A 57,671-nucleotide genomic window follows, 5' to 3' on the forward strand; every position below is an offset into this window, starting at 1 on the left:
CACTTCGCAGTTGGTGTAAAGACCAATATAATTCGCACCACTATGTTGTGTGATTATGAGGTTTGCGTTGGAACAAGCCTCCAGTATTTTTTGATTGTCAGCGGTTACTACTAATTCTGTATTTTTCGTAGGTTTAAGGGCTAAACTTTGTGAAGGGTGCCCACAGATAAATACACGGTCAAAATGGGGTGATATGCGTTCTAGTAATTCTTGGTAATCCCAAGATTCACCGTTGTTTTTTGATGATTTTGCACCTTTGGCTCTAGGGAATATCACACAATTATTCTCATTTCTAGTGGTTGCATAAAATTTTGATAGATCATAAATATGATTATGCTTTTCAACAAATTTTCGGTGTATGAACCAATAATAATAATCGTCGTCCAAATTCCAAAAGGGTAAACCCGACTTTTGTGCTTTTCCACTAAAAATGTCAATTTCTTTTTGGACATCAACTGGAACCTTGGTTGAATTTGACGATGGTGATACTTCGCCAAAGAAATCCCTCAACTCATGAAATTCTGTTAGAATCGAATTCCCTTCTTCATCTTTAAAATAAGGTTCATGAATTTTCATTCCGCAAAAATGAATTTTTACACCTTGTTTATGCAAGTACATTAAAAAAGGGGTAGTGTGACCTAGTATATGGCCAAACTCACCTTTGAATGGTCCAATATAACATTCTTTTTTAGCAAGTGTTTCTTCTAGTTTAGCATTGGCCATATTCATAGACCGTTTGAATTTTTGAAGAAACTTTATTTTTCGTAAACCTTTAATTTTATTTCTTTTCAAAAACGATTTTTCATCTGATATGCCCGATAAAAATTCTTTTGAAACATTATAATTTTGATTAGGATGCATTTAATTCTATTGAGTTATGTTTTGAGATGCATTTACAGCATTATAATCTGTCATTTTAATAATTTTACCATGCTCCATTTGTACGATTCTATTCGTATGTTGGAGCGTAGTATAACGGTGAGCAATTATTATCACTGTCGTTCCTGAGTTTTTTAACTTAGAAACTGTGGTATTTATCTCATTTTCTGTTTCGTTGTCTAAAGCTGAAGTAGCTTCATCTAAAATTATCAAATCAGCATCATGATAAAGAGCTCTTGCTATGAGTATACGTTGTTTTTGTCCTCCACTTAAGTTTTTTCCATTTTCTTTTATTTGAAAATCGAAAGGAGAGGTGTTTCCAACCAGCTCCGTTAAAGAGGCTTTTTCAATAGCATTATTCAACCGCTCAGCATCAATATCATCTTCTAAAAAAGCAATGTTTTTAGCGAGACTCGTATTCTCTACATAGGGAGATTGTTGAACATAACTGATCTTACGACGCCAATTGGGAAAGTTTGTTGGCGATAAAGTAACATCATCGATTTTAATTTCTCCTTTTTGATATTGAATGAATCCAGCTAACATTTTAACCAGAGTGGTTTTGCCCGAACCTGAACGCCCGATTATTCCAACAATCTCCCCCTTATTAATCGAAAGATTTAGATCCTTAAAAAAAGGGTTGGAAGTATCGTTGAATGAGAAGGTAATGTTGTTTAAATCAATTTTTTCATTAAAATTTAAACTAGCTTCAGAGGATTTGCTCGCGAATTTTTCAACTTTTTCAGTCAATGGTTTTTTATAAATATCAAATAGATAGGCATATTGCTGTAGGTGGAGGAACGAAGGGATAATTTTACTTAATGAAGGAATGACACGATATCCCGCTGCAGCATATAATGCAATGAGAGGTAAGACAATTTCTGGGTTTGAGGCTATAAATGCACCATACCAAAAAATAACAAGTAAACCACCAACCGTAACTAATTCAAATAATTTAGCAGGAACAACACCTAAAACACTTGTTCGTAAACTAATGTTATTGAGTTGTACCAAAGTTTTAGTGTAGTCTGATAACAGCGTGCTTTCTTTCTGTCGTAGTTTAACATCTATAAATCCAAAAATTCCCCGATTACTATTGCGGTATAATTCTGGTGTCAATTTGTTTTGCGTTTCTCCATAAGCTTTCATTCTTTTTTTTACCAAGAGGTTGAAGAGAAATGCGACAGGAAAAATGGTGCAAAGGATTAATAAAAAAACTTTAAAGTCATAAATAGCAATTCCTCCAACCACTAATAACAGAACAATTAGCTCGGAGTTTATGAGAAGTAATGACTTGATTAAAAAGGTTGAAAAGTGTTGTGGAGATACCGTCAATTCCCTAACAACCTGAGGGGAGTCATGTTTCATAAAATCTTCATACGGCATATTTAAATAATGTTCATAAGTCGAGCTGCCGATGTATCGATATACGCGATAAACAAACTTATTCTGAATCCATTGACTAAAAAGGATAAAAAGCGAGCGTAGGATGAAGAAACAAAAAGCAACAATAAAGAGGTAAAGTAAAAAATCGTTGGAATTTTCAACTCCCGACCAAGTTTTAAGTTGAGCCAATTTTCCATCCCCTGTAAGCACCGACTCGTCGGCAACTGCTGATAATATTGGGATAAACAACGCAAGGCCAAAAAGGTCTACAAAACTGGTGACAATAATTAAAGCCTGAACACCAAAGAATTTCTTTTTAAATGTTTTGGGTAAAAGCCTAAAAACGTTTTTGTAGGTATTGATATAAGTGCTTTGAAAACGAATTGCCATTCAGAATGTTAAAACAGAATTTAAAAAACAAAAGTAAGAATATTTTTATCGCAGAACCGTTTAAGCATTAACAAAACGCTCGTCTTCCAATAATTTTTTAATGCCTTCTTCAATCGTGACTAAATCACGGTTGAGTATTTTTTTCATTTTACTATTGTCCGGTTGTCTTCTTGTCATATCCCCATCCTTGAGCGGTGGTAAAAAAGTAATTTCCGACTGACTATTTGTTAAGCGGATAATCAACTTTGCCAGTTCTAATATCGTAATTACGGTAGCTCCTCCAATATTAATAACGTCATTCACAAAAAGATCGTCTTGCCATGCTTTTATCGTTGCATCAACATTGTCTTTTACATAGCAAAAAGTTCGTGTTTGTGAACCATCACCATAAATTGTAATCGGTTCATTTTTCAACGCTTGATGAATGAATTTACTCATTACAAAATCTTGCGTTTGATTAGGTCCATAAGTGTTGAAGAAACGAAAAATGGTAAATTCTAGACCATATTCTTGTAAGTAAGAACGGCAAAAAGCTTCTCCAACATTTTTCACAACGGCATATGGAATTCTAGAATTAAGTGGTGTTGTTTCTTCATGTTGGGGAATTGTTACAGGCTCACCATACACTTCTGAAGATGACGAAAAGAAAAATCGCTTAACGCCTGTGTTTTTAGAAAGGGATAAAATATTTTTAATCCCTTCGATATCCTCCATAACGCGAATGGGGTTCTCTTGAGTGCGTTGCACGCCAACAAATGCCGCGTAATGAAAAACGTAATCAAAACGGTTGGCAATCATTATTTGAGAAATTTCTGATAAAAGGTTGACATCCGCCTTAATAAATGTTATTTGGGGATGGTTAACTGGCACTTTCCTGATGTCTCCAGTAGATAAATTATCTACCACAATTATTTCTACGTCGGCTAGATTTAAAAGGCCTTCAACTAAAGCGCTTCCTACATTTCCAGCTCCTCCGGTTACAAGAACTTTTCGCATCATTTAATTTTTGAGGTAAAGGTACAATTTTAATTTTTTGAGATGCTGAATTTAATAAAACAATCGGGAATTTGTCTAGTGTACAAAAAATCAAAGTTTATTTTTTGATTACTTTTTATTTTTCATAGTTCTATTTAGAGCGAATTACATTAGCTTTGTGTTCCGCATAAGTAAGTGCAATTTTTAACTAATTTGAGATGAATTTTAATGTCGTAAATAAGAAAATATTAATCACAGGTGCTGCTGGTTTTATTGGTTCTAATCTATGTCGTCATCTCAGTAAAAACAATCAAGTTATTGGTATCGATAATTTGTCAACTGGGCATTTCAAAAATGTTGAACCTCTGATGGATTCCGATAACTTTGAATTTCATGAATTAGATATTCGTGATGAAGAGGGGTGTGTTAAAATAACCAAGGGAATTGACATTATTTTGCATCAAGCAGCCTTGGGTTCTGTTCCACGATCAATTAAAACTCCACTTGAGACTAATGCCAATAATGTCACAGGTTTTTTAAACCTCTTGGATGCAGCAAGAAGAAATGAGGTTAAACGATTTGTTTATGCAACAAGCTCTTCTGTTTATGGTGATCATCCTAAGCTACCCAAAACGGAAGAGACCATTGGGTTGCCATTATCTCCTTATGCCGTTACAAAAAGAGTGAATGAGTTATACGCTGATGTTTACAGCAAAGTCTATGGTTTAGAAATTATTGGCTTAAGGTATTTTAATGTGTATGGACCAAATCAAGATCCTAATGGTGCATACGCTGCTGTTATTCCTAAATTTGTAAGTCAAATTTTAAAGGGGGAAGCAATAAAAGTGAATGGTGATGGTTTGCAAACGAGAGACTTTACTTTTGTTGAAGATGTTATACAAGCAAACCTTTTAGCGGCTGGAACACTTAATGAAAAAGCTTTTAATCAGGTTTTTAATATTTCATTTGGCAATAGAATTTCATTAAATGGTTTAATCGAAGAGATGAAATCATCAATTCAAAATGTTTTTGGTGTGACCGAAGAGTTGGAAGTGGTCCATGGTCCTAAAAGAATAGGGGATATCGAGCATTCGTTTGCTTCAATAGAAAAGGCCCAATCAATTTTAGGTTACCAGCCTCAATACTCCTTGCAAAAAGGACTAACCACTTACTTGACGTTTTTAAAAGAACGGTCTGTCATTTAATTAAATTTAGTGAAAATCTCCTTTTTTACTTGCTTAATCCGAATTGTTGGGTGTTGTGTTTATCATTAATTAACTCACTTTCTATTACCAGTCCATTCAATTCAATGGCTGAAAAATGCTGACAACAAAATTGAATGCTAATACATTCGTCTTTCTTTTAACTTTACATTCATTCAAAAAAAAAACGAGCACCATAACTGATGCTCGTTGTTCGAATGCTTTTTTGACTAGAACTTCGCTTTTGTTCCGCCCCAACGTTTTCTTTTGCCCCAAAGCCAAGAATAATTTCTGCGATAGAAACTTCCTTTTGTTCGGATTAAATAACTGTAAGAGACAGAAATTGTCATAAAGTTATCTCTGTCGGTTGGATCTCCTCGAGGACTGTCTGGTCCGTATTGAACAGCGTCCGGTACATTGCCCACGCCAATATAACGGTTGGCTAAAGCAGGAGCTAATGGATCATCAGACATTTGCGAAGGATCAACATAAACCGTAGAAATATCATCTAAATAATCTGTGAATGTCCAGTTCCAACCCATTTCTAAACCAAATCGGTGAACTCGGTCATAGGTAAAGAAAAATCCTGCACCAAATGGCATTGTTACTGCTACAGGAGAATAAGATACGCCTTCTGTCATTAATTGTCTCAGCTTTACCTTGCTTCCATTGTATTCAGCTTTTGGGTTGTGATAAACACCTCCAACACCAGCAAAGAAATATGTTTGATAATCTAATCGATACCTTCCTCTATAACCAACATCTGAAACGGTTAAAACTTGTGGGTAATATTCTAACTTAGCACTTAAATGTAATAAGTCATTTTGGAATTGTAAATTTCTTCCACGTCGAGCACTATTGTCAGAGTTTGAATCTTCGCCTTGAATTCGAACCCAATCGAAAGATCCTTGAACTGCGAACAAAGGGTGAAAACGGTAACGCGTAAATGTGCCAAACGCCCATCGCGTATCACGGAGCTCCATATTGTAAACAAAATTACGGGCTAAATCTCCACTTCCGATGTCTCCTAGAAAATTTGAAACACCAGCTCGTGCACCGAATCCTAAATTGTATTGTTGCGCAAATAGCCCGTTGGAGGCCACTATTACACAAAGAATTAAGAATATTTTTTTCATTTTGGTATAATGCATTTGGCGCAAAATTAATTAATTACGCGTAGGCGAACACTAAATTATAAAAAAAAAGTCAAACTTTTATTCTTTCACCTTTATTCCTTGATTAAATCATTAATTTCGTAAAGCATAAAATCACAGTATGGAAGGAAATAGAATCACAAGTCTTTTTAACATCAAATATCCAATAATTCAAGCCGGAATGATTTGGTGTTCTGGATGGGAATTAGCTGCGGCAGTAAGCAATGCTGGAGGTTTAGGTATCATAGGTTCGGGATCGATGTACCCTGAAATTTTGGACGAACACATAAAAAAATGCAAGGAAGCGACTGATAAACCATTCGCGGTAAATTTGCCAATGTTGTATCCTTCAATTGAGGAGCATATTCAAACAATTATTAGGCATAAAGTACCAATCGTATTCACCTCTGCTGGAAATCCAAAAACATGGACGAGCAAGCTAAAAGAGCATGGTATAACAGTTGTTCACGTCGTATCAAGTTTGAAATTTGCTTTAAAATCACAGGCTGCAGGGGTAGATGCCGTTGTTGTAGAAGGTTTTGAAGCAGGTGGTCATAACGGTTTGGATGAAACGACGACCCTGACATTAGTTCCAACAGTTAAACAGGAATTAGAAATTCCGCTTATCGCAGCTGGAGGAATCGCAACCGGTCGAGCAATGCTAGCAGCTTTGGCGCTCGGTGCGGACGCTGTGCAAATTGGAAGTCGTTTTGTGGCGTCCATCGAGTCTTCTGCCCATCAAAATTTTAAGAATAAAGTGTTGGAGACAGGTGATGGAGGAACAAAATTAACGTTGAAAGAATTGACCCCCGTTCGATTAATAAAGAATGAATTCTATCAGGCTGTCGAAGCCGCATATTTGCGCGAAGCAAGTGTGGAGGAATTAAAAGAATTACTTGGCAGAGGAAGAGCCAAAAAAGGGATGTTTGAAGGGGACTTGGCGGAGGGAGAGCTGGAAATTGGGCAAGTAGCAAGTTTGATTAAAGAAATAAAACCGGCAGGTGAAATAGTAAATGAAATACTTGCTGAATACCGTGAGGCTCGAACAGAATTACAGACGCAAAAATTTGAATTTTAATGATTGATTTTAAAACGTTTCAGCTCGATAATGGTTTGAAAGTCATTTTTCATCAAGATAAAAATACACCGTTAGCTGTAGTAAATTTATTGTATGATGTTGGAGCTAAAGATGAAGATGAAAATCGAACTGGTTTTGCCCACCTATTCGAACATTTAATGTTTGGTGGGTCAAAGAATATTCCCAATTTCGATACTCCTTTACAACGAGCAGGGGGAGAATGCAATGCTTTTACAAGTAATGATATCACCAATTATTACAATGTTTTGCCTGCGGAAAATGTCGAGATGGCATTTTGGTTGGAAAGTGACCGGATGAATGAGCTGGCCTTTACTGAAAAAAGTCTTGAAGTTCAGAGGGGGGTAGTCATTGAAGAATTTAAACAACGTTATCTCAATCAACCTTACGGCGATGTTTGGCTCCAATTAAGGCCACTCATTTATAAAAAACATCCTTATCAATGGGCTACAATCGGAAAATCAATTGAGCATATTGAAGAGGCGAAAATGGAGGATGTAAAGTCTTTTTTCTACAAACATTATTCTCCTCAAAATGCAACCTTAGTAGTGGGCGGTAATCTCGAGTTGGAGGAAGTTAAAAAATTGTCAGAAAAGTATTTCAGCCCTATACCAAAACGTGAAAAGTATCTCCGTAAAATTCAGCCCGAACCACCTCAAAACGAAGAACGAAGGTTGACAATTGAAAGAGATGTTCCTTCTAATGCACTTTACATGGCTTTTAGAATGGGAGGTAGATTGTCTTACGATCATTATTATGGGGATTTAACTTCCGATATTTTAGCGGGTAATAAATCATCTCGCCTGTATAATGAATTGGTTGTAAAGACTAAGCTGATGTCTAGTGTTTCTGCTTATATCACAGGTGGAGTAGAGGATGGGCTTTTTCTTATTTCTGGACATCTTAATCCCGAAGCAAGTTTTGAGCAAGTTGAACGTGTAATATGGGATGTTCTATCAGATTTGATGGAGAAGAATATTCAACCGCAAGAACTAATTAAGGTTAAAAATAAATTGAAAACGAGGAAGGTTTTTGGTGAAAAGTCGCTGCTAAACCGAGTGATGAATATTGCCTTTTATGAAAATTTAGGTCAACTCGATGAAATCAATGCAGATCTTTCTAAATATGATCAAATTATGGCAGAGGATATCACGCAATTTGCCCAAAGAACATTTTCACGGTTAAATTCCTCAACCTTATTAATCCAAACAAAAAAATAATGGAATTTAATCAACCTTCATATAGCCTGCCAACATCTTTACCACTCCAGTTTCCTGAATTAATTGAATTGGAGAACGGAATTGAACTCTATGTCTTAAAAGATGACAATGATGATGCGGTAAAACTGGACATTGAATGGAGCGCAGGTTCTAAATATCAGTCCAAAAATTTAATCGCAAGTTTCACCAATAAACTTTTGCTGTCTGGCGATGATGTTATGAAAGCGAGTGAAATTGCTGAGAAATTAGATTTTTACGGCGGTTACTTTCAGCACGAAATTGATCGAGATCACGCCGGAATAGCATTGTTTGGACTCAAGGAAAATATGAGTAAAATTTTTGAGATTTTTACTCAAGCCTTTATGAATTGTACGTTTCCAGCTGATCAACTTGAAAAAGAACGTGCTGTTGCCTTAAGTAAATTTCAAATCGCCAATAAAAAAGTGAAGCACCAATGCGTAAAAGCATTTAATCAAGGTGTTTACGGTGAAAAAAATCCGTATGGACGGGCGGCGACTGAAGCTGATTTTGGTCGAATAGAAAGGGAAGATTTACTAGCGTTTTACAAACAGTTTTACTTAAACGGTAAACCCACCTTGTTCCTCGTTGGAAACGTGGATGATGATTTTATACGCCAGCTCAGAGATTGGTCTTCCTTAATGGTTTCTAAACCGGTGAATTATGAATTAGAGCCGTTAGAACAAAAAACCGGCCATGATCATGTAATCGTGCCAGGTGCAGTACAAACAGCTGTACGAATTGGTCGCTTATTTATTGATAAAAAACACCCTGATTATTTTCAGGTGCAACTGTTAAACACATTGCTAGGCGGTTATTTTGGCAGTCGTTTAATGTCCAACATTCGCGAAGATAAAGGGTATACCTATGGAATTGGTTCGGCCATTACGGTAATGGAAGATGCCGCATGTTTTTTTATAACTACCGAGGTCGGATCAGAAGTGGTGAAGGATGCTATTCAGGAGGTGAAAAATGAACTGTCGAAATTGATTAATATTGAAATTCCAGAGGATGAATTAACAGTAGTTAAAAATTATATGGCAGGGGAGTTTTTAAGAAATGCCGATGGAGCAATAGCACAAATGGAGAATTTTAAAAATATTCATTTTAATCAATTGCCCCAATCATACTATTCGGATTACCTCGAAGCAATAAATACAGCGCAGCCTTCAGACCTGAAAAAACTGGCCGAAAAATATTTTCAGTTCGATGATATGCTAGTCGTAACAGCAGGAGCATAAGCGTATTTTGGGCGTTCCCGCAAAACACCGATGTGTTCTGCGGTCGGGCTTTACGCACTCGCTTCCGACCTTCCGTCTCAGACGGATAGTCGGCGAGCTCAAACAATTGCTCCAATCCCTAACGCAGGTTGTGAAGTACCTGTTCTCATTTCTCTAACTGAGTAGTGACCACAAAATTGTGGCATCCAAAAACAACAAAATTTCATGTTTTTTAAAAGAAGTTATTAATTGGTCGTCTTCATAACCCTATAAGAATTATGATTACTTAAATAACTGACTGAGTAGGAAAGGTTCAGCTACATTGTAGTTAAATACCACATCTATACCGATGAAAAATCGTATAATAAACTAGCTTTTAATAATTCACACGGTTGTAGGTGTACTTCATCCCGAATAAAACCATGGATGTACGGCAGAATTAATTCGCCATTTCACTCATGAATTTGATGCGCATTAATCGCAATTGTTCTTCTTCATAATCGCCATCAAATTCTTGGTAAGCTTCGTCTAAACTATCTGTTTCAGCTTCTAAAAAGTAATCGTAAATATCTTCTTGATCCTCGTCATCCAATTGATCATTAATATAATAATCAATGTTCATTTTAGTTCCAGAACCCACAATACCTTCTATTTCAGTAATGATCTCATCCACTGTTTTACCATTTGAAGAGGCAATATCTTCTAAAGGCATTTTACGATCAACATTTTGAATGATATGAACTTTTAATACAGATTTATTAACCACAGATTTAACCACAAAATCCTGAGAACGTTCAATTTCATATTCTTCAACATACTGTGAAATCATGTCAATAAAAGGACGCCCATATCGTTTTGCTTTACCAATTCCTACGCCAACAATATTCGCCAATTCCTCCATCGTAATAGGATATTGAACGGTCATGTCATGCAGAGAAGGTTCTTGGAAAATCACAAAAGGCGGAACGTTTTTCTCCTTTGAAAGTTTCTTTCTTAAATCAACTAACATTTTAAAAAGACGGTCATCAGTGGCGTTTCCTCCACGCTGCGCTATTGGTGTCTCCGCTTCTTCAGAGGAATAATCATGTTCCTTCAATAATTTAAACGAAACAGGGTTCTCGATGAATTCTTTTCCTTCTTCCGTTAATTTTAAAGTACCGTATGATTCGATTTCTTTATATAAAAACCCGTGAACTAAACATTGCCGAGATACGGCATTCCAAAAAATATGGTCTTGGTCTTTTCCTTTGCCAAATGTCGGTAATTGGTCATGTCGGTATGATTTGGACTCTTGCGTAGCATTACCAATTAAATACTGGCAAATATACTTCGCTTTTTGTGTCTCTTTTAAGTCGACAACCGCCTCCAAAAACAATTTAACTTCATTTTTACCTTCAAACTGTTCCCTCGGATTTTTGCAATTGTCACACATTTCTCCACACGTATCCTCATCAAACTTTTCTCCAAAATAATGCAGAATATACTTTCTTCGGCAAACCGATGTTTCGGCGTAAGAAACAATTTCATGCAATAATTGTCGACCAACTTCTTGCTCGGCTATTGGTTTTCCATGAAGGAATTTTTCTAGCTTTTCAATGTCTTTATAACTGTAAAAAGTCAAACAATGCCCCTCGCCACCATCACGACCGGCTCGTCCTGTTTCTTGGTAATAACTTTCCAAACTTTTAGGAATATCGTGGTGAATAACAAATCGAACGTCTGGTTTGTCAATCCCCATACCAAAAGCAATTGTTGCGACAATTACATCAGCATCTTCCATCAAAAACATATCTTGGTGCTTGGCGCGCACACTCGAATCTAAACCTGCGTGGTACGGCAGTGCATTGATGCCATTTATTTGTAAAATTTCAGCAATTTCTTCCACCTTTTTTCTACTCAAGCAGTATATAATTCCTGATTTAACCGAGCGTTCCTTGATGAACCGAATAATGTTTTTCTCCACATCCTTCTTCGGTCGAACCTCGTAAAAAAGGTTGTCCCTGTTGAAGGACATCTTAAAAATGGTCGCATCCAACATGTGCAAATTCTTTTGAATGTCATGCTGAACTTTAGGAGTTGCTGTTGCTGTCAACGCTACAATAGGTACATCACTAATTTCTTGAAAAATTTCTCGAAGTCTCCGATATTCTGGCCTAAAATCATGCCCCCACTCAGAAATACAATGGGCTTCATCTATGGCAAAAAAAGAAATTTTGACCCCCGTTAAAAAAGCAATATTCTCTTTTTTAGTTAAGGACTCTGGTGCAACATACAATAATTTTGTTTTGCCCGATGTAATGTCATCTTTAACCTTTTTAACTTCTGTTTTAGTTAATGATGAATTTAAAAAGTGAGCCACCGAATCAGATTCACTGATATGTCGAATGGCATCTACCTGATTTTTCATTAAAGCTATTAGCGGAGAAACCACAATCGCTGTACCTTCAGACAGTAAAGCCGGAAGTTGGTAACAGAGTGATTTACCACCGCCTGTAGGCATTATTACAAAAGTGTTTTTGCCGGAAAGTATGTTTTTGATAATAGGCTCTTGCTTTCCCTTAAACTCGTTAAAACCAAAATATTTTTTTAATGAGTTTTTTAAGTCTGTTGTATCTACTTCAATCATTTACAATAAGTTCACTTCTAATTTCGTTCTCCACAATGTCGCTATTGAGAGCTATTTTTTCCTTTTACCTATATAAAGATAGAATAAAAGAATTTTACAAACCTATTTTTTGAATCAAAAGTTTTAACACAATTTGAACAAATAAGTTTGACCTCAAGTTAAAAAAAATATGTCAAAATTAAAATTCCCTGACTTGTTGAGACTTATAGTGATTGAGTGGCGAGTTGCCGTGTTTTATAATTAAAAAAAGCTTTTGTTAATGTTCTGTTAAACTTTTACTTAGTTTTCTTAAGCTTTTTTATATTTGAGGAAATAAGTTTATTAAAGAATCAAAAATGAATAATATGAAAAACTTTGTACTTAGCCTAAGTCTACTAATTATGGCAGTTGTTGGAGTAAATGGAGTCTATGCTCAAACAACATCAAAAATCACAGTTGAAGAAACAAAAGAGGTGCCTAAAGATGGTCCAAAAATAACTGTGGATAAAGAAGTGCACGATTACGGAACAATTGAGCAAGGTGCAAATGGTGTATGCGTATTTACAGTAACAAATACTGGAAATGCTCCACTTATTATTTCAACTTGTAAAGGTTCTTGTGGGTGTACTGTTCCTCAATGTTCCAAAGAGCCAATCGCTCCAGGAGCAACGACTGAAATTTCTGTGAAATATGACACAAAAAGAGTTGGTCCAATTAGCAAGAATGTGAAGATTAATTCAAATGCTGTTAACGAACCGGTTAAAGTAATTAGAATTAAAGGAAAAGTTAACGCTAAACCAACGGGTGGCGCTCCAACTTCTACAGGAGGACCAACAGTAAACTAGTTTAAAATAAGTAAAATAGAACGATATGAAAAAGGCAGTATTAACATTAAGTTTCTTTTTAGTAGCGATGCTTGGATTTACAGCATTTGCTCAGGAAGGACAACCAGTACCAGGTACGGAAGACGGACCAGTAATTAAAATAGATAAAGAAGTTCATGATTACGGAACTATCGATTATAAAGCGGATGGAAAGTGTGTTTTTACAATTACAAACACAGGTAACCAACCGCTAATTATATCAAAATGTAAAGGTTCTTGTGGGTGTACTGTTCCTCAGTGTACTGAAGCTCCAATAGCACCAGGTGCAAGCTCAAAAATTACGGTTGAATATGATACGGGAAGAACAGGACCTTTTCATAAGTCGGTAACCGTTACATCAAATGCAGTAAATGCGCCTACAAAAGTTGTAAAAATTAAAGGAACGGTTAAGCCAAATCCTGAAAAGGCTACTACTGCTCCAGCAGTGAATTAATGAGGCTATTTTTTGCGATCATAATAGCGTTGAGTTCCGCATTCACTTTAAAAAGTGGTGCGGAATTCTCTTTTAGTCACAAAAATCATGACTTTGTAGATACGAAAGAAGGGATTGTTTTATCCCATGATTATCACTTTGTCAATACGGGTTCAACGCCATTAATCATTAGTGGATACGAAGTGGAGTGTTCCTGTACAAAAATAACCTTCCCAAAACAACCCGTTCTGCCGGGTGAAAAAGGGGTGATAAAGTTGACTTTTGATACGGAGGGTAAATACGGTTTTCAAAGTCGCCAAATTCAAATTATTTCTAACGCGAAAAAACGTACCAAATTAAGCTTTCGAGTTTATGTAGTTAGAGCATAACGTCTTTTCTATCGAATAGCAGAAACCAGTTCTACAGCTTCGAAGGCTGGCTTAACATCATGAACCCTTAAAATATGTGCTCCTTTCATAAGGGCTATAGTGTTCAAAATGCTTGTTCCATTTAAAGCCTCTTCTGTTGAAACATTGAGTTTTTTACGAATCATGGATTTTCTCGATACACCTACTAAGATTGGTAAGTTAAGCTCTTGAAAAGCTTCTAATTTAGCCATCAATTCATAGTTGGATTCAGTCGTTTTACTAAATCCAAATCCGGGGTCAATAATAAAATCAGAAACACCTGCATGCTGCGCTTTATCAATTTGATTCTTGAAAAAATGATTTAATTCTTCGATTAAATTAATGTAATTGGTGTTATTCATCATTGATTGAGGTGTGCCCCGCATGTGCATTAGGATATAAGGACATTGATTTTTGCCCGCAACTTCAAAAAGTCGTGTGTCGAGTTGCCCTCCTGAAATGTCGTTAACAATATTTGCTCCGGCATCTATAGCTGCTGCAGCTACTTCACTTCTAAATGTGTCTATTGATATAAGAATGGAAGGGTATTGATCTCTAATTTTCCTTATTAATGGTACAACCCTTAAGATCTCTTCATTAACGGATATATCTGCAGCTCCTGGTCGTGACGAATAGCCTCCTATATCAAGGATTTTTGCGCCTTCTTCAATCATTTTTTCCGCTTGTTCAAGTCCCTTATTTTCAAGTAATCTACTTTTTGCATAAAAACTATCAGGTGTAGCATTTATAATTCCCATTACAATTGGTTTATCAAACTCATGCAAAATACCTTGACATTTAAACTTTAAGTTTGAGGAAAAAAACGTATCTTTCACAGCTAAAATTAGATTTTAATTGAATGCATAAAACAGCGAGCCAATATAAAAAAGTAATTGAGAACTGTCGAACCATTTTTGAAAAAAAAGGAAAGGATTATGGGACGGCTTGGAGAATTTTGAGAGTGAGCTCTTTAACTGATCAGCTGTTTATTAAAGCCCAAAGAATTCGGACCATACAAGAAACAGGAATTAATAAGGTTGGGGAAAATGTAGAGGACGAATTTATCGCGATAGTCAACTATTGTGTGATGGGATTATTACAACTCGATTTAGGGCCCAAAGCAGAAGAGTTGGCAGTTGAAAAGGCAGTTGAATTGTACGACTCTAAAACTCAAATGGCATTTGAATTAATGGAGAAAAAAAATCATGATTACGGAGAAGCTTGGCGTGATATGCGCATTAGTTCACTCACAGATTTAATCATGATGAAGATTTTAAGAACGAAACAAATTGAAGATAATCAAGGGGAAACATTGATTTCTGAAGGGATCGATGCGAATTATTTAGATATGCTCAATTATGCAGTTTTTGCTTTGATTAAAATGAATGAGCAAGAATAAATTTGTTATCAATCTGTTAAGTAGAATTTTGAACCCGCAAAAAGGAATATATTTAGACAAAAAACACCTAATTCATGAATGAAATGAGATTGAGAAATTCAAAATTAGACGTCACTGGTCGGTCGCTAATTTTGAATATTGTCGCTATTGTAATTAACTTAATTGGACTTGTATTAATTGTAAAGGGCTTTCACGAAAGTACAGTAAACGGACAGTTTTCACTGAGATTAGTTGGAGGCTTGTTAATGACGGTTGGTATAATACTGATGGTGCTCTTAAAAGGGATGTTTTTATTTTCATACGTTGCCAGAGCTATAGTAGGGGGCTTATTTATTGTTTCTGGGCTAGTTAAAGCAAACGATCCATGGGGATTTGCATTTAAGTTGGACGAATATTTTGAACCTGGAGGGTTAACTTATGACTTTCCGTTTTTTGAGCATTTTACAGAATTTACACTTGAGTTGTCCATTATTATAAGTGTTGTAGAAATTGTTCTTGGAGCAGCAGTTATTCTTGGAGGAAAAATTAAATTGACATCGTGGTTGTTAGTCTTAATGATGCTCTTTTTTACCGGTTTAACTTGGTATACGCATTGGTGCAGTGTGACAGAATTATTGGCACTAGAAACTGGGGAAGAGTTTTCAAGACAATGCGTAACAGACTGCGGTTGTTTTGGTGACGCCCTGCGGGGATCCGTTGGACGTTCACTAACACCTTTCGAGTCGTTTTGGAAAGATTTAGTGCTGTTTTACTTTTGTTTAATCATCTTCATTAATCAATGGAAGATAAAACTAAACACTGTTAAAGAGAATTGGTTAATGGTGCCAGCTTCTATCCTTGTAATCGTATTTTTCTCATGGGTTTTTGGATGGTTTTTTCCTGTTTTATTCGCATTAATTGCTTTGTTAGGCGCATTTGTGGTCGGAAATCTAAGCCTTGGAAAATTAGGGAAAGCATGGAAAATGGCAATTTACGTATGTGCGGTTTCATTACTCTTTTCGCTTTATACAGCAAACTATCTTCCTATAAAAGATTATAGACCTTATGCCATTGGTAATAATTTAAAAGATCAAATGACCAATGGAATACCAGAGGAGGCAGAATTTCTCTTAGAGTATGAAAACCTTCAGACCGGTGAAATAGAGAAATTTGAATTGGACCAGTGGGAAGTTTATGGAGATACGAGTAAATATAAGTATCATGATCGGGTAAAGAATGTAATAGTTGCTGGAAGACCAGCTTCAATTAGTGATTTCACTGCACGAATCAATTACGAAGATCTTTCAGAAGAGGATATGCAAAATCCGTATATAGATTCTTTAGTTACGGCTGAATATTATGCTTATTATGAAGAAAAAGTAGAGTTAGAATCAGTATACGGAATTGAGGTAATTCCTGCAATGGAATATGATACGATTTATTACCCAGACACAACGTATAAAAAATTAAGAACATTTGTTGATTTAATTGAACCAACAAATCCTTTTGGAATTGATTTGACTGATTATATCTTAAGAGAAGATTTTGTTTTCTTGATGACAATACGAGATATCAATTCGATTAACGAAAAAAGTATAGCAGACTTTATTGAGGTTTATGAAGGAGCCAAAACAAACAATATTCCTTTCTTCATCTTATCGCCAGCAACAAATGATGAAATTGCGGCCTTTAGAGAGAAGTTTAATTTGAATGCAACCTTCTTGGGAATTGATGGTGTAGAGGTGAAGATTTTGGTTCGTTCAAATCCAGGTTTATTATTGTTGAAAAAAGCTGTAGTGCTTGACAAATGGCCAAGCAGAAGTGTACAAGACTTTGACGATATCTATAACGATTATATAAAAAACTAAATAGAATTAAATGACACGTAAAATTGTTGCCGGCAACTGGAAAATGAATTTGGATTATGATGAGGCAAAATTATTATTAAAAAACCTTATCGCAAGTAAAGATCAATTCCCCTCGGATGTTGAGGTTGTGATTTGTCCATCAGCACCATATATTAGTGCATTTGCTGAAGTGCTAAGGGATCAAGACTGGATTAGCTTAGGTTCGCAAAACAACTATTTTATTGACGAAGGAGCTTTTACAGGAGAGATTTCGCCTAAACAGTTAAAGAGTTTGGGGGTAAAGTTCGGTATCGTTGGTCACTCAGAAAGACGCGATAACTTTGATGAAGACTATTCAATGTTGTCTAAAAAGGTAAAAGCCCTTTTAAAACATAATGTACGACCTATATTTTGTTGTGGCGAGCAGTTGCAGGTCAGGGATAGCAATGTTTACAAAGAATTCGTTATGAAACAGATTCAAGATAGTCTATTTAAATTAAAACCAGAAGAGCTTGCCCAGTTAGTTATTGCTTATGAGCCAATTTGGGCTATCGGAACGGGGAAAACGGCTACAGCTGATCAAGCGCAAGAAATCCACCATTTAATTCGTTCCCGAATAGCAAGCGAGTACAATGATAAAATAGCAAATCAAGTGGGAATTATCTATGGAGGAAGTTGTAATGCCGATAATGCAAAAGAGCTTTTTTCTCAAAAAGATATTGATGGGGGATTAATTGGTGGAGCATCTCTAAAAACGGAAAGTTTCACTGCAATCGCTAATTCTTTTTAATGAATTATACTGAATTAAATATAGAACTCAAAACAATCGAACCTTGGCGAGATATACTGGTTTCAGTACTGGCTGAGCGTGGATATGAAAGTTTTGTTGAAACCAAATCAGGTTTACAGAGTTATATTCCCGAACAAAATTTTAATATTGACATTTTAGCGGAGTTGGATAAATATGAGGCCATCGAAGCTATAAATCATCGAGTGATTGAGGATGAAAACTGGAATGCAGCGTGGGAGGAAAATTTTGATCCTGTTTTTGTAGAGGATAAATTAGCGATTTTGGCGCCTTTTCACAATCAGGATGTGACCCAAAAAATGGTCATCCAAATTCAACCGCAGATGTCGTTTGGAACAGGTCATCATCAAACAACATGGTTGGCTTCAAAACGGTTGTTTGAATTAAATTTGGAAGGGAAAGATGTTTTAGATATGGGCACTGGAACCGGAATATTGGCCATATTATCGGAGAAATTAGGCGCTCGGTCGATTTATGCACCAGATATTGATACTTGGTCGTATGAAAATGCTAAAGAAAATGTTACCTTAAACAATTGTAAGCGAATTGAGGTAGCCTTAGGGGATGATCAGCTACTTACTGGAAAATCCTTTGACTTAATTATCGCAAACATCAATAAAAACATCTTAATACAACATTTTAAACAATATGCTGCTGTTCTAAGAAACAAAGGTAATCTGCTAATTAGTGGTTTTTTTGAAACAGATCAATTGGATTTGAAAGAAGAGGCCCAAAAGTATGGCTTCGTTTTTGAAAGAATAGATACCAAAGATGAGTGGGCTTTAATGCAGTTTATTAAAAACGAAACTTAAAAATTAAAAAGGTACATTGACATGAAAGGAATTTTTCTAGGTTTGATTTTAGCACTAACATTTAATGCAAATGCCCAATTTTCTTCCGATCCCGAACAGTTTCTAAAAGATGTCAGTAAGTATCTCGGAAGTACCAATAAAAGTAAAACGAAAGATTTCATGGAAGTCTTTGAACCTAATTGGTTGACAAACTTTTCGAGTGAATATCAAAATAAAGTCGTTGCTACCAGTAACTTAATCGTCTCCAAACGACTACCACCATTTCCTGAATTGTATGGGTATCTCCTCTCAGCGCATTCTTTTGTAGAAACGAATCAGCCTCAAGCTAGTTTTGATTCATGGCACGCAACAATCGATGCCTTGCTTCAAAGTAAAAAAGTCAAAAAATTTCGCGATTTTATTGAAGTATGTGCCGATTTCTTTACAAATGGAACAATCTATTTTTCAAATAAGCACATTTGGCAAATAACTGGCGGGTCCTATATTTTTGAATTTGATAAAAATAGTCCTAACATCCGCTTTAGTGATGTTGATTTAAGATGTTATATCGTAAATAATAGTGCGTCTAAAAAAGAAGATCCTTATTATGATAGTACAATTGTTCGAAAAACATCTGGTTTATATGAACCATTAATTACCAAATGGACTGGCCGTGGAGGAACTGTAGATTGGCAAAAAGTAGGGATGGATAAAAAGACCAACTTTGCTGAAATTACAGACTATATGATGTCTTTAAAGAGTACCAAGATTGAAAGTGACTCGGTGCTCATGCACACGGATTATTATCCTGAACCACTTTATGGCTCGTTTAGTGATTTTGCAAAAAAAATCATTCGAGAGAGTGATCGTGTCTATCCCCAATTCATTTCTTTTAATAAAAAAATTGTCAAAAAGGATATTCTTCCAGAAGTTGATTATGTAGGAGGTTTTGCACTAGAAGGAGAAGATTTTAGTGGTGTCGGTTATGAGTCTGAACCTGCAACCGTTGTGTTTTACAAAGATGGAAAACCATTTATAAAGGCTAGTGCGCTTAGGGTAAAGTCAAATAAATCAGGGCTAACAGCATCCGAAAGTGAAATGGTGATGTACTTATCTGACACTGACTCGATATATCATCAAGGTTTAAATGTTAAATATGATCTACAAACCCTTGAGTTGGCAAGAGGAAAAGAAGGAATCGCTCAAGCTCCGTTTAAAGATTCTTACCATAAATTAGATATGTATGTCGACCGAATAATTTGGACAAAATCTGACCCTAACTTGAGTTTTATGTGGCATCCCTTGAGTTCACGTAAAATTGCAAAATTTGAATCACAGGATTATTTTAACGAGAAGGTCTACAATGAAATTCAAGGCATGAACCAAGTAAATCCTCTGGTGGCTATTTATAAATATGCTTATAAATATGATCTCGATGTAGTTCCTGTAGGCAAAGTGTCTGGAGCAATGGGGTATACTAATGAACAGGCAATCCCTATTTTATTAGATCTAGCAAATCGAGGTTTTATTAATTACAATAAAAATAAGCAAACGCTGACCATTCAACCTAAATTGAAAAAATATATTGATGCCCGTGCCGGACGAACAGATTACGATAATGTTTTGTTCGTGTCAAATTTGTTAGAAATGAAAAAGCAGCCGGAGATGAATCCAGACGGTAGTCCTAATAAAAGAGCCGCTGCTTATAATGTTAGAGTAGATTCATTAAATGCAAGAAAAAAAGGGGTAAATAGCTTTGGCTCCATGAACCTTGTTTCACTCGATTTTTCATTAAATGAAGTTGATCCAATTGAAGTTTCTCCAGCTCAAAATGTCGTGATTTTTCCAGATGCTGGAGAGGTTCTTGTCAAAAAGAATCGTGACTTTTTATTCAAGGGGGCTACAATGGCAGGGAAAATGGAAATTTACTTGCAAGACGGCGCTTTTGACTATGAAAATTTTAAAATTCATTTAAATGAAGTGGAAGCAGCTTTGTTTAGGGTTAACCCGATGTACGGAGAAGGGCAGTTGGTGCCAATGTATTCGCATATGACACAATTGGTGGGTTCTATCGAGATTGATCATGTGACTAATCGATCAGGTAAGGATAAAAAGAATTTTACGCGATATCCAATTCTTAACTCCAATAAAGACTGTTATGTGTTCTATAATCACAAAGCAATTTATAATGGTGTATACGATAGTACCGATTTCTATTTTAAAGTTGATCCGTTTAAATTTGACAGTCTGGATAATTTTGCTGAATCTACCGTGCGGTTCAAAGGGGAAATGCGTTCTGCAGGAATATTCCCGGTGTTCGAGGAAGAGATTGTAATTCAGCCGGATTATTCATTCGGGTTTACAACCCAAGCACCAGAATCTGGTTTTGATTTCTACGGTGAGGGAGCGAAATTTGATAACGAAATTAGATTAAGTAATAAAGGACTTAGAGGAGCAGGTGAAATTAATTTCGTAACCTCAAATTCAAAAAGTGAGGATTTTATCTTTTTTCCAGATTCCACGATGGGAGTCGCGCAATACGTAAACCGTCCGCAAACTAAAGATCAAGGAATTTCAGTGCCGGATGTTACAGGGGATGAAGCAATCGTGATTTATGTGCCTGAAGAGCGTGTGTTAAAAGTTCGTACAGATAAGAAACCGCTCGTAATGTACAATAAAGAGGCGGTTATGAAAGGGACAACACGCCTAACTGAAGAAGGAATGACCGGTGCAGGTTTGGTGTACTTTAAAGATGCCGAATTAGGCTCCAAAGATTTTGATTTTACCAATATGAACATTGATGCAGATACCGCTGATTTTAACTTATTGGCAAAGAAAACGGAAGGCGAAGAAGGTGTTCAAAATCCTCTTTCATTTGACTCTCGAAATCTAAAGGCTAATATCGATTTTGAAGAACGAAAAGGGGAGTTCTTGTCAAACAATGGACAACAAATCGTGACTTTCCCTCAAAATCAATACATCTGCTATATTGATATGTTTACTTGGATGATGGACAAGGACGAAATGGAACTTTCAACAAATGAAGGTTCAGCACAATCAGACGTTTCCATCGAATCGGATTTGGATTTAGCAGGATCAAATTTCTACTCGATTCATCCCGAACAAGATTCCCTGAACTTTAAAGCTCCAAAAGCTAAGTTTTATGTGGATAAGGCTGTTATTGATTGTGAAAAGGTTGCTTATCTTGATGTAGCGGATGCACGTATTTTCCCACCTGAAGAAAAAGTAACTATTCGTAAGAAGGCTAAAATGGATCCATTTGAAGGAGCGGAAATCGTGGCAAACTTTGTGACAAAATACCATAAAATTACAGAGGCTGACGTGCAGGTAAAAGCTCGAAGAGATTATTCGGCAAGTGGAAAATACCCTTATGTGGATAGTGATGAAAATGTTCAAATCATCTACTTCGAAAATATAACACTAGATACCGCCTACCAAACAGTGGCTAAAGGTCAAATCACTGAAGACGCTAACTTTTCTTTAAGTGATAAGTTCGATTTTTATGGCGGGGTCGAATTATACGCGTCGGAACAGTTTTTAACTTTTGATGGAGCGACACGAATTAATCATGAATGTAATCAATTCGCAAGAAACTGGTTAAAGTTTAGAACTGATGTTGATCCAAATAATATTCAAATTCCAGTTTCAGGAGATTTAAAAGATCTTGAAGGAAATGGAGTGGCAATTGGTTTAGTCCGCCGAAACACGGATAATTCGGATAGCTTAAAGATTTATCCAGCCTTTTTATCGGCACTTGAAAATGAAGATGACCATATATTGTTCACATCGTCAGGCGTTTTAAACTATAACGAAGCAGCCAGAGAGTTTAGAATTGCCAGTCCTGAAAAACTTGTCAATAGAAATGAAGCAGGAAACTACATCAGTTTACACATTGAAAGCTGCTCAATGGAAGGTGATGGTTTGGTCGATTTAGGTGTTGATATTCCTGGTGTTGAAATGAATACCTACGGAACAGTAAACTATAATATGGCGACTAAATTGACGAGCATGAACATTTCAGGAGGACTGAATTTCTTCTTTGATAAAAAAGCAATGGAATTTGTAACTAATGGAATTAAAAAATCTGAAGGCATTAGCGGAATTGATGTTGGACGAACCACTTTTGAACAGGCAGTTACTGAAATTATTTCAAAAGAAGAAGCTGAAAACATTGTCGCAGATTACGCCTTGGATGGCGAAGTTAAGAAGCTCCCAAAAGAACTGTCTCAAACGGCATTTTTAACAAATCTAAAATTTGAATGGAGCGACCGCGCCATTGGATTTGTATCTAAACCAATTACGGGTATTATTGGATTAGATGGTGAACCTCTTTTTAAAGATTTTACAGTGAGATTAGCCCTGGAATATGTTGTAGAGGGAGCGGATCGAGGAAATAAACTCGGATTTTTAATAGAACTTCCTGGCGGTGAAAAACCGGGTGATTATTATTATTTCCGTATGGAACGAATTAAAAAGAATACCGAGATGAGCGTCATTACAAGCGACAAAGCAATGCAAAACTATATACTCGAATTAAAAGATGATAAACTAAAAGATAAAAATTTCTCATATGAATTAAAATCTAAACAAGCAGCTAGGTATTTAAGCGCTTTTAGAACATTCTGGGGAGAATAATCAACTGAATTTAAATATTATGCTACTTCAAAGTAATTTGGAGTGGCATTTTTGTATTTTTACCTCCGTTTTTAGTCGAACCTTTTTACGTATTCGTCGTATTAAAGCCCAAGGATACATGATAGATATGTATTCGATTTATAAAAATGAAGCATAATTTATTCGTCATACTTGCCATACTTGTGTGCTGGACCTCAGATTCTTTGGTGTCGGCTCAAGAAACTATTGACGAAAAAAGAAAACGAGCAGACGAACTTTTTGAGGAGCAAAAATGGGGGGAAGCACAAGCGCTTTATAATAGTATCATAACGTCCGCACCCAGAGATCATGATTTAAATTTTAGATATGGAACCTCAATTTTAAATGGATCCAAAGATCAAGAAGAAGCAATTCGCTTTCTGAAATATTCAATTACCGGTGCTGCGATTGATAAACGCGCCTATTACTACCTAGGCAAAGCATATCACCTGAATTATCAATTCAATGATGCGATAAAGTACTATTCTAAATTCCAAGAGTTAGCAAGTCCAAATGACTTAAAGGCTATTAATGTTTCTTCAGACCTCAAGGCTTGTGCCTTCGGAAAAAAATTACTCTCCAACATTACGGATATGATTGTCATAAAGAAAGACGAGCTACCTGCGGAGGATTTTTATGATATTTATGATTTAAGTGATATCGGAGGCCAGTTAATTGTCACGGATCTTTTTCAATCCAAAATTGATAAAAAGAAAAATCATCGACCTATCATTCATTTTCCAGTAAACTCACCCTATATCTATTACTCGAGTTACGGAGATAACGAAGATTCAGGGTTGGATATTTACGTAAAGAAAAAATTACCTGATGGTGAATGGTCGCTAGCACAGAAGGTTGTTGGTGGTGTAAATACAGAATTAGATGAAGATTTTGCTTATATGCATCCAAATGGAGAGTATTTGTATTTTAGTTCAAAAGGTCATAACTCTATGGGAGGGTATGACGTTTTTAGATGTCGATACAACGTAAATTCTCAAAGCTTTGGCCCACCTGAAAATATGGATTTTGCCATTAGCTCTCCTGATGATGATATCTTTTTTGTTGTAGATAGTTTGGATCAAAATGCATACTTCGCTTCTGCGCGTGAGAGCGCACAAGGTAAAATGTCAGTGTATAAAGTCCGTGTAGATAGAATACCTATGCAAATGGCGGTGATTAAGGGTAACTTCTTGAATACAATTAATGAAGGAGCGAAAGAAGTCGAAGTTGTTGTTACCGATTTTTCCACAGGTGAATTAATCGGTAAATTCAATTCTAAAAAAACAAATGGAGACTATTTATTAACTTTTCCTAAAAGTGGTAAGTATGACTTTGCCATCACTGTCAAAGGAAGTATGGATACCTATGGCTATCGCGTAAACATTCCTTACAGTAAAGATTTTAAACCGCTTGGTCAGCAAATGACGCTGATTGAAAATAATGGTGAAGAACAAATAACAGTAAAAGATTTGTTCGACAAGGAATTTGATGATCCTGCCGGCATACTGGCTGAAGTTTATCGTGAAATGTCCAAATTACCTCCCAACGCGGATGATTTTAATTTGGATTCACTCGATGCTTTAAAACAAACAGACAAAATTTTAGTGGATGCAGGATTAGATCCCTATCTGACGAAAAATGGCTTAAAAGCTATTTTAAAGGATAATATTGAGGATTTAACTATTGCGAAAGATCAAGAACAGAAGCAAGCAAATATCGCCTATAATGTTGGGCTTAAGAAAAGTATCGAAGCCAATGAAAGAATGGTTGCTTTAAATGAGCAAATTAAACTCGCGGAAGCAACCGACGATCCAATAGAAAAAAATAGGATATTATCAGATGTAAAGAAAGAAAAGGCTGAAATACAATCATTAAATAATGAAGCTCAAGTGCTAATTGATCTTGCATCTTCAATTGAACGTTCAGTAAAGGAAAAACAAGTACGCATTGATGAAGGTAATAGGGTTTATGAGCAGGCAATAGGAATGGAAGATGAAAATCGCGAAGCACTGTTGGATTTGGTGAAGAGTAATCAGGTCTATTTTGAAACTAATATTAAGGGTAATCCGCCAATCGAAAATGCTGCAAATAACGCTTTGTCAAAAGGGGCCGATGAACAAAAAAGAATTCAAGCACTGAGCGAAGAAATATCACAAATTAATACCGAAAAAATAGAGCTTGTCGCTCAAAATAAACGATTGACTGACCAATTAGAAGGGGCTAAAAAGAAAGATAAGGAGCTGCTTCAGCAACGAATTAATAGTAATAACTCGGATATTGCACTGTTAGAATCGACATTGGAGGAAAAAAACAAGGCTTTTAATCAAGCAATTGAAGAGAATAATGTCGTACGTGAAGGACTAGCGGCTTCCATTGTCTTAAAAGAGAATTATAAAGGAACGAAGTACGAAAATGCTTTGTCTAATGAGGATAAAGAAACCATTATTAGTCAAATAAAATCGAATGATTTAGAGGAAAGTCTTGTAATGATTGACCAAGTGTTAGAAGAGAATGATGTCTCAGCGTTTAATATTGATTTATATGCCAATGATGATACGCGAGCAAATTATTCTATTGAAGATTGGGAAGATGAAATAAACAAAGAACAGGAGCGATTAAGACAAGAAAAATTGACTGCATCAGCCGAGAGACAAGCGCAAATTCAGGCAGAAATCGATAAATTGGAAAAATTGCGTCAAGAAAAGTTAGATCAATATGAAATTATAGAAGAAGACCCTGAATCAATAGAAGCCGATGTCAGACAAGAAGAGATCCTTCCTTCATATGAGCAACGAAAAACGAGTATTGGTACCATTGTTACAGAAGTAGATCGACGAAACGCTAATCGAGAATTAAACTATGAATTGGTCGAAGAAATTCAGCGAGAACGAGAAAAATTAGAAGTTCTTTTAGCTAAAAATCCAAAAGCTAAAAATATTAAGGAACGATTGGAGAATCTTGAAGAATTAGAAAGGGTAATTCAAGAAGAAATAAAGGCAGATGAAGAGTGGATTGTAGCGAATGAGTTGGCTGACCCTCTGAATAAAGAAGAAGTATTATATACTATCGCTCCTGATTATAAGGAAAAATCGAAAAAAGCATACGAAATAGTAGAAGATGAGCCACGTAAAAAGGCAATTTATGAACTTAATCAATCGGTAATAAGCAAAGCAAATGAACGCTTACAAGAAGTGGATGCTATTCTAGTTGAAAAACCTAATGATCAAAAATTGAAGCAAGAAAAAGTCGGACTAGAAGAGTTGATAGTCCTGTTAAATGAAGATTTGAATAAGCCGCTTTATGAAGTTATAGAAGACACTTCAGCAGAACCGTCTGAAACCGTTACTATTGCCGATTTAGTTCCAGATTTTGATGATCGAGAAGAAGTAATTCTCAACATGGAGAACAGTTCCAAAAGTCGTTTGGCAGAGAATGATTTATATAAAGAAATAATAGTTGCTGCCGAAGAAGAAGAAAATAAAATTAATAATTTGTTAGCGGATGATCCCGAAAATTCTGCCCTGAAAGTGCGTAAATCTGCTGTGGTAGAAATCAAAAATGAATACACTTCTAAATTAGCAGAAAATGATGAATGGCTAGCCAATAATCCTACTGAAGTTCCAGATGAAATTCAACGCCTAAACCTCAATCCTCAGCCAAATACCTTAATGAAGGATTATGATGATCGAATGGTAAAAATAGAGTCGTCAAACCAATCAGAAATCGAAAAAGAATCGAATAAAAAAAGTGTGAATCAAGACTTAATAGCACTTATTGATAAAGAAACCGATGAAGCGAATAACTTATTGAACAAATACCCGGAACAAGCTGAACGAATTAATCAACGTAAAGTTAACTTGGATGCTCTGAAAACTGAGGTGAATAATAAAATTGATGCTAATGATGCAAAAATAGCAAGCCTCAGTAATGAAAATAATACGGAACAGTTAACCAATAATGAAAATCAAAATGGAGATGATGACACCAACAATGGTGATAATCAAACCGCAAACAATAATCAAAATAATGATTCAAATCCAGCGAATAGTGATGAAGACAATCAAAATGAAGGCGCTGCTCAGCAAAATGATCCTGACGGAAATAGCAATGATGTTGATGGTAACACGAAATCGCGTGAGCAAATTACCGTAATGTCATTAATGCCTAATTTTGTGGCAGAAATTACAGATATTAACAATTCAAATGCCCCGGAATTGGAAAAATTGGATCAATCAATTGCGCTTCATAAGGTGTTAATTGATAAATCGAATGAGAAAATTGGAGATTTGGAGGTTGAAAAGGAGCAAAATCCTGAGGCTGCATCGGCCATAGATAAAGATATAGCAGAAGTAAAAAATATTCAAAGGGATGCACAGAATGCCATCAATATTAACCTTGAAAATATATCCAAACTTAAATCTGATAACTTAAATCGTCCTGATATTACTGTAGAGGAGATACTACCTGGTTTTGAATCGGAGATGGCAAGTATAATTAATGGTGATGGAGAAGAGGTGGATAAACTCAAGGCGAAAAATGAGTTGAATAATCGACTATTAAAGGCTATCGAAATAAAGAGTGAATCGATTCAAAGTGAAAAAGAAAATGATCCAGATCATGCTGAAATATATGAGGAAGAATTGGATAAATTATCAGAATTAAAAGAAGCGAAACGTAGTGAAGTTGCTCAGAACAACGAAGAGATTTCGGCCTTAGAGGCTGAAGATATAAATTTGGCAGATTTGAGTCCTCAAGACTTTAGTTCGGAACAAGGAACAGAAACTGTAGCAGAGTTTGATAAAGAAATTGACGAATTAAATGAGATAAATTTAGCAATTGAGGGATTGAATAATGAATTGAATTCATCAACTAATGAAAAGGAGCAAGCAAAGATTCAGAAAAAGATTGAAAAAGAAACGACGAAAAAAGCGACCATAGAAAATGAGTTAATTGAGGCCTTGGAAACGGTAAATGATCAAGAAGTAAATGATTTAAAAGAGGAGTTAGATTTGGATCAGAAAATCGCTGAAAAATCAAGTGCGATTGTAGAGAATGGAATGGGTGATGTTGTTGCAGAGGCCAATAATGATTTGATTTTAGCTAATGGAAAAATGGCTGAGGCACAGCGATTAAGAGATGAAGCTCAGGAGATTAAAGATCCAATAGCAACTAATGAAAAATTGAAAGAGGCGTATCAACTTGAAAGTCAGGCAAAGGAAATGATTAAAGGTGCCAATAGAAGATTTAAAATGGCCATTTCGTTAAATGATGAGGCGGATGAAGAAAATATCATCACAGCCGTTGATGAAAATGAAGAAAATAGGACCTCTACGCTGAAGGAACAGGAAGCGGCGGACCTTAGAGCTTTGGCAAATAATTATTACTTACGTTCAACTGAGTTAGCAGATCAAAGTGAAAATGCTAAGAAAAAAGATCGTCCAGCATTAATAGCCGAATCTGAAAAAATAGCGAATGAGGCAAGTCGTTTGGAGCGTCAAGCTGATTTGTTGGAAGAAGAGGCTGAGGAATTGAAAGTGCAAGAAGAAGAATTACTTGAACGAACATTAAAACCTGTTGACATTACTGTTGATGATGAAACATCAGAAGAAATTGCCACTTCTGAAGGGTACGAAAATTTTTATACCAAAAAGCAAGAAGGTGATGCTAAAATGTCAAAAATTGCCGATTTATCAGCTGAAATCGATAGCTTAAAATCTAAACGTGCTAGAAGATTTAAAATGGCAATTTCATTGAACGATGACCAGGATGAAGTAAGTCCTGATGTAAAGAATGAAATAGAAGATATTCAAGTTCAAATTAATCAGTTAACCGCGCTTAAAAAACAACTTAAGGAAGAGGCTTTGACGGCATTTGATGAGGCCAATGACATTTTAAATACCCAGGTAAATGAAAGCCATCATGATGCTGCTTTGGCCATGGCTGAACAAAATTTTCAACCGCGAGAAAAGCTCATTCCAGAAGTTGCTGATTTCGAGGTTCCGGATGAAATTACCGAAGATATCTTTAGAAAAACTGCGGGAGCTGTGTATTCAGAAGATACCCCAATCCCAATGAATACAAAAATTACAGGAGGATTGGTGTATAAAGTTCAAGTAGGGGCATTTAGAAACCCTTTACCTCAAGATCACTTTAAAGAATTTGCGCCGATATCTGGGGAGAAACTTAACAATGGAATTACCCGTTACATGGTGGGGTACTTTAAGAAATTTGTTCCCGCAAATGAGGCAAAAACAGAAGTTAATGGGATAGGGTATAGCGATGCTTTTGTTGTGGCGTATTGCAATGGTGTTAGAATTACTATTGAACAAGCTTTGCAAATCGAAGAGGGGGTAGTTGATTGTGAACCGCAAGAGAATTATGTCGATAATACCATCCTTGATCAATCATTTAATCAAGCCGCTGATGACCAAATTGAAAACAATAATTCTAACGTAGAAATAGCAGAAACGAATGAACCGCCTCAAAATGTTGATTTTTCCAATGATAATAAAGATAGAAGTGATTTGGTAGATAATAAACCTAAAAATGAGCAGGAAAGAACTGCAACCAGTTATTATAGAAACGCTACCAATCCTGCAAAAGCAAAGCAAATAGAATTGATTGATGGGTTGTTTTATACGGTTCAAATTGGTGTTTTCTCACAACCGGTTGAAAAAGATGGTTTATTCGGTATCCAACCTTTAAATACTCAACGAACAGCAAACGGCTTTATTCGTTATTCTACTGGAATTTTTACATCCGTTGAAGATGCTGTAAAACGTAAAAATGAAGTCGTGCAAATTGGTGTTCCAGATGCATTTGTTACTGCTTATTTTGATGGAGAGAGAATTACTATTGATGAAGCTTTAGCCGTTCTGCAAAGAGAAGGTGCTGAAGCGTTTGTAGGACATGCCTCACGCTTGAATAATCAAAATAATGATATACCTGAGGAGGTTGTTTATTATAAGGAGGGATTATTCTATAAAATATTAATAGGAAAATATAAAGATGCCATTCCAGGAGAGTATGCTACGTTATTGTTAAGAGGCGATGACATCTTTGAAACAGAAGTAGATTTGGAGGGACGCACAGTATTGATGTCTACGAAAATTGAGTCGTATGAAGAACTAATGAGTCGTTTGAAAGAGTTTTCTGATTTAGGAATCGAAAAAATGAATATTGTTACCTATTATAAATATGATGTAATTCCGTTTGAACAGGGACAAAAAATTAGAAACGATGAAAAATTTGACGAATTGACACCTTATGATGATATTGAAGGAATTGACGCTTCTCCATATATTTATGATAAAGAAGCAGTTTATTTTAAAGTTAAATTAGGAGAGTTTGAGGATAAAGTTTCCCCAGAATTTACAAACTTATTACTTTTGCATGAAGCAGAAGAAGGAATTTTAAGAGAGGAAAAGCTTGACGGGATTACTGAATTTTATACCGAAAGTATATCAACCTACGACAATGCTATAACCAAAAAGAACGTATTGGTTGAAAAAGGCTTTTCTCAGGCAAAACTTGTTGCCTATCATAAATACGATGAAATTTCAGTAGAAACTGCGAAAGATATTTTACAAGAATAATTAAATAAAAATGAGTACAGAAGTAGAATTTGAAGAAGAGATTGCGGTAGACTCAAAAACCGCTGGCGGTAAAAATTTGGTGATTTATAATGATGATTTCAATACATTTGATCATGTGATTGATTCTTTAGTAAAGGTTTGTAAACATGAATTGGTTCAGGCTGAACAATGTACTTGGATAATTCATTACAACGGTAAATGCGCAGTAAAAGAGGGAGATATGGATCAATTGTTGCCAATGCGCCGAGCCCTTAGTGAACGTGGAATTGATGCTAAAATTCATTAATCACGATTTCTCCAATTTTTTAACGGAGGAATGAAAAAAAAGTATTACTTTTGCACCGGATTTAATCAAATAAGTGATTTTATCGGCAAAATAAAATACTGGCCTCGTAGTTCAACTGAATAGAATACCTGATTACGGCTCAGGCGGTTGCAGGTTTGAATCCTGCCGAGGTCACTAAGAGTAAAAAGCTCTCTGCATTGCAGAGGGCTTTTTGTGTTTTTAGACTGAATGAAGCTCGCTTCAATGAAGGATATAAATACAAAAAGCCAAACCAATCTCTGATTGGTAGCTTTTTAATCGGAATTCGGAGCTCAAAGGAACGCGCAGCAATCCTTGGGTGAGAAAACCTTGTTCTTTAATATCGACTTTCGAACAATTGGAGTTAAGATCAATTTTGAAAAATTGAGAGAAGATGCGCCCTTACCATGTATTGTGCATTGAATCAATTGTTGATAGACAATATTTTCGTTAAGCCACTCATCAAACTCTTCAAGAAAAGTTCTTCCAAAGTCATTTCAAAAGCTTTAATAATTTTAATCCCGCATGAAAAGCGCAAATCTTCTTCACGCCTTAATCGATTATATTGCGGTAGAGTATTTGGTACAGAAATGGTGTTGCTTACATTTATAACGGATGTAATACAGATTCTAAAATTATTCATGCATTTTGGTGTACTGGCTAATATCAGTTTTTTCTTAATCTGGTTTTCATATTATACTTTACTTCTAGTTCAAGCTAAAAATGAAAGGGAATTAAATGATTGTAAAGTGAATACGGCGGATAAAAACTGTATTTCAGAAATAGGACTAACACCTCGTGAATTGGAAGTAGCAGCATATATTCTTAAAGGTGAAACCTATAACGACCTTGCAGAAAGAATGTATATAAGCCATAAAACAGTATCAAAACACGCCTCTAATATTTTTAAAAAAGCTGAATGTTGTAACCGAGAGGAATTTTTGTTGAAATACTTGAAAGTATGATTTTTAAAGAGACGAAAGCGTAAGTATGTAATTACGTATTTGAAAATACGTATAAAATACGTTCACTTATTGAAGTGTTTTTGTTCAGACACATCATCTTTACCATGTTTGGTATTTGTTGCAACATTTTTTGAATACTGGGGATGCCGAAAACCACTATTTTAGAGTAGGCAATATTAAAATTTATTTAAAAATGAAAAGTTTAAAAAGTGATTTATTCAAAAAATTTGAAGATTCCAATTTAACCAAAGAATCATTACAAATTGTTGAAGGAGGTGGAGGCCCAGGATCAAATAGTACTGGTGACCATGATTGTACGAGCAGTCAAGGCTCAGACTGTGGCGATTTAGAGACAGATGCAATTTTTGATACAGATCAGACTCTAAAAGGTCAAGATGGCTGTGGTGTAGCATCATCATCTGATTATTCTACTGGTTCTGCATCTTACTCATATTTTTCAAAATAGATCTTAAAGTTAAAACGGGAGTAAAAGACAAATTTACTTCCGTTTTTTATAGAGTATTCCCTAATATATATAGAGTATTCCCAAATATATTTTTAGATGTTATTAGCACCTAGCAAATTTTCAATAATTTTTAATACTAAACAGGTTTAAATATGATAAAAGTTTTTCTGAAGATAGTTTTTATCCTATTTTCACTTTATTCTTACACTCAAAACCAAAGTTATAAAATCATTTATGAAGAAATATACCCTAAGCTTAACTCTGACTATCAATCAGCAAAAGAGGAATGGTTAAAGATGGAAGCTCAATACGACAGTATTGATCCAGCGGAGCAAGTATTGATGTCGGGATATGCCTTAATGAATAATGATATAACGTTTTTCAAGAGGAGAATTATTCCATTAATGAAGTATTATGGTTGGAATTACTCGCAGGAGCTAGATACAATGTATTCGGTTGTTGAAAGAAGCATGCTAAAGAGAATGATACAGGAAAAAAATCTGATTACTTGGGTTTCCAAGAAATCAAATAAGCATTATTCAAAATGGAAAACTAATGCCCCTCTATACTCATTATATCGTAACAAAGTAGACCAAATAGTATTTTCTGATCAAGAAGTTATTAGGTTGTTTAATGAGGATACTACTCTGACAGATAACTGCGTATTTTTGGACAGTCTTATTTCAACAGTTCATTTTTATCACATAGAAGAAATTATCAAACTATGTAAGTTGAATAACGGTTTATTATTAAACAATTTTGACAATGGAATAGGAATATATAATAAATTGAGTTTCATTATTTGGCACAATCTTAAAATTGAAGTGAATTTTCAAAAAACTTGGGATGCGTTGTTACCTTTTATCGAAAAAGCTTACTTTCAAAATAAAATAAGTTATACATTATTTATGGCCTATGATAAATGGAGTTTATATCATTATGGTAATCAATATTATGGAACTATAAATGGGAAAGATATAAGGGAAGAAGTAACTTTTCCTGAGCGGAAAAAAAAGTATAGATTATGATTTTAATAATTTCTAGCAAAGATGATAGGACAACCAATGATGTCATTGATTGGCTCAGGTTTTTTTAAGTTATCTTTTTTGAGAGTTTCTTCTGAAGATATAGTCGACATCATAAATGTTTTTATCGGAGAGAAAATCAATGATATAGAATTTGTAGTACGAAAAAAGAAGTATAAATTAAGTGAGTTTACTTCTGTTTGGTATAGAAGAAACTGGTTAAAGATAAATGGATATTTATATCAAAATGAGGATCAAGAATTAACAGGTGAGATCAACAAGCAATTATTAACTGAGAATGGAAAGGAGAGGAAGGATATAAAACTCTAGAAGAATGCGGGGTAATTTCAAATGAAAAGGGGTTTAAAATTGACCATGAAAAAATCTCTCTAATTAATGAGGAACTATGGGGAGAATAAACTTTCCATTCCAAAGCAACCCAACCAAATGAATTGCGGTCCAACTTGCTTACGCATGATTGCGAAGCATTATGGTCGTAGTATATCGTTGGAAAAACTGAGAAAACTTTCTGAAACAACTCGTGAAGGACCTTCCCTTAAAAACATTGCAGATACAGCTGAAAATATCGGTTTTCGTACCTTTTGAGTTAAAATCAATTTTGAAAAATTGAGAGAAGATGCACCCTTACCATGTATTGTGCATTGGAATCAATTGTTGATAGACAAAATTTTCGTTAAGCCACTCATCAAACTCTTCAAGAAAAATTCTTCCAAAGTCATTTCAAATGCATTAATAATTTTAATCACACATGAAAAACGCAAATCTTCTTCACGTCTTAATCGATTATATTGCGCTAGGGTATTTGATGTAGATAGACGGAATATTCATATTTGGTATAACCCTTTCCTATTCGTGTGACTTTAATGTAACTACCCGATACATGCGCTTCATTTGACTTTTGTTTTTCAACCTTGATACTTTCTTAGGTTTTCTTTTTGTATTTAAGTTTTTAAGAGATAAATCCGGTTGTGCGTTAGTTTTTTTCGTTTATTCATTTTTCTTCATCGGGTTAAAAATGAATGTATTCATAACATGTGTTACCGTTTATTAAATCAACTAAAGTAGATGCTATCTTTTTAGTTGTAAAACCTTGTAAACTGACTTTAAAAATAATATAAACGCGTTTTAAGAAATAGCAACTGTGCTTACGGTAAAATATTTTTTTGCCCTCCTATTGAAATGTCTTTGATTTTGTTCTATTTTTACGTGGTTACTTTTTGTAATCAAAACATTAACCCAAACAGCCACTTTCTATCGTAATTAACGAGACTAACGGTTAGATATTGCAAAATACTGAAGGTTCCATGACAGGAGAGTACATTCTTTATAATGCTTGTTGTGCTGGGATTATAATAGGAGCAGAATGGTTTTTATTTCAATTAAAAGAATGGAAAAACACAAAAAAGAAAGAGTAATCAAGATTCTAACAGAATCATTTAAAGACAACAAATCAACAACTCTTGTAGCAAAGCAAGATAAAAAAAAAGATAAAAGGTTAAAAAAACTGATACAATATTCGATTTTTTATGGAGAAAGCTTTGGTGAAGTTTTTTTAACAGAAGATAAGAATGCTTGTTACATTATCATAGATACGGAAAAAAAGAAGACAACTTGGAGAAGTATAATTTGGGACGTGAGACTGATGTTTCAATGCATTGGTATTAAAAACGTTAGAAAAGTAATGAAACGCGAGGCACTAATTAAGTCAAATCATCCTAAAGGGAGTTTTATTCATTTGTGGTATATAGGAGTTATCCCAACAAAGCAAAGTTTAGGGATTGGGACAAGATTGATGAAAAAAATAGTTAAATCTGCTCAAGCTCAAAATAGAAAGATTTACCTCGAGACTTCTACTGAAAGAAATTTCAAATTTTACGAACAACTTGGATTTAAAGAAGAATTAACACTTAACCAATTAGGCTATTCACTAAAAATGTATTCTTTAAAATGAATCAGAGTGTATTTGGTACTGAAATGGTATTGCTTACATTTATAACGGGTGTAATACAGATTCTAGCATTATTCATCCATTTTGGTGTACTGGTTTCTAAACCATATAGTAGAGCCAATTGGAGGTTTTTATTTTTAATATCATTATTTGTATGCTACAATATATTTAGTGGACTGTTTCCAGATCGAAATATTCATTCGATTAACCTTTTCATACAAAATGTTCTTGCATTTGGAAGTGGTATTATTCTAGCTTGCTATTACTTTTATTTTCTTGTAAAGGAACTTGAAATAAACCAAAGAAGTTTTTTTAACATAAAGTTTCTATTCTTATCATTAGTATCATCCTTTTTGTTGCTTTTTGTTTTAACCTATTTTTTATACGGTGATTTTAAAATTGCGAGGAAGGTTTTTATAGTTCCGCCTGTAGTTATTGCCTTATATTTTTGTTTCAATACGATTAGAGAGATTCGTATAAAATCCGCGCAAACTTCGATTCAGGGATTGTATCGGAGCTTAAACATTGCTGGAAAATTTGGGATTATGTTCATGGCAACTATGCCTATAATAGTTTCAATCGGAGATTATCAACTTATTAATAATGGACTGGTTAATATCAGTTTTTTCTTAATCTGGTTTTCATATTATACTTTACTTCTAATTCAAGCTAAAAATGAAAGGGAATTAAATGATTGTAAAGTGAATACGGCGGATAAAAACTGTATTTCAGAAATAGGACTAACACCTCGTGAATTGGAAGTAGCAGCATATATTCTTAAAGGTGAAACCTATAACGATCTTGCAGAAAGAATGTATATAAGTCATAAAACAGTATCAAAACACGCCTCTAATATTTTTAAAAAAGCTGAATGTTGTAACCGAGAGGAATTTTTGTTGAAATACTTGAAAGTATGATTTTTAAAGAGACGAAAGCGTAAGTACGTAATTACGTATTTGAAAATACGTATAAAATACGTTCACTTATTGAAGTGTTTTTGTTCAGGTACATCATCTTTACCATGTTTGGTATTTGTTGCAGCATATTTTAACCAGAGTTTTGCTTGCTCTCTTATTGAAAAAGCAAGCAATGGGGATGCCGAAAACCACTATTTTAGAGTAGGCAATATCAAAATTTATTTAAAATGAAATCAATTAAGAATTTCGAAGGAAAAAAGTTGGTTAACGAAGGTATTAACCAAGTAAAAGGAGGAGAAAGAACTCCAACAGCGAACAATGACCTCGTTATAGTGCGTGGAGATAAAGTTAAGTATAAAACGAATCATGACTTGAATCCATTCAATAATGATGGTTGGTCGAATTAAACCTTAAACTAACAGCTGCGGTATGATAAATACCGCAGCTTTTTAATGCATTCAATACATGAAATATTCATTTTTACTCATATCACTTAATTTCGTATTCTATACATATAGTCAAGATTCACTTCAAATCCGTAAATGCGAGATAGTTGAAATATTTAAACGAATAAACAAAACTGACAAGTCAAACATAAAAGATACAACGATCAGATATCAATCATTTCAAGATAATTTTAATCAGATTGTAAGTTTAATTGAGTCTGGCGGACTTATTGATGCAAGCAGTTTTAGTAAAAAGGAGCGAAAAATAATATCTCAGGGAATAACAAGAACTTTTATTCATATTTTTCAAATTAATGCTGATCTAATTTTGAATGAACACTTTATTCATCTGATAGCAAATGAGTTAAAAGCCGGAAGGTTTAGTAGGGAGTATCTAGTTGTTCCGCTATCAATTTATGTTTATGATAATAACATCAAAAGTCCATTTACAGGAGTTCTAAAAGAAGCTTTGATCAAATGGGAGATAAGCGATAAAGAAATTCTAAGATAAATGGTTATAATAATATCAAGTGATTTTGATGAATCGACAGATAAAGTGATGAAATGGCTTTTACGATTCAAAAAAGACATCATAAGAACTGGAAATTTTAATTATTTATCAGGTATTACAATTTCAAATGAGGAAAGTAAATTTAAGATATTTCTTGAATTAAGTTCGGGTATTAGTTTTGACCTTGATAAAGTTGAATCATTTTGGTATCGCAAAGCTAGACTTAAAATGTTTGAAAATCTTACTTTAACCTTACCGAATGATTTAGCTCAGATTAATGAAGAATACAAGGAGTATATTTTAGGCGAAGAATTACAATCTTTGGAAACATTTCTGTTAAGAACTCTTGAAAAAAAAGCTCACATCGGAAATTATTTCGAAAAAAATGGGAATAAACTTTTTTATTTTCAAGAAGCAATTAGTGCTAAAATGAATGTCCCTCAATTTATCGTCTCGACTGATACCAAAAAACTTTCCAAAAAATTATTGAATGGATCGAAAATGATTAAACCTTTACAAGATTTGTTTTATTCTATTAATGAAAAAGAAACGATTAAAAACTATTATTCAGTTGAATTTAACATGAATGAATTATCTCTTTTTGCTAAGGAAACATTTCCGTCAATGCTTCAGAATTATGTCGATAAGAAGTTCGAGATTAGAACCTTTTTCCTGAAAGGAGAATTATATTCAATGGCTATTTTTTCTCAAAATGATGAAAAAACTAAGATTGACTTTAGAAATTATAACGATAATCATCCCAATCGAATGATTCCCTATCAAATGCCTGATCATATGAAATATAAGATTTGTTCTTTTATGAAATCTATAAACCTTAATACGGGATCATTGGACTTTATCATGACTAAACAAGAAGAATATGTATTCCTTGAGGTTAATCCAGCTGGTCAATATGGGATGGTTGAAGCCAACTGCTTTTATTCTTTAGATGAGAAAATTGCTAATTATTTAAATAAATACAATGACTAAAAAAAAACTTACTTCACCTTTAATCTCTGTAAAAATAAAGAAAATTGATCACTCAAACAATTTGCGTTCTCACAGTAAGTCAGTTAAATGTAGATCTCTTCAAACTAGTTCAATGGTGCCTGATAAATATTATAAACCTATTTCCTCTCTATGTATTACCCATTAAATGAGTATTTCAAATTATTTAGTGACTGCTCAATTGTTACTGGATACAGAAACGCGATACTTTTAGATTTTACCAGACCAAACAAGTCTAATTTTGTTCCTAAAGAACTTCTTTCGTTTCTCAATTCTTGTGCCAATAAAACTGTTGAAGATGTATTAAATCACTATAACAATGAAGATAAGCAAGTTGCAATTGAGTATTTAGATTTTATGGTGGAGAATGAATTTGGTTTTTTCGTTTCTGATAAACTAAAGAATAATTTTCCTACAATAAATACAAACTTAAAAAAGTCTCCAGAAATTATTGATAATGTAGTATTAGAAATTGATGGTAACAATCTTAAGCATTTAAAATCTATTCATTCACTCATAGAAAAGTGCCTTGTTGCAAGTTTAGAGATCAGGTGTTTGAGCTTGACAAATCAAGAACTGGAGCAACTTATCCTCTCATTTTCAGCTTCTATTGTTCAATCGATTAATATATATCTTAAGTATATTCCCAATAGTATGCAATTAGATGATTTAGAAAAAATAGCAACGTTAAACTCTCGAATAAAGAAATTCATTGCATACGGAGGAGATTACAATGCTACTTCAACAATAAATAGGGACATACAAATAACCTCAAAAAAGTTCAATGAAAATAAAATTGTCCGAGCAAATATTATTAACCTTTCTTACCACATTGAATCATTAAATGTATGTACTTATAGATATAAAAAACTTTATATCTCTCTTAATGGAGATTTAAAGAATCATCTATCCTGTGATAAGGTAATAGGCAATATAAGAACTGATAAAACTGAAAAGCTCATAGAATTCTTCATAGAAGAACACAGTAAAAATGAAAATTGGTTTATAAAAAAAAGCAACATTGACGTATGCAGAGATTGTGAATTTAGAACCGTTTGTTTTACGAATAATCTTCCACTGAAAAACAATCAAGGAGGTCTATATTTAGAAACCGAATGTACTTATAATCCTTATATCGGGAAAGCGGTAGGTGAAGAAGGCTATAAAACTCTGGAAGATTGTGGCGTAATTTCAAATGAAAAAGGCTTTAAAATTGATCATGAAAAAATAACTCTAATTAATAAAGAGTTATGGGAAGAGTGAACTTTTCATTCTATAACCAACCCGACCAAATGGATTGCGGACCAACTTGCTTGCGCATGATTGCGAAGCATTATGGTCGTGGTATTTCGTTGGAAAAACTGAGGAAACTTTCTGAAACAACTCGTGAAGGATCTTCCTTAAAGAACATAGCTGATACTGCGGAGAATATTGGTTTTCGAACGATTGGAGTTAAAGTTAGTTTTGAAAAATTAGAAAAAGATGCACCATTACCATGCATTGTTCATTGGAATCAATATCACTTCATTGTTGTATATAAGATTAAGAAAGGCATTGTTTATGTTGCTGACCCTGCTCATGGATTATTAAAGTACTCGAAAGAAGATTTTGTTAAAAACTGGATTGGAAATGGAGCCGACAGTAAAACGGAAGAAGGTATAGCTCTACTCATGGAGCCAACTCCACGATTAAAAGGGATTGAGGCAGACGATAAAGAAGCCCGAAAAGGCTTTTCTTTTTTATATCAATACCTATTTCGGTATAAAAAATTCATGTTTCAGTTGTTTCTGGGACTTTTAGCAGGAAGTCTTTTACAACTGATTTTTCCCTTTTTGACGCAAAGTGTTGTTGATGTTGGTATTCAAAATCAGGACATTAATTTCATTTATCTCATTTTAATTGCTCAACTCTTCTTATTTCTTGGAAGAACGGCAATAGAAATAATTAGAGGTTGGATATTGTTACACCTGAGTACCCGCATCAACATATCCTTGATTTCTGATTTTTTCATTAAGCTTATGAATCTACCAATTGCTTATTTTGATGTGAAAATGACGGGCGATATTATGCAACGGATCAACGATCATAATCGCATTGAAAATTTATTGACCTCGCAATCATTAAACGTGCTTTTTTCATTGTTTAATTTGGTTGTTTTTGGAGGAGTGTTAGCATGGTATGACCTTAAAATTTTTGGAATTTTTCTTGTTGGTAGTTTGCTGTATTTTATATGGGTGATACTGTTCTTAAAGCGAAGAAAAGACCTAGATTATAAACGATTTTCACAGATGAGTGATGAACAAAGTAAAGTCATGGAGCTCATTAATGGAATGCAAGAAATAAAACTCCATAACGCTGAAAAACAAAAGCGTTGGAATTGGGAATTTTTGCAAGCTCGTTTGTTTAAAATTTCCATGAAAAGTTTGGCATTAGAACAAACACAGACGATTGGTTCCAACTTCATTAACGAGATCAAGAATCTTCTCATAAGCATCTTTTCAGCAAAGCTCGTTATAGATGGACAAATTACCCTTGGGATGATGATGTCCATTTCCTACATAATTGGTCAATTGAACAGTCCTATCCAGCAATTAATTGGTTTTGTTTATTCCGTTCAAGATGCCAAGATTGCATTAGAGCGATTATCAGAAATTCATCATAGAGAGGATGAAGAACCATTGGATCAAGAAAAATCTTCTCACATTCCTGAAAGTAGTGATTTGAATATTGACAATATAAGTTTCAGATATATTGGTGCTTCAGAAGAAGTAATTAAAAATCTCAGTTTAACGATACCTGAAAATAAAATTACGGCTATTGTTGGAGCAAGTGGTAGTGGGAAAACGACACTAATGAAAATTTTACTCAAATTCTATGAGCCAAGCGAGGGAGTTATCAATTTTGGAACAGTTAACCTTAACAATATCTCACAAAAGGTTTGGAGGGAGAAGTGTGGTGTTGTTATGCAAGAAGGATATATTTTCAATGACTCAATAGCCAATAATATTGCAATAGGAGAAGATTTTATAGATCAAGAAAAATTAACAGAAGCTGTTGAAGTAGCTAACATTAAGGATTTTGTAGAGTCTTTACCGTTAGGGGTCAACACCAAAATAGGAATGGATGGAGTGGGGATGAGTACAGGACAAAAACAACGGTTACTCATAGCAAGGGCGGTATATAAGAATCCTGATATTATTTGTTTTGATGAAGCTACCAGTGCGCTAGATGCAAAGAATGAGCGCATTATAATGGAAAACCTGAACCGCTTTTTTAAAGATCGAACGGCAATTGTTATTGCTCACAGATTAAGCACGGTAAAAAATGCAGACCAAATAGTCGTATTAGATGAAGGTAAGATTATCGAAAAAGGTACACACGCTGAATTAGTAGCAAAAAAAGGTAGTTATTATACCTTGGTTAAAAATCAATTGGAATTAGAAAAGTTAAACAATGCCAAATAATCAAGGAAACATAAGAAGTGATGAAGTGCAGGAAATCATGTCTCATGTTCCTCACTGGATGATAAGATGGGGAATTACTGTGATCTTTTTATTGATTGCTTTATTAATCTTCATTTCATGGTTTATCAAGTATCCTGATGTAATTCAGGGAGGAGTTACCATTACAACAAAAGTACCACCAGTCAAATTGGTTACAAAATCTTCAGGGGAAATTAAAGAACTTTATTTTGAGGATAATAGTGAAGTTAAAAAAGGTCAAATCATTGCAGTTATTGATGATAATTTCTCAAGATCTTCAAAAAATTATTTATCAGAAGTGATTGTAAATGTTGAATCTAATTTGAATAAGGAAATGTCTGATATTCAATTGAGTGATGATTCTTTGGTTTTTGGTTCAATGCAGGCGAATTATTCAGAATTGAAAAAGGCAGTTCAAGACTATCAATATTTTTTAGCTCATGACCCTACTAATTTTGAGATTGAAAATATTGAAGAGCAAATTCAGAATCATACAATCCTAAGATCTGTGAGCTACCAGCAGTTAAACACTGCGAAGAAAGAATTGGAAAATGCTCAATCTAAATATGAGTCTGACAAAGTATTATTTGATAAACAAGTCATCTCAAAAGTACAGCTCTATGAAGAAGAACAAAAACTGATACAAGCAGAAAATAATGTGGGCAATTATAAAAAGTCAGCCGTCCAAAGTTCCATAACGATTACAGATTTAAAAAAACAGTTAAATGCCTTAAAGAATGAAAAAGCAAAGAAAAGAGAGCAATTTTTGCAAAACATCAATTTTAGTTTATCTAACCTAAAAAATGATCTAACCACATGGGGGCAAAATTACCAATTGATCGCCCCTTTTGATGGTAAAATAAGTTACCTAACAAGGGTTACTAAAAACGAGTATGTTTCTCAGGAGACAAGCCTTTTTGCCGTTATCCCTGAAAACCAAAACTATATTGGATATATTGATGTCTCAAAATCGGGCTACGGTAAAATCAAAAAAGGGCAAAAGGTCAAAGTACAAATTGATAATTATCCTTATCATGAATTTGGGCAGTTAATAGGAGAAGTAAGTAGTATTGCCTTGCTTCCAGATAAGGATAATTATAGAGTTGAATTTCTTCTTGAAAAGGGGATGAAATCCACCTACGGCAAAACGTTCGATTACACGCCTGAAATGTCAGGAACTGCGGATATAATTACAGAAGACATTCGATTGCTAACACGGATATTTAACAAATTCAGAAAAGCATTTGATTAATGAGATTATGTTTTACTATATTATCAATCATTTTTCTCTCAACATCATTTGGACAGGGTGAATGGACGTTAGAACAGTGCATAGATTCAGCTATGGCAAATAACAACGGTATCCGTTTATCAGAACTTGACTTGGGCATATCAGAAGTAAATATGAGAGCTACAAATTTGAACTACATGCCTAGTGTTAATGCAAATGCTACGCACGGATATAATTGGGGACAAACAATTGATCCTTTTACTAACCAGTTTGCAGCTAATCGAGTTCAATACAACAACTTTTATCTGTCTAGCAGTTTAACTTTGTTTTCAGGTCTAACGAATCATTATAGCCGAAAAATAGAAACCATTGATTACAGAATAAGCGGGGAGAACTTAAAGCGAAAAAAAAGGAGTATAACACTTGACATTATTACAGCTTATTTACAAGTTAAACTCAATAGCGAGCTTGTTAAGCTTCGTGAAAAGCATATCTCCTATATCAAGGAAACGATAGAACGAGATATAATTTTAGAAGAGTTGGACTACCAAACCAAGAAAGACAGATTAGAATCTGAAGCTCAAAAATCGAAAGAAGAGTATCAAATGATATTGGCATTAAACGATTTAAGAAAAGCTTCATTTTTACTGCAAACCTTGATTGGGATAACTCCTGATTCAACATTTCAGCTTTCTGATAGCATTTCGCTTGAAATGAGTTTTAACATTGATGAAAATCTTTTGCAAACCCTGAATACGAAAAGAATACTTTATGAAAATAAGCAATTGAAGGGCAGGTTACTTCCAACGATAAGTATTAATGGTTCGCTAGGAAGTGGGTATTCGGAGAATAATAAATTTCTTACACCTAATGGCGAGTTAGCTCCAAAACCTTTCGATGACCAATTAAGTGAAAACTTTTATCAATCACTATCGGCAACAATCAGTATTCCTATTTTTAGCGGTGCAAATTCCTATTCCCAGATCAAAATAAATCAATTAGAATACCAACAGCAACTCATACGTAATGAACAACACTCCATTCGTCGCAAAAATCAATTATTGGAGTATCACCTGGATATAGAAAATCAAAAAGCTGCATTGGAGTCAGCTAGAAAGTCTTTTGATGCATACACAAAACTTTATGAAGATTCAAAAATTCAGTTTGAAAATGGGGTGATTGATTATTACACTTTTATTCAAGTTAAAGATGATTTCTTCAATGCTGAATCTGAGTTAGTACAATCAAAATATAGGCTGTTATTTGCAGAGTTTATTTACATGGTTTACCTCTAAATTTGAGCTTGCTATAACTCTTTCAGCTTCCCACATATCCGTAAGAAAAAACCAAAAAATTCAAGCATTGATTTTGGTTTTTTAAAAAATGTGGCGGTTTATAGTGTAAATCAATGCCTTCCCCTTTTTTGGTTAAATTATGAAATTTGTTAGCATTGCTATTTACTAATAGGTACTGCAACGTTTAACCTTTTGGTTTTGCTTAAGAGGCTGATGGTTGATAATGATTGATTTGTGACACTAGGGCATTGCTATGATGGACTACCACTTTAAGAAAATGTTAACTTTCAAAGCAACCTTTTTCTCAAAATTTTAGTATTGGTATCAAACTTTATTCATGAATCATATTTTAACCCTACTATTTATGATTACGGCCAGTTTAGGCTGGACACAAATTGTCTTTAATGAGTTTATGTCGAACAATGAATCATCAATTTTTGATGAGGACGGGGAGTTTACGGACTGGGTTGAAATTTACAATCTGGGCCCGACATCCATAAACCTAAATGGATATGGTTTATCGGACAAAGAGGACAACCCCTATAAATGGGTTTTTCCAAACAAAATAATAGATCCAGGTGATTTTCTTATCATTTTTGCATCGGAGAAGGATCGATACGGTGGAGAATTGCATACTAATTTTAAAATTTCAAGTGATGGCGAAGGTTTATACCTTTTTCATCCTGATGATGGATTGTTGGACTATGTTCCGCCAACTCCTTTGTCTGAAGATATTTCTTTTGGACGGATGCCAAATGGAACGGGGAAATGGGAACGTATTTTTCAACCTAATCCAGGTCATTCTAATCATTTGGCGTCGGCCATTCAGTTTGATTACCATTCCGGATTTTATGCTGAGCCTATTACAATGGGCCTTGTATCAACCAATGGGCATCAAATTAAATATACGCTTGATGGGAGTGAACCTAATGAAAGTTCTTCCTTATTTGTAGCAGCGATTACTTTTGGAGAATTGGCAATGACACCTGATGATATTTCCTTTATTCCCACTAGTCCGCATTGGGCCACTCCTGCAGAAGATAATTATAAAGCACACATTCTAAGAGCTGCAACTTTTGATGGTGGGGTCAGAACATCAAAGATATACACAAAAGTCATTTTTATTCAGCCTGATTTAAATGAACGATATGCAGAATACGACCTTGTTTCTATTGTCGCATCACCGGGTAGTTTGTTTGATGAGGATACAGGAATTTATGTTCCAGGAGTTCATTTTAATCCAATGAGTCCAACTTGGTCGGGTAATTATTTTAAACGAGGAGAAGCGTGGGAAAGACATGCTAATTTACAGTACTTTACATCGGACGGCAATTTGGCTTTTGAACAAGAAATTGGAATTCGAACACATGGAGGTAAGGGAAGAAATTTCCCTCAAAAATCGCTAAGGTTTTATTCAAGGGGTGAGCGTGGAGCACCCAAATTGAATTACCCATTTTTTGAGCACTTGGGAGAAGAGAAAAGGGTTTACGATAAAGTTGTATTAAGAAATAGTTTAACTTGTTGGAATAATTCGATGATTAAAGATGAGGTTACTGCTCAGGTTTGTGATGGATTAAAAATCGAGACGCAACACGCCAAACCTGTCGTTGTTTTTGTAAATGGTGAATATTGGGGGCTTCAAAGCATTCGAGAATATTATGATCAAAAGTACTTTTCTGAACGGTATAATGTGGATGAAGATTCTGTGAATATAGTTTTACATGGATCAAGCAACCATCCAGATTTTGGAGATGATTGGGGAATAGTAGAAGGCTCAAACGATGGACACATAACTTTATATGACTTTTTAAATGAAAATAATTTAGATGTCCCGGAGAATTATGAGTTCGTTAAAAACCTGTTGGATATCGAGAGTATAATTGATTATTACTGCACTGAAATCTATTTCAACAACAAAGATTGGCCTACAAATAATAATAAACTTTGGAGCGAAGGTAGTTTTGGTAAATGGCGCCAAATGCTTTACGATATCGATGGGGGATGGAAATATTTAGGCACGGGATATAATCAACTTGCACGCGCGCTTTCCCCTTCTGGTTCGGGTCAAAATGCACCTTATGCAACTTTATTGCTACGAAAACTTTTTCAATCAGATGAGTTTAAAACTGCTTTTTTAGAGCGAATGGCCTGTTTAATGAAAACAAATTTTGACGCCGAAAATGTCGTTAACATTATTAATTACTATAGAGGTCTGTACGAACCGGGAGTATACGAGCATATTGATCGATGGAAAAAACCTTCTTCATATAGTTCATGGAATTCTGGGGTAAATGGATTAATTGATTTTGCAAATGGCCGAAAAGCTCATGTTATTAACCATATACAAGAAGAGTTTGGTATTACTTTTGATCCCGATGAATATATCTGTCCAGTAATAATAGATGATGCCACTATTGAAGAGAATTCTCAAGATTTAATCATAAATGTTTATCCTAATCCTACTTCCTCAAATAGCGTTTTTGTCGATTTCGAAACACCTACAACTGAGTTCGAATATCAGTTGTTCAGTTTATCGGGTAGATTGTTGCAGTCTGGCATACTCCAAAAAAATGAAGCTCTTGATCTAAATTTTGCTTCAGGAACTTACTTGTTATCAATTGTTACTGACGGCAATCAACACACAAAAAGGGTAATAGTCCTTTAAACGAACATAAGTTATCGGTTAAAAATTGAATGCAATTCTGCAAATGTGTTAAACTCCGGGTCAACTTTTGAAGTTAATCTTGTAGAACTATTGAGATTTTCATAACTTCTTGAAAATAGGTGGCTTGAACCACCGGTAAAACCTAAAAGTTATGATAAAAATCTACGATTTAAAATTAAAAATTGCTTTATTTTGCCTTCCAATCTGGGGCATTTCATTTGGCCAAATTGAAGCTTTTGAGTACACTGGGGCTTTGCAAACGTACTCGGTTCCTTTAGACGTCAGTTCAATAAGAATTACAGCTATTGGAGCTGCAGGTGGAGAAGGTGGGCTTGGAGAAGGTGGACACGGAGCTCAAATTTCAGGAACATTTAGTGTTACTCCCGGAGAAGAGTTAACAATTTTGGTTGGTGGTGTTGGACAGTCGGCTTCTTACGTTGGAGGTGGAGGAGGAGGTACCTTTGTTTGGAATGCAGATGATGAATTATTGATAGCGGCTGGCGGTGGCGGCGGTGCCGGTCATACTGATGCAGGTGAAGTTTTTTATGATGGAATAGATGCTTCAGTTGACGAAAGTGGAACGGTTGGAAATGGTATACCGGATGGCGCAGGTGCTGAAGGGTTAGGAGGAACACCTCCATCAGTGGAAAACTATGCTGGTGGTGGAGCAGGTTGGTTGTCGGATGGGAATGATGGTACTGAGCATTTTTGTGAATCAAGTTGTACAGGTGGAATTCGACCATTAGACGGCGGTGCTGGTGGCACTGGAGGTGGCTCTGGTGTTAATATAGCTGCTGGAGGCTACGGCGGTGGCGGCGGAGGTAATGCTCGCTGTGGAGCAGTTGGCGGCGGCGGCGGCGGTGGCTACTCTGGTGGTGGAGCCGGTGGAGAATTGATACTTGGTCGTTACGATGGCGGCGGTGGAGGAGGGTCCTATAATGGAGGAATCGATCAAGAAAATCTGGCTGGAATAGGTATTGAGAATGGACAGGTTACCATTGAAGTGATGTGTACAGCTCTAGAAATTGTTGAAGATTATGAAGATGTTTGTTTAGGAGATGAAATTACTTTAGATGGATCATCAATCACGGGAGGAACAGTTTTATGGAGTGATGGAATTGAAAATGGAGTGCCGTTTACATTGGATGAAATAGGTGAATTTACTTTTATAGCAACAAGTACTTCAGATACTGATTGTGGTTTTGTCGTAGAACTTGAAGTTCATGATCTACCTGAAATTATTGCTAATGCCGAACCTGAAACAGTTTGCTCAGGACAGGAATTAACGCTATTTGGGTCGGGGGGAGCATCCTATACATGGACACCTGGAGATATTGAAGATGATGAGCCCTTCTATCCTGCTATTGGAGAACATACATATACTGTCACAGGTGAAGATTGGTATGGTTGTATCAATACAGATGAAATAACAGTGACGGTTGTTGAATCACCTACTATTGTGGCAACTGCTTCCTCTGAAGAGGTCTGCTTGGGAGAGTCCGTAACCTTTGAAGGAAGCGGAGGTTTGATTTATGAATGGGACCCGGCAATTGAAGATGGAGAAACGGTATTGATGGATGAAGTAGGTACTTTTATTTATCACCTTACAGGATGGGATGAATTAGGTGGTTGTGCTAATGAGGATGAAGTCGCGATAACCGTATATGATGTACCTTCAATTGATTCATATACAACTGAAGATGAGGTTTTAGGGGGAGATGGAAGCATCGATATCACCGTTTCAGGTGGAGCTCCTGATTATAGTTTTGATTGGGATAATGATGGTGTGGGAGATTTTGATGATTCTGAGGATTTAATAGAGGTTGAAGGAGGTGTTTATACTGTTGTCGTACAGGATTTAAATGGCTGTCAGACAAGCATAGAAGCAACAGTAAATTCTCAGGTTGGAATTGATCACGCTTCTTTACCGCGTTTAAATGTTTACCCCAACCCAGTTTTTGATTATTTAAATATTGAATGGGTGGGTGTTTTTGATTATGAAATAACTTCTGTGACAGGAAAAATAGTAGCGAAAGGTCAAGTCAAAGATCTAGTTAAAATAAACTTTGCTCAAGAGTCAAAAGGTGTTTATTTCATAATGTTGAATAATAAAGCGACTTCTACAACCATCAAATTGATACATCAGTAATGGATTGCTTTAATCCTATTGACAGCGTATGCTTTTAACAGTAACAAGCAATAAAATGTTTTTTTTCAAGTTATTGATTTAAAATTTATTAAAACTTGTTTTAAATGAAAAAGTGTTTGATATTGTGTTTAGTAGGAGGTTTCTTTATGGCTTGTTCGAAACAAGGTTGTATCGGAAGAGCGGAAGATGGCACAGAATTATTTGAGGTCAAATCAAGTGCCAAATGCGAAGCTCAAATTAATGCCGAAAATGGCGAATATTGCATTTGTGGTAAATAATAAAAACTCCTAGAGCGTTTTTGCTTTAGGAGTTTTTTAATTAAAATAACTTGAAAGATGCGCCTACTTTGATTTGTGTATTTCTCATTAAACGAGGCTCTTCTATTATGCTTTCAATATTCATCACATCGAATTTAAGACCTCGATCTGCGTTGTTTCCAATATCCATCAATCCATTGTACATCCCTACAAATAAATTGAGTCTATCATGAACTTGGTAACCAATTTGACTTAAAATTCCAAAATCAAATTTGTTCAGATTATTTCCTGTTGAATTTACAGCTGCAGAAAGTCCATATCCAATCGTGCCATTAGCTTCCTCTGTATAATATTTGGACCAAGCACTGTTTGTAATGCGGTAGCCAATTTGCGCGCCTAAACCAAAATTAAAATCACTAACAACATATTCAAAGTTGATGGGTAACCTCAGGTAATGTGCAGCGAATCGTTTCTCAGCTATAACTCTCACATCTTTACCTGTATGTAAGTCTTGTGCTTTTACACTTTCTTTTTGATTCGATTCTATAAAGTCGTATGTTAAACCAGATTTAATTCGAAATTTACCAACTTTAAGTTTTTCAATTTTTAACGGAATTAGAAATTCTATACCACCGCCATAAGTAGGTGAGTAAGTTGTTTTAAATTCAGTGTCATAGTTAAACCATTCTTTTTCATAGGAGTTTTTCATTTTTCCAATCCCGGAAAAAAAAGTTGCATGCATTGAAATCTGCGTAAAACTGCTCGATGTAATCAGGATAGTTACGAAACCGAAAATTGTTTTCATTTGGATTTGTTTTATTGATTAGGTCGAGTTGCATCATAAATTTTGGTTGAAAATTTAATTAATAACGCTTGTAAATCAAGTTTATTTTAAATCCGGAAATAACTTCAAGAAAACGGGGTTAATACTTGATAACATCTACCCAAGAAGAATCAATAGAGATGGATAATTTGAAGATATTATCATATTCATGTGTACCTAAACTCGGTTGCGGTCTCCTCGCTTTCAAATAGTCCATCATTTCTAATAAATTGTCACCATGACCACCAATTAAATAATTTTTTTGATAGGTGATTTTTAAAGAATCTAAAAGTTCATGCCATTGGTAATAAGGGTAATGATTTATTTCAAGGTTTTGTTTTTTAGCAAGGGGTAGTACTGTATTTTCAGTCCGTTGCAAATTAGTGCTATACACACCATCAAAAGTAATGTCTTTTAATTCAAGGGCTAATCGCTCAGCGCGTTCATAACCTATAGCCGTTAATGGAGGGTTGTTAGTGGTGTCATTCAAATCTTTTTCAGCATGTCTTACAAGGTACAGTGTGGTAACCTCTTTTTCTTTATCTCCACACGAATTTAGACATAGAACGAAAACCAATCCTAACATTAAACGAGTTCGAAACTTCATAGATGACTTTTTTACGAATTTAAGGATTGTTGATAGATCAATCTTGTAGTTTTTGAATTATTCCTATCTTCAAGTATAGAATTAACAAATTATGAATGTAATTGCATTTGCCGGAAGTTCAAGTAAAAATTCGATTAATAAAAAACTGGCTGCTTTTGCCATGTCTTTTTTTGATGAAGAAAATTGCGAATTATTGGATTTGAACGATTTTGAAGTTCCGATATACAGTATTGATAGAGAGAAGGAAATTGGAATACCTGAAAAAATTACAACATTTTCCCATAAAATTGATAATGCAGACCTTGTATTGATTTCAGTCGCTGAGCATAATGGGAATTATCCGGCTGCTTTTAAAAGTTTGTATGATTGGATTTCTAGAATTCCAGATCGAAAAGTATTTAATGGTACACCTGTTTTCTTGATGACTACTTCTCCAGGAGCTAGAGGGGGAGCAAGTTCGATGGAGATTGCGTCTAAGCGATTTCCACGCGATGGAGCCAAATTAATCTCAACCTACTCACTGCCTAATTTCTTTGATAATTTTAAAGAAGGTAAAATTATTTCTAGTGATTTTATGGAGGGTTTTGAACAAGAAATTTCTAAAGTTAAAAATTACTTTCTTGACAAATGAAGTTACTTCTATGCGATTTAAACATCTAATAGAAAAGCTAGAGGATGTATAAATTTAAGGAAGTTACTAATCATTTTTTACTAAAAATTGGACTTGTTTTAGTTCTGGGATTATCACATTCTTATGGACAAAGTCATCGCGCTGTTTATTTTGAAACAGATCAATGTCAATTAAAAAATACGGAGTATAATCGTCTTGCTGTTTTTTTTCAAACCGAATTAAAAAATGCGGAGTTCATTTATTTGAGTGGTCATACCGATAATGACGGCAACTTGGATTACAATAAAAATTTATCAGAATGTCGTGTAAAAACGGTTTTTAATGTTTTGGTTGAATTAGGGTATCCAAAAACTAAAATTTCAACGCGTTTTTATGGTGAAGAAAGGCCTTTGAATGAAAATCAAACAGTTAACGAAAAAGCTATAAATCGAAGAGTTGAGATTGAATGGACAAATCTCGAATTGGATCAAGTTGATTCGGAGGAGGGTAGGATTCAAGATTTGTATGCAATGATTGAGTCGGAAAGTCAGCATTTTTGTATTTGGCCAGACCGTGATACAATGTTGTATTTGAAAGAAGGAACCATAATTAACATTCCAGCAAATACTTTTCCCAAAAAAAGTGAGTCTTGTATTCGTTTTAATGCGAAAGAATTTTACACATTAGGAGCTATGCTAATTGAAAACTTAAGCACCAGTTCTAACGGACAAATGTTGGAGACAGGAGGTATGGTGTATACAGAAGCGATAGACGATGAAGGTAATAATCTCACAATAAATCCAGGAAAATCAATCACCATCATGATGCCAACGGATACCTTGCGTCCAGACATGCTTTTATTTCAGGGAAATAGAGATTATCGCGATGCCATGAATTGGGATTTACCAAATGGGCAACGAATTCCGCTTGGACATTTTAATTATCGAAATTGCTGGCAATGGGATTCTCTAAGACCTTCGTGTGAGCCTTGTCGTTTTTTTCTCTGTCGAGTTGGTCGTCTGGGTAAGTCGATGAAAGGAATGGTTGATTCAGTACAACGTGCAGAAAATCGGGAGTTTCGAGAATGTCAACGCCAGTTGGGACCTTTTAGAAAAAGAAGACTGCGTCGTCGATTAAGTTCTGGTGCGCTGCTCCCTAATTGTGAAGAGATGATGGCACAGTATGGTGTGAATAACTATGCAGCCCTAATGGATACCATTGCAAAAATTGAAGCAGCTAGAATGAAGGCAGAATTTGATCTGTACGGCGTTGATAATTATAAAGATTACGTTATCGAAATTGAAAAAAAGAACCAAGAATTAAAAGCTATACGCATGCAGGAGTTAGGCGTAACGACAGAGCAAGAATATCAAGATACTTTACGGAAAATACAACAGTTAAAACAATTACAAGAATTTGACCAAAAAGTAGATCAATTAGGAAATGGTTCAACCCTTAAGGACCTTAAGTTTTATATCGCCAATGTTAATCAATTGGGATGGATTAATTGCGATGCATTTTCAAATTTAAAAGGCAAAGAATTACGCACAATAAAGACTAGTTTACCGGCAAAGCCTTATTTGGATTGTAAAATTATATTTAAAGATCGTAAATCCATTATGCCACCTACAGAGCTTGATGGGAAATTTGTATTCCAAAATCTTCCAAAGGATTCGCCAATTACATTTCTAGCATTAAAATTTGTTCAAAATCAACCCTATATTTATTTGGTAGACGGAACTACAAATGACGATTTTAAGAAAATTGATTTTGAACCCGTTTCAAAAGAAGAATTGATCAAAATATTGTCGCGTTTAAAATTTTAAAGTTGCTTGATTTGAGCAATAACGTCAAATAATATAGAATTCGACCAAATTTTATGTTGTATCGCTGAAGGATGTAAATTGTCGGCAGCTACAAAGGTTGGATCTTCCAATCCTTTTCTTGAGATAGCGGTTATATTATAGAAAGGGACACCTTCACGTTTTGAAATTCGCTCACAAATGGCGTTATATTCATCTATCCGGTCGCTAATTTCAGCGCTGCCTTTTCCATATGGAGTATAAGCATAGTCAGGGATGCTTAAAACAAAAACACCTTTCTTACCTTGAATAGAATGTTCAATTGCAAAATCTAAACAATTGGTGAATTCTTTTTCAAATGATTCTGGACTTTTACCTTGAAATTCATTATTTACTCCAATTAAAAGTGAAACTAAATCGTATTGTTGTTTTTTGACTTCTTTTTTACTTTTCTTTAGTAGTTCATCTGTTCTCCACCCAGTTTTAGCAACCAGTTTAAAGTCACTAACAGCTATTGCATTATTCTTTAGTCCTTCTTGTAAAATGTATGGCCAAGATTCTTTTTCACCAACGGCCTCGCCTACTGTATAGGAATCACCAAGAGCAAGATAACTTATAGTTTTAATAGGCTGCTTGTAGGTAGGTGTATTCGATTCTTGAACACTCCATACTGTACCAGCAATAATGATGAGAAGGTATAGTACAAAATGATGAGCTTTCATAACATTAATTTTTTGAGGATGTACGTTAAAAACCACCACTAGGTTTTACTTTTTTTATTTAAAAGGCAAAGAACAAAAATCCCGCCAGAAAATTAATTCCGACAGGATTTTGTATTCAATTGTTAATTAAGCTTATTGTTTGATGAATTGAGCGTCAATCATTAATTTTATTTTGTCTGATACTACGATATTTCCAGCTTCTGTTACTGCGCTCCAAGTTAAACCAAAGTCTTTTCTGTTTATTTCTCCTGATAATTCAAATCCCGCTTTAGTTTGACCATATGGATCTACAGCAATACCATTAAAATCTGCGTCCAAAACGACTTCTTTGGTTGTTTCTCTAATCGATAGTTCACCTTTCAGTTTATCCCCATCAAAACCGTTTGCTTTAAATGTCATTTTTGGAAAAGTCTCCGCATTGAAAAAATCATCAGATTTTAAATGGTTGTCGCGATCTTCGTTTTTTGTACTTATTGATGCAACGTCAATAGCAACATCAATTTTAGCGTCTTTAAAATCGTCAGAACTTGATTCAACGGTTGCGTCAAAAGATTCAAATTGACCAGTAACACTTGAAATCATCATGTGTTTAACTTTAAATTTTACGTCTGAGTGTGCCGGGTCAATAACCCATTTTGTTTGTGTGCTCATTTTTTTATTTTTTAGTTTAGATATTCATTGGTACATCCATCAACAAAATTTTACTGTTTGCTGATGCTGTTATTTTTACGTTATTTGTGTTCCAAATTCCAAGCCCGTCTCTACGATTTAATACTTGGTTTTCGACAGTTGCATCTCCCTCAATCATGAATACATATAATCCGTTTTCAGGAGATTTTAGTTGATAATGCGTTGTTTTTTCTCTCTCAAAATCGCCTAAATGAAACCAAGCGTTTTGATGAATCCAAACCCCTTGATCATCTTTTGAAGGAGAAAGTACTTGATAAAAATCATTCTTTAATGAAATTGATTTAATGGATATCTGATCATAACGTGGTTTAACATTTTTACGATTTGGAAACAGCCAAATTTGGAGAAATTTTACAGCTTTATCGCTGTTTGCGTTATATTCACTGTGAAACAAGCCTGTTCCAGCACTCATAACCTGTACTTCCCCATTTTTTATAACTGAAGAGTTACCCATGCTATCTTGATGGGCTAAATCTCCGCTTAGTGGAATGGTAACAATCTCCATATTATCGTGCGGGTGCTTACCAAATCCTTTTCCTCCAATGACTGAGTCGTCATTTAAAACACGTAAAACCCCAAAATGCATACGTTCAGGATTGTAATAATTCGCAAAACTAAACGTATGGTTTGTGTCTAACCATCCATGGTTGGCATGGCCTCTTGTACTTGCTTTGTGCAATACCGTATTCATTGTTTGTTCCTCCTTATTAGGTAAGTGATTAAATCCAACTTGCTTTAACAACTGATCATAGGTCGAAGATTTTTCACTCGCTTGTTTTGCGTTTAGAACAGTTGATGCACTGGCGCCAAATGCTACTGTTAATATTGTGTTTTTCAAAAAATCTTTTCGTTCCATGCTCTTTGTTTTTTGTTAATACAAAGTTCGGAAGGTTAAAGCGAAAGGAGAATATTAAAACACGGTACGGACTTATGAAAATCCGATATCTAGTTTTTTTCTTTGAATTTAGAGGGAGAAATTCCTGTACATTTCTTAAAAAAAGCACTAAAATTGGCAGGTTCACTAAAACCTAGCTCAAATCCAATTTCTTTGTTTGAAAGAGAGGTGAAGTAAATTAGTCGTTTGGCAGCTGTAACAATTCTACTTTGAATGTGTTCTTTTGCTGTTTTACCAGTAAGCGATTTTACCACACGATTAAGATGGTCTGGAGTAATGTTTAGGGCGTCTGCGTACTCTTTTGTACCGTGCCAATTTGCATATTTTTGATTGATGAGATTCTTAAACTTGCGTAATACGGTATTGCCTGTTTCAATATGAGCCAGATCAACTCTTTTAACACTACATAGGTTATTGGACCGTATTAATAAAAGTTTAACTAATGAACCAATGGCATCATATTTTAAAAGTACATCTGATTGGTTTAAGGAGATCATTTCTTCTGCATACTCCGTAAGTTTAGCGATTTCTTCATCTCCCAGTGGAATAGGTGGTGTCTCACCAAAATCGTTAAAGAGATTCAAATTATCAATAAAACTGATAGGAATATTATTTTGGGCCAAAAATTGATGGGAAAAAACAATCGAATAACCGAATGATTTTTCCGCTTCAATAACTTGATGAACCTGACCGGGACTTAGAAAGAAAATCGTGTTAGGACCAAGCTCATACGAATTAAAATCTATTTTATGTTCGCCTCGAGCATGTTTAATGAGCAATATAGTAAAGAAGTTATGGCGATGAGGGTCATCTGTTTTTCCATTTAATTTTTCATGTACATCTTCCATTCTTGAAATACCAAACGATAAACTTTCATTTTCTCGATTAACATTCTCGTATGTTTTTACATTACTCATAGTACCCAGTAAATATAATCCATTTAAACTTCAAAGACTTCATGGTGTTTTATGAATTTCATAAAAAAAGCCTCACTTAGATAAATGAGGCTAATACTGTATAATTATTGAGACAACTTAAAAAGTTCGGAAGGGCCTAATGTTAAAAGTTGCGGCTTTGTTTGTATTTAAATTCGTTGAACCATCGGGAGTCATAACCTTTGCTTGTGCATCTGTTTCAACACCTACAGATTCGGTTGAACTCCAATAAGGACTGAAAACAATCGCCGTTCCTCCATTGGCTGTGGCAGTTGCATCAATCAACTCCCTGTTGACAGATATTAATTCTAATTCTTCCATACTTGGTAAATACCAATCAGCATACGAAATTCCGTCTTCAGTTTTAACGAGTTCGTTACATAAAGCAGCCGCATAATCTCCACCATCATCGCCATAAATCAATAGACCTGAAATAATTAAACTGGTATTCATTTTTCCTGCCAATGGACCATTTCCATCCGCTCTAGTTCTTCCGTAACTACCAGAGAACCACCGATAGGTGCCGACAATGTCATTTTTCGCGCATACAATTCCATGTTGGCCAGTTTCATCTACCCAAACAACGACTCCACCTTGAGCAAAATCGCCAATTTCATATGTCCGTCCAACAGTTTCAGTAATGAAACCCATGTCAGCAATGTCTGTTGAATCAACTTTATCATTCCAATACATCGTGTCTGATTCTGTAATACCAGCAGCCAAAGATGCGTCAAATATAGGGTCGCTTTCTTCATAAACTATTCCTCCAGCTATACTATCGGCTACAGTTGAATAAAATGAATACGGTACTGACATTAACTCACTAACACCAGAAATAGAATAATCCATTCCTCCAGTAGGATCAGTTTCAGCTTGAATAAAGTATGGCCCTTCGCTCCAGTCAATAGTGCTTATTTCACCCGTCACAATAGCACCGGTTCCAATTTCAAGACTGA

General features: G+C 34.9%; 46 protein-coding genes and 1 tRNA gene (2 of these 47 cut by a window edge). 34 read left to right on the forward strand and 13 right to left on the reverse strand.

Annotated elements, in window-relative coordinates:
- The 3 genes in view from A8143_RS01945 to A8143_RS01955 are tightly spaced (at most 60 nt apart) and all read right to left on the reverse strand, a layout consistent with a single transcriptional unit that may run on beyond the window.
- Nucleotides 1–861, reverse strand: the 5' portion of a protein-coding gene (locus A8143_RS01945; protein ID WP_066755473.1) for a hypothetical protein. 150 nt of this gene lie to the left of the window's left edge; the window shows 861 of its 1,011 coding nt (coding positions 1–861); it begins with the start codon at nt 859–861; its stop codon lies beyond the left edge, outside the window.
- Nucleotides 862–867: 6 nt separating this feature from the next.
- Complete coding sequence (locus A8143_RS01950; protein WP_066755476.1) at nt 868–2,655, reverse strand: ABC transporter ATP-binding protein; 1,788 nt, start codon at nt 2,653–2,655, stop codon at nt 868–870.
- A 60-nt stretch (nt 2,656–2,715) separates the two neighbouring features.
- Nucleotides 2,716–3,651, reverse strand: coding sequence for an NAD-dependent epimerase/dehydratase family protein (locus tag A8143_RS01955; RefSeq protein WP_083261190.1), 936 nt, complete (start codon nt 3,649–3,651; stop codon nt 2,716–2,718).
- Between the two features lie 197 nt (nt 3,652–3,848).
- On the opposite strand from A8143_RS01955, the gene A8143_RS01960 reads away from it, so the two are divergent.
- Complete coding sequence (locus A8143_RS01960) at nt 3,849–4,835, forward strand: SDR family oxidoreductase (protein ID WP_066755482.1); 987 nt, start codon at nt 3,849–3,851, stop codon at nt 4,833–4,835.
- A gap of 227 nt (nt 4,836–5,062) precedes the next feature.
- On the opposite strand, the gene A8143_RS01965 is transcribed toward A8143_RS01960, so the two are convergent.
- Nucleotides 5,063–5,968, reverse strand: coding sequence for a DUF6089 family protein (locus tag A8143_RS01965; RefSeq protein ID WP_066755492.1), 906 nt, complete (start codon nt 5,966–5,968; stop codon nt 5,063–5,065).
- Between the two features lie 139 nt (nt 5,969–6,107).
- Between A8143_RS01965 and A8143_RS01970 the strand changes: the two genes are divergently transcribed.
- From A8143_RS01970 to A8143_RS01980, 3 genes are read left to right on the forward strand one after another with little or no spacing between them, the layout of a single operon-like run.
- Nucleotides 6,108–7,064, forward strand: a complete 957-nt coding sequence (locus tag A8143_RS01970; RefSeq protein WP_066755495.1) for an NAD(P)H-dependent flavin oxidoreductase — start codon at nt 6,108–6,110, stop codon at nt 7,062–7,064.
- On the forward strand, nt 7,064–8,302 hold the full coding sequence (locus A8143_RS01975) for a M16 family metallopeptidase (RefSeq protein ID WP_066755498.1): 1,239 nt from the start codon (nt 7,064–7,066) through the stop codon (nt 8,300–8,302). The genes A8143_RS01970 and A8143_RS01975 overlap by 1 nt, the downstream gene beginning before the upstream one ends.
- Nucleotides 8,302–9,561, forward strand: a complete 1,260-nt coding sequence (locus A8143_RS01980; RefSeq protein ID WP_066755501.1) for a M16 family metallopeptidase — start codon at nt 8,302–8,304, stop codon at nt 9,559–9,561. Before A8143_RS01975 ends, A8143_RS01980 begins: the two co-directional genes overlap by 1 nt.
- Nucleotides 9,562–9,979: 418 nt before the next feature.
- On the opposite strand, the gene recQ is transcribed toward A8143_RS01980, so the two are convergent.
- On the reverse strand, nt 9,980–12,166 hold the full coding sequence (gene recQ / locus A8143_RS01985; protein WP_066755504.1) for a DNA helicase RecQ: 2,187 nt from the start codon (nt 12,164–12,166) through the stop codon (nt 9,980–9,982).
- A gap of 344 nt (nt 12,167–12,510) precedes the next feature.
- On the opposite strand from recQ, the gene A8143_RS01990 reads away from it, so the two are divergent.
- The 3 genes from A8143_RS01990 to A8143_RS02000 are packed head-to-tail and all read left to right on the forward strand — an operon-like array spanning nt 12,511 to nt 13,830.
- Nucleotides 12,511–12,990 (forward strand): DUF1573 domain-containing protein, encoded by a 480-nt coding sequence (locus A8143_RS01990; RefSeq protein ID WP_066756137.1) that lies wholly within the window; start codon nt 12,511–12,513, stop codon nt 12,988–12,990.
- A gap of 25 nt (nt 12,991–13,015) precedes the next feature.
- Nucleotides 13,016–13,462, forward strand: coding sequence for a DUF1573 domain-containing protein (locus tag A8143_RS01995; protein ID WP_066755512.1), 447 nt, complete (start codon nt 13,016–13,018; stop codon nt 13,460–13,462).
- On the forward strand, nt 13,462–13,830 hold the full coding sequence (locus tag A8143_RS02000) for a DUF1573 domain-containing protein (protein WP_066755513.1): 369 nt from the start codon (nt 13,462–13,464) through the stop codon (nt 13,828–13,830). Before A8143_RS01995 ends, A8143_RS02000 begins: the two co-directional genes overlap by 1 nt.
- Before the next feature lie 8 nt (nt 13,831–13,838).
- Here the strand turns inward: A8143_RS02000 and folP are convergent, their stop codons facing one another.
- Nucleotides 13,839–14,684, reverse strand: a complete 846-nt coding sequence (gene folP / locus A8143_RS02005; protein ID WP_066755515.1) for a dihydropteroate synthase — start codon at nt 14,682–14,684, stop codon at nt 13,839–13,841.
- Between the two features lie 23 nt (nt 14,685–14,707).
- Here folP and A8143_RS02010 point away from each other — a divergent pair, with 23 nt between their 5' ends.
- From A8143_RS02010 to A8143_RS16960, 25 genes are all read left to right on the forward strand, one after another.
- Nucleotides 14,708–15,247 carry a DUF1599 domain-containing protein gene (locus A8143_RS02010; RefSeq protein ID WP_066755517.1) on the forward strand — a complete coding sequence of 180 codons (540 nt, stop codon included), beginning with the start codon at nt 14,708–14,710 and terminating at the stop codon, nt 15,245–15,247.
- A gap of 74 nt (nt 15,248–15,321) precedes the next feature.
- A complete protein-coding gene (locus A8143_RS02015) occupies nt 15,322–17,094 on the forward strand; it encodes a DoxX family protein (RefSeq protein ID WP_066755519.1) in 1,773 nt (590 codons plus the stop codon).
- Nucleotides 17,095–17,104: 10 nt separating this feature from the next.
- A complete protein-coding gene (gene tpiA / locus A8143_RS02020) occupies nt 17,105–17,863 on the forward strand; it encodes a triose-phosphate isomerase (RefSeq protein WP_066755521.1) in 759 nt (252 codons plus the stop codon).
- Nucleotides 17,863–18,693, forward strand: a complete 831-nt coding sequence (prmA, locus tag A8143_RS02025) for a 50S ribosomal protein L11 methyltransferase (protein WP_066755523.1) — start codon at nt 17,863–17,865, stop codon at nt 18,691–18,693. Before tpiA ends, prmA begins: the two co-directional genes overlap by 1 nt.
- A gap of 21 nt (nt 18,694–18,714) precedes the next feature.
- Complete coding sequence (locus tag A8143_RS02030) at nt 18,715–23,328, forward strand: hypothetical protein (RefSeq protein WP_066755525.1); 4,614 nt, start codon at nt 18,715–18,717, stop codon at nt 23,326–23,328.
- 146 nt (nt 23,329–23,474) lie between these two features.
- Nucleotides 23,475–30,941, forward strand: coding sequence for a hypothetical protein (locus tag A8143_RS02035; protein WP_066755527.1), 7,467 nt, complete (start codon nt 23,475–23,477; stop codon nt 30,939–30,941).
- Between the two features lie 10 nt (nt 30,942–30,951).
- Complete coding sequence (locus A8143_RS02040; RefSeq protein WP_066755529.1) at nt 30,952–31,227, forward strand: ATP-dependent Clp protease adaptor ClpS; 276 nt, start codon at nt 30,952–30,954, stop codon at nt 31,225–31,227.
- Nucleotides 31,228–31,327: 100 nt separating this feature from the next.
- A tRNA-Arg gene (locus A8143_RS02045) sits at nt 31,328–31,401 on the forward strand.
- 251 nt (nt 31,402–31,652) lie between these two features.
- On the forward strand, nt 31,653–32,210 hold the full coding sequence (locus A8143_RS02050; protein ID WP_066755531.1) for a response regulator transcription factor: 558 nt from the start codon (nt 31,653–31,655) through the stop codon (nt 32,208–32,210).
- Nucleotides 32,211–32,403: 193 nt separating this feature from the next.
- Nucleotides 32,404–32,676, forward strand: a complete 273-nt coding sequence (locus A8143_RS02055) for a hypothetical protein (protein ID WP_139134241.1) — start codon at nt 32,404–32,406, stop codon at nt 32,674–32,676.
- 152 nt (nt 32,677–32,828) lie between these two features.
- Nucleotides 32,829–33,704 carry a hypothetical protein gene (locus A8143_RS02060; protein WP_066755535.1) on the forward strand — a complete coding sequence of 292 codons (876 nt, stop codon included), beginning with the start codon at nt 32,829–32,831 and terminating at the stop codon, nt 33,702–33,704.
- Between the two features lie 21 nt (nt 33,705–33,725).
- Entirely contained in the window at nt 33,726–34,031 is a 306-nt protein-coding gene (locus A8143_RS02065) for a hypothetical protein (protein ID WP_066755537.1), read from the forward strand.
- Between the two features lie 66 nt (nt 34,032–34,097).
- Nucleotides 34,098–34,307 (forward strand): cysteine peptidase family C39 domain-containing protein, encoded by a 210-nt coding sequence (locus A8143_RS17160; RefSeq protein WP_066755541.1) that lies wholly within the window; start codon nt 34,098–34,100, stop codon nt 34,305–34,307.
- Nucleotides 34,308–35,109: 802 nt separating this feature from the next.
- Nucleotides 35,110–35,673 carry a GNAT family N-acetyltransferase gene (locus A8143_RS02075; protein WP_066755543.1) on the forward strand — a complete coding sequence of 188 codons (564 nt, stop codon included), beginning with the start codon at nt 35,110–35,112 and terminating at the stop codon, nt 35,671–35,673.
- On the forward strand, nt 35,670–36,587 hold the full coding sequence (locus tag A8143_RS02080; RefSeq protein ID WP_066755544.1) for a response regulator transcription factor: 918 nt from the start codon (nt 35,670–35,672) through the stop codon (nt 36,585–36,587). The genes A8143_RS02075 and A8143_RS02080 overlap by 4 nt, the downstream gene beginning before the upstream one ends.
- A gap of 227 nt (nt 36,588–36,814) precedes the next feature.
- A complete protein-coding gene (locus tag A8143_RS02085; protein WP_066755545.1) occupies nt 36,815–36,994 on the forward strand; it encodes a hypothetical protein in 180 nt (59 codons plus the stop codon).
- A gap of 58 nt (nt 36,995–37,052) precedes the next feature.
- Complete coding sequence (locus A8143_RS02090) at nt 37,053–37,544, forward strand: hypothetical protein (protein WP_066755547.1); 492 nt, start codon at nt 37,053–37,055, stop codon at nt 37,542–37,544.
- Nucleotides 37,545–38,534: a grasp-with-spasm system ATP-grasp peptide maturase gene (gene gwsG, locus A8143_RS02095; RefSeq protein WP_066755549.1), complete on the forward strand. Its 990-nt coding sequence runs from the start codon at nt 37,545–37,547 to the stop codon at nt 38,532–38,534.
- Between the two features lie 150 nt (nt 38,535–38,684).
- Nucleotides 38,685–39,815, forward strand: coding sequence for a hypothetical protein (locus A8143_RS02100; protein ID WP_066755551.1), 1,131 nt, complete (start codon nt 38,685–38,687; stop codon nt 39,813–39,815).
- Nucleotides 39,803–42,016 (forward strand): peptidase domain-containing ABC transporter, encoded by a 2,214-nt coding sequence (locus tag A8143_RS02105; protein ID WP_066755554.1) that lies wholly within the window; start codon nt 39,803–39,805, stop codon nt 42,014–42,016. Before A8143_RS02100 ends, A8143_RS02105 begins: the two co-directional genes overlap by 13 nt.
- Nucleotides 42,006–43,286, forward strand: a complete 1,281-nt coding sequence (locus A8143_RS02110; protein WP_066755557.1) for an HlyD family secretion protein — start codon at nt 42,006–42,008, stop codon at nt 43,284–43,286. The genes A8143_RS02105 and A8143_RS02110 overlap by 11 nt, the downstream gene beginning before the upstream one ends.
- Nucleotides 43,286–44,560: a TolC family protein gene (locus A8143_RS02115; RefSeq protein WP_066755561.1), complete on the forward strand. Its 1,275-nt coding sequence runs from the start codon at nt 43,286–43,288 to the stop codon at nt 44,558–44,560. Before A8143_RS02110 ends, A8143_RS02115 begins: the two co-directional genes overlap by 1 nt.
- Before the next feature lie 337 nt (nt 44,561–44,897).
- Nucleotides 44,898–47,225 (forward strand): CotH kinase family protein, encoded by a 2,328-nt coding sequence (locus tag A8143_RS02120; protein WP_070137427.1) that lies wholly within the window; start codon nt 44,898–44,900, stop codon nt 47,223–47,225.
- A gap of 151 nt (nt 47,226–47,376) precedes the next feature.
- Nucleotides 47,377–49,374 (forward strand): T9SS type A sorting domain-containing protein, encoded by a 1,998-nt coding sequence (locus A8143_RS17280; protein ID WP_066755567.1) that lies wholly within the window; start codon nt 47,377–47,379, stop codon nt 49,372–49,374.
- Nucleotides 49,375–49,478: 104 nt separating this feature from the next.
- Complete coding sequence (locus tag A8143_RS16960; protein WP_175437461.1) at nt 49,479–49,652, forward strand: hypothetical protein; 174 nt, start codon at nt 49,479–49,481, stop codon at nt 49,650–49,652.
- Nucleotides 49,653–49,692: 40 nt separating this feature from the next.
- On the opposite strand, the gene A8143_RS02130 is transcribed toward A8143_RS16960, so the two are convergent.
- Both A8143_RS02130 and A8143_RS02135 read right to left on the reverse strand, forming a co-directional pair.
- Nucleotides 49,693–50,436 carry an outer membrane beta-barrel protein gene (locus tag A8143_RS02130; RefSeq protein ID WP_066755570.1) on the reverse strand — a complete coding sequence of 248 codons (744 nt, stop codon included), beginning with the start codon at nt 50,434–50,436 and terminating at the stop codon, nt 49,693–49,695.
- Nucleotides 50,437–50,554: 118 nt separating this feature from the next.
- The gene (locus tag A8143_RS02135; RefSeq protein ID WP_070137430.1) at nt 50,555–51,061 is read right to left on the reverse strand and encodes a histidine phosphatase family protein; all 507 of its coding nucleotides are present in this window, start codon (nt 51,059–51,061) and stop codon (nt 50,555–50,557) included.
- 91 nt (nt 51,062–51,152) lie between these two features.
- On the opposite strand from A8143_RS02135, the gene A8143_RS02140 reads away from it, so the two are divergent.
- Both A8143_RS02140 and A8143_RS02145 read left to right on the forward strand, forming a co-directional pair.
- On the forward strand, nt 51,153–51,692 hold the full coding sequence (locus tag A8143_RS02140; RefSeq protein WP_066755576.1) for an NADPH-dependent FMN reductase: 540 nt from the start codon (nt 51,153–51,155) through the stop codon (nt 51,690–51,692).
- A 44-nt stretch (nt 51,693–51,736) separates the two neighbouring features.
- Nucleotides 51,737–53,497, forward strand: coding sequence for an OmpA family protein (locus A8143_RS02145; protein ID WP_066755578.1), 1,761 nt, complete (start codon nt 51,737–51,739; stop codon nt 53,495–53,497).
- Here A8143_RS02145 and A8143_RS02150 read toward each other — a convergent pair.
- The 5 genes from A8143_RS02150 to A8143_RS02170 all read right to left on the reverse strand — a co-directional run.
- Nucleotides 53,494–54,195, reverse strand: coding sequence for an SGNH/GDSL hydrolase family protein (locus A8143_RS02150; RefSeq protein ID WP_066756140.1), 702 nt, complete (start codon nt 54,193–54,195; stop codon nt 53,494–53,496). The two genes, A8143_RS02145 and A8143_RS02150, sit on opposite strands and share 4 nt — an antisense overlap.
- A 132-nt stretch (nt 54,196–54,327) precedes the next feature.
- Entirely contained in the window at nt 54,328–54,846 is a 519-nt protein-coding gene (locus A8143_RS02155; protein ID WP_066755581.1) for a YceI family protein, read from the reverse strand.
- A gap of 16 nt (nt 54,847–54,862) precedes the next feature.
- Nucleotides 54,863–55,576: a pirin family protein gene (locus A8143_RS02160; protein ID WP_217494778.1), complete on the reverse strand. Its 714-nt coding sequence runs from the start codon at nt 55,574–55,576 to the stop codon at nt 54,863–54,865.
- A gap of 254 nt (nt 55,577–55,830) precedes the next feature.
- Entirely contained in the window at nt 55,831–56,697 is an 867-nt protein-coding gene (locus A8143_RS02165) for an AraC family transcriptional regulator (RefSeq protein ID WP_066755587.1), read from the reverse strand.
- Nucleotides 56,698–56,814: 117 nt separating this feature from the next.
- A protein-coding gene (locus A8143_RS02170) for a DUF1566 domain-containing protein (RefSeq protein ID WP_066755590.1) crosses the window boundary here: on the reverse strand, nt 56,815–57,671 show its 3' portion. It continues 226 nt past the right edge of the window; the window shows 857 of its 1,083 coding nt (coding positions 227–1,083); the start codon falls outside the window, past its right edge — the gene reads right to left on this strand; its stop codon occupies nt 56,815–56,817.

The sequence above is a fragment of the Crocinitomix algicola genome (assembly GCF_001661595.2).
Lineage (GTDB): Bacteria > Bacteroidota > Bacteroidia > Flavobacteriales_D > Crocinitomicaceae > Crocinitomix > Crocinitomix algicola.

Excerpts from the sequence above, each read along its gene's own strand:
- A8143_RS02015 (WP_066755519.1), top strand. The coding sequence starts at position 15,322 with ATGAATGAAATGAGATTGAGAAATTCAAAATTAGACGTCACTGGTCGG.
- A8143_RS02150 (WP_066756140.1), bottom strand. The coding sequence starts at position 54,195 with ATGAAAGCTCATCATTTTGTACTATACCTTCTCATCATTATTGCTGGT.
- A8143_RS02010 (WP_066755517.1), top strand. The coding sequence starts at position 14,708 with ATGCATAAAACAGCGAGCCAATATAAAAAAGTAATTGAGAACTGTCGA.
- A8143_RS02135 (WP_070137430.1), bottom strand. The coding sequence starts at position 51,061 with ATGAAGTTTCGAACTCGTTTAATGTTAGGATTGGTTTTCGTTCTATGT.
- tpiA (WP_066755521.1), top strand. The coding sequence starts at position 17,105 with ATGACACGTAAAATTGTTGCCGGCAACTGGAAAATGAATTTGGATTAT.
- prmA (WP_066755523.1), top strand. The coding sequence starts at position 17,863 with ATGAATTATACTGAATTAAATATAGAACTCAAAACAATCGAACCTTGG.
- A8143_RS02110 (WP_066755557.1), top strand. The coding sequence starts at position 42,006 with ATGCCAAATAATCAAGGAAACATAAGAAGTGATGAAGTGCAGGAAATC.
- A8143_RS02130 (WP_066755570.1), bottom strand. The coding sequence starts at position 50,436 with ATGAAAACAATTTTCGGTTTCGTAACTATCCTGATTACATCGAGCAGT.
- A8143_RS02065 (WP_066755537.1), top strand. The coding sequence starts at position 33,726 with ATGATAGGACAACCAATGATGTCATTGATTGGCTCAGGTTTTTTTAAG.
- A8143_RS01950 (WP_066755476.1), bottom strand. The coding sequence starts at position 2,655 with ATGGCAATTCGTTTTCAAAGCACTTATATCAATACCTACAAAAACGTT.
- A8143_RS02055 (WP_139134241.1), top strand. The coding sequence starts at position 32,404 with ATGAAAAGTTTAAAAAGTGATTTATTCAAAAAATTTGAAGATTCCAAT.
- A8143_RS02100 (WP_066755551.1), top strand. The coding sequence starts at position 38,685 with ATGTATTACCCATTAAATGAGTATTTCAAATTATTTAGTGACTGCTCA.
- A8143_RS02030 (WP_066755525.1), top strand. The coding sequence starts at position 18,715 with ATGAAAGGAATTTTTCTAGGTTTGATTTTAGCACTAACATTTAATGCA.
- A8143_RS02060 (WP_066755535.1), top strand. The coding sequence starts at position 32,829 with ATGATAAAAGTTTTTCTGAAGATAGTTTTTATCCTATTTTCACTTTAT.
- A8143_RS02000 (WP_066755513.1), top strand. The coding sequence starts at position 13,462 with ATGAGGCTATTTTTTGCGATCATAATAGCGTTGAGTTCCGCATTCACT.
- A8143_RS02035 (WP_066755527.1), top strand. The coding sequence starts at position 23,475 with ATGAAGCATAATTTATTCGTCATACTTGCCATACTTGTGTGCTGGACC.
- A8143_RS02115 (WP_066755561.1), top strand. The coding sequence starts at position 43,286 with ATGAGATTATGTTTTACTATATTATCAATCATTTTTCTCTCAACATCA.
- A8143_RS01995 (WP_066755512.1), top strand. The coding sequence starts at position 13,016 with ATGAAAAAGGCAGTATTAACATTAAGTTTCTTTTTAGTAGCGATGCTT.
- A8143_RS01975 (WP_066755498.1), top strand. The coding sequence starts at position 7,064 with ATGATTGATTTTAAAACGTTTCAGCTCGATAATGGTTTGAAAGTCATT.
- A8143_RS02165 (WP_066755587.1), bottom strand. The coding sequence starts at position 56,697 with ATGAGTAATGTAAAAACATACGAGAATGTTAATCGAGAAAATGAAAGT.
- A8143_RS01980 (WP_066755501.1), top strand. The coding sequence starts at position 8,302 with ATGGAATTTAATCAACCTTCATATAGCCTGCCAACATCTTTACCACTC.
- A8143_RS02080 (WP_066755544.1), top strand. The coding sequence starts at position 35,670 with ATGAATCAGAGTGTATTTGGTACTGAAATGGTATTGCTTACATTTATA.
- A8143_RS02120 (WP_070137427.1), top strand. The coding sequence starts at position 44,898 with ATGAATCATATTTTAACCCTACTATTTATGATTACGGCCAGTTTAGGC.
- A8143_RS02105 (WP_066755554.1), top strand. The coding sequence starts at position 39,803 with ATGGGAAGAGTGAACTTTTCATTCTATAACCAACCCGACCAAATGGAT.
- gwsG (WP_066755549.1), top strand. The coding sequence starts at position 37,545 with ATGGTTATAATAATATCAAGTGATTTTGATGAATCGACAGATAAAGTG.
- A8143_RS01990 (WP_066756137.1), top strand. The coding sequence starts at position 12,511 with ATGAAAAACTTTGTACTTAGCCTAAGTCTACTAATTATGGCAGTTGTT.
- A8143_RS01970 (WP_066755495.1), top strand. The coding sequence starts at position 6,108 with ATGGAAGGAAATAGAATCACAAGTCTTTTTAACATCAAATATCCAATA.
- recQ (WP_066755504.1), bottom strand. The coding sequence starts at position 12,166 with ATGATTGAAGTAGATACAACAGACTTAAAAAACTCATTAAAAAAATAT.
- A8143_RS17160 (WP_066755541.1), top strand. The coding sequence starts at position 34,098 with ATGAGGAACTATGGGGAGAATAAACTTTCCATTCCAAAGCAACCCAAC.
- A8143_RS01960 (WP_066755482.1), top strand. The coding sequence starts at position 3,849 with ATGAATTTTAATGTCGTAAATAAGAAAATATTAATCACAGGTGCTGCT.
- A8143_RS01965 (WP_066755492.1), bottom strand. The coding sequence starts at position 5,968 with ATGAAAAAAATATTCTTAATTCTTTGTGTAATAGTGGCCTCCAACGGG.
- A8143_RS02050 (WP_066755531.1), top strand. The coding sequence starts at position 31,653 with ATGTATTGTGCATTGAATCAATTGTTGATAGACAATATTTTCGTTAAG.
- A8143_RS02140 (WP_066755576.1), top strand. The coding sequence starts at position 51,153 with ATGAATGTAATTGCATTTGCCGGAAGTTCAAGTAAAAATTCGATTAAT.
- A8143_RS16960 (WP_175437461.1), top strand. The coding sequence starts at position 49,479 with ATGAAAAAGTGTTTGATATTGTGTTTAGTAGGAGGTTTCTTTATGGCT.
- A8143_RS01955 (WP_083261190.1), bottom strand. The coding sequence starts at position 3,651 with ATGCGAAAAGTTCTTGTAACCGGAGGAGCTGGAAATGTAGGAAGCGCT.
- A8143_RS02090 (WP_066755547.1), top strand. The coding sequence starts at position 37,053 with ATGAAATATTCATTTTTACTCATATCACTTAATTTCGTATTCTATACA.
- A8143_RS02075 (WP_066755543.1), top strand. The coding sequence starts at position 35,110 with ATGGAAAAACACAAAAAAGAAAGAGTAATCAAGATTCTAACAGAATCA.
- A8143_RS02160 (WP_217494778.1), bottom strand. The coding sequence starts at position 55,576 with ATGAATACGGTATTGCACAAAGCAAGTACAAGAGGCCATGCCAACCAT.
- A8143_RS02145 (WP_066755578.1), top strand. The coding sequence starts at position 51,737 with ATGTATAAATTTAAGGAAGTTACTAATCATTTTTTACTAAAAATTGGA.
- A8143_RS02040 (WP_066755529.1), top strand. The coding sequence starts at position 30,952 with ATGAGTACAGAAGTAGAATTTGAAGAAGAGATTGCGGTAGACTCAAAA.
- A8143_RS17280 (WP_066755567.1), top strand. The coding sequence starts at position 47,377 with ATGATAAAAATCTACGATTTAAAATTAAAAATTGCTTTATTTTGCCTT.
- A8143_RS02085 (WP_066755545.1), top strand. The coding sequence starts at position 36,815 with ATGAAATCAATTAAGAATTTCGAAGGAAAAAAGTTGGTTAACGAAGGT.
- A8143_RS02155 (WP_066755581.1), bottom strand. The coding sequence starts at position 54,846 with ATGAGCACACAAACAAAATGGGTTATTGACCCGGCACACTCAGACGTA.